General features: G+C 63.8%; 55 protein-coding genes, 1 tRNA gene and 1 riboswitch (1 of these 57 only partly in view). Of the genes, 24 read left to right on the top strand and 32 right to left on the bottom strand.

Annotation, left to right across the window (positions count from 1 at the left end; genetic code table 11):
- The 18 genes from NKG99_RS23190 to NKG99_RS23105 all read right to left on the bottom strand — a co-directional run.
- Positions 1–752, bottom strand: the beginning of a protein-coding gene (locus tag NKG99_RS23190; RefSeq protein ID WP_352870978.1) for a ribonuclease J. Its footprint begins 919 nt before the window's first position; only the first 752 of its 1,671 coding nucleotides appear in the window; its start codon is at positions 750–752; the stop codon falls past the left edge of the window.
- 118 nt (positions 753–870) lie between these two features.
- Positions 871–1,692, bottom strand: a complete 822-nt coding sequence (locus tag NKG99_RS23185) for a biotin--[acetyl-CoA-carboxylase] ligase (protein WP_352870977.1) — start codon at positions 1,690–1,692, stop codon at positions 871–873.
- A gap of 5 nt (positions 1,693–1,697) precedes the next feature.
- The gene (nuoN, locus tag NKG99_RS23180; protein WP_352870976.1) at positions 1,698–3,134 is read right to left on the bottom strand and encodes an NADH-quinone oxidoreductase subunit NuoN; all 1,437 of its coding nucleotides are present in this window, start codon (positions 3,132–3,134) and stop codon (positions 1,698–1,700) included.
- Positions 3,135–3,152: 18 nt separating this feature from the next.
- Positions 3,153–4,658 (bottom strand): NADH-quinone oxidoreductase subunit M, encoded by a 1,506-nt coding sequence (locus NKG99_RS23175; protein WP_352870974.1) that lies wholly within the window; start codon positions 4,656–4,658, stop codon positions 3,153–3,155.
- Complete coding sequence (gene nuoL / locus NKG99_RS23170) at positions 4,658–6,631, bottom strand: NADH-quinone oxidoreductase subunit L (protein ID WP_352870973.1); 1,974 nt, start codon at positions 6,629–6,631, stop codon at positions 4,658–4,660. The genes NKG99_RS23175 and nuoL overlap by 1 nt, the downstream gene beginning before the upstream one ends.
- 10 nt (positions 6,632–6,641) lie before the next feature.
- Entirely contained in the window at positions 6,642–6,950 is a 309-nt protein-coding gene (gene nuoK / locus NKG99_RS23165; protein WP_019858930.1) for an NADH-quinone oxidoreductase subunit NuoK, read from the bottom strand.
- Position 6,951: 1 nt separating this feature from the next.
- Entirely contained in the window at positions 6,952–7,572 is a 621-nt protein-coding gene (locus NKG99_RS23160; RefSeq protein WP_352727724.1) for an NADH-quinone oxidoreductase subunit J, read from the bottom strand.
- Between the two features lie 236 nt (positions 7,573–7,808).
- Positions 7,809–8,300, bottom strand: a complete 492-nt coding sequence (gene nuoI / locus NKG99_RS23155) for an NADH-quinone oxidoreductase subunit NuoI (RefSeq protein WP_023812382.1) — start codon at positions 8,298–8,300, stop codon at positions 7,809–7,811.
- Positions 8,300–9,343, bottom strand: a complete 1,044-nt coding sequence (gene nuoH / locus NKG99_RS23150; protein WP_352870971.1) for an NADH-quinone oxidoreductase subunit NuoH — start codon at positions 9,341–9,343, stop codon at positions 8,300–8,302. Before nuoH ends, nuoI begins: the two co-directional genes overlap by 1 nt.
- 2 nt (positions 9,344–9,345) lie before the next feature.
- A complete protein-coding gene (gene nuoG / locus NKG99_RS23145; RefSeq protein ID WP_352870969.1) occupies positions 9,346–11,427 on the bottom strand; it encodes an NADH-quinone oxidoreductase subunit NuoG in 2,082 nt (693 codons plus the stop codon).
- Positions 11,428–11,500: 73 nt separating this feature from the next.
- Positions 11,501–12,193 (bottom strand): helix-hairpin-helix domain-containing protein, encoded by a 693-nt coding sequence (locus tag NKG99_RS23140; protein WP_352870968.1) that lies wholly within the window; start codon positions 12,191–12,193, stop codon positions 11,501–11,503.
- A gap of 123 nt (positions 12,194–12,316) precedes the next feature.
- Positions 12,317–13,621 (bottom strand): NADH-quinone oxidoreductase subunit NuoF, encoded by a 1,305-nt coding sequence (nuoF, locus tag NKG99_RS23135; RefSeq protein WP_352870966.1) that lies wholly within the window; start codon positions 13,619–13,621, stop codon positions 12,317–12,319.
- A gap of 10 nt (positions 13,622–13,631) precedes the next feature.
- Positions 13,632–14,921: an NADH-quinone oxidoreductase subunit E gene (locus NKG99_RS23130; RefSeq protein ID WP_352870965.1), complete on the bottom strand. Its 1,290-nt coding sequence runs from the start codon at positions 14,919–14,921 to the stop codon at positions 13,632–13,634.
- Entirely contained in the window at positions 14,921–16,111 is a 1,191-nt protein-coding gene (locus NKG99_RS23125; protein WP_352870964.1) for an NADH-quinone oxidoreductase subunit D, read from the bottom strand. The genes NKG99_RS23130 and NKG99_RS23125 overlap by 1 nt, the downstream gene beginning before the upstream one ends.
- Positions 16,112–16,159: 48 nt before the next feature.
- Entirely contained in the window at positions 16,160–16,549 is a 390-nt protein-coding gene (locus tag NKG99_RS23120) for a four helix bundle protein (protein WP_352870963.1), read from the bottom strand.
- A gap of 28 nt (positions 16,550–16,577) precedes the next feature.
- Positions 16,578–17,180 carry an NADH-quinone oxidoreductase subunit C gene (locus NKG99_RS23115; RefSeq protein ID WP_352870962.1) on the bottom strand — a complete coding sequence of 201 codons (603 nt, stop codon included), beginning with the start codon at positions 17,178–17,180 and terminating at the stop codon, positions 16,578–16,580.
- 4 nt (positions 17,181–17,184) lie between these two features.
- The gene (locus NKG99_RS23110) at positions 17,185–17,766 is read right to left on the bottom strand and encodes a NuoB/complex I 20 kDa subunit family protein (RefSeq protein WP_352870961.1); all 582 of its coding nucleotides are present in this window, start codon (positions 17,764–17,766) and stop codon (positions 17,185–17,187) included.
- Entirely contained in the window at positions 17,757–18,122 is a 366-nt protein-coding gene (locus NKG99_RS23105; RefSeq protein ID WP_010910112.1) for an NADH-quinone oxidoreductase subunit A, read from the bottom strand. The genes NKG99_RS23110 and NKG99_RS23105 overlap by 10 nt, the downstream gene beginning before the upstream one ends.
- A gap of 319 nt (positions 18,123–18,441) precedes the next feature.
- On the opposite strand from NKG99_RS23105, the gene NKG99_RS23100 reads away from it, so the two are divergent.
- From NKG99_RS23100 to NKG99_RS23065, 8 genes are all read left to right on the top strand, one after another.
- Positions 18,442–19,641: a winged helix-turn-helix domain-containing protein gene (locus NKG99_RS23100; RefSeq protein ID WP_352870960.1), complete on the top strand. Its 1,200-nt coding sequence runs from the start codon at positions 18,442–18,444 to the stop codon at positions 19,639–19,641.
- Between the two features lie 31 nt (positions 19,642–19,672).
- A riboswitch (cobalamin riboswitch) is annotated at positions 19,673–19,876 on the top strand.
- Between the two features lie 38 nt (positions 19,877–19,914).
- Entirely contained in the window at positions 19,915–20,349 is a 435-nt protein-coding gene (locus tag NKG99_RS23095; RefSeq protein WP_352870958.1) for a DUF1636 family protein, read from the top strand.
- Positions 20,346–21,383, top strand: a complete 1,038-nt coding sequence (cobW, locus tag NKG99_RS23090; protein ID WP_352870956.1) for a cobalamin biosynthesis protein CobW — start codon at positions 20,346–20,348, stop codon at positions 21,381–21,383. The genes NKG99_RS23095 and cobW overlap by 4 nt, the downstream gene beginning before the upstream one ends.
- An 18-nt stretch (positions 21,384–21,401) precedes the next feature.
- A complete protein-coding gene (locus tag NKG99_RS23085; protein WP_352870954.1) occupies positions 21,402–25,040 on the top strand; it encodes a cobaltochelatase subunit CobN in 3,639 nt (1,212 codons plus the stop codon).
- Complete coding sequence (gene cobG, locus NKG99_RS23080; protein WP_502910999.1) at positions 25,037–26,551, top strand: precorrin-3B synthase; 1,515 nt, start codon at positions 25,037–25,039, stop codon at positions 26,549–26,551. Before NKG99_RS23085 ends, cobG begins: the two co-directional genes overlap by 4 nt.
- 2 nt (positions 26,552–26,553) lie before the next feature.
- Positions 26,554–27,186 carry a precorrin-8X methylmutase gene (locus NKG99_RS23075; protein ID WP_352870953.1) on the top strand — a complete coding sequence of 211 codons (633 nt, stop codon included), beginning with the start codon at positions 26,554–26,556 and terminating at the stop codon, positions 27,184–27,186.
- Positions 27,183–27,941 (top strand): precorrin-2 C(20)-methyltransferase, encoded by a 759-nt coding sequence (locus NKG99_RS23070; protein WP_352870952.1) that lies wholly within the window; start codon positions 27,183–27,185, stop codon positions 27,939–27,941. Before NKG99_RS23075 ends, NKG99_RS23070 begins: the two co-directional genes overlap by 4 nt.
- On the top strand, positions 27,938–28,702 hold the full coding sequence (locus NKG99_RS23065; RefSeq protein WP_352870950.1) for a precorrin-3B C(17)-methyltransferase: 765 nt from the start codon (positions 27,938–27,940) through the stop codon (positions 28,700–28,702). Before NKG99_RS23070 ends, NKG99_RS23065 begins: the two co-directional genes overlap by 4 nt.
- On the opposite strand, the gene NKG99_RS23060 is transcribed toward NKG99_RS23065, so the two are convergent.
- Positions 28,666–29,445 carry a cobalt-precorrin-6A reductase gene (locus NKG99_RS23060; protein WP_352870949.1) on the bottom strand — a complete coding sequence of 260 codons (780 nt, stop codon included), beginning with the start codon at positions 29,443–29,445 and terminating at the stop codon, positions 28,666–28,668. The two genes, NKG99_RS23065 and NKG99_RS23060, sit on opposite strands and share 37 nt — an antisense overlap.
- 154 nt (positions 29,446–29,599) lie before the next feature.
- Here NKG99_RS23060 and cbiE point away from each other — a divergent pair, with 154 nt between their 5' ends.
- The 7 genes from cbiE to cobT are packed head-to-tail and all read left to right on the top strand — an operon-like array spanning position 29,600 to position 35,929.
- Positions 29,600–30,829, top strand: a complete 1,230-nt coding sequence (cbiE, locus tag NKG99_RS23055) for a precorrin-6y C5,15-methyltransferase (decarboxylating) subunit CbiE (protein ID WP_352870948.1) — start codon at positions 29,600–29,602, stop codon at positions 30,827–30,829.
- Positions 30,826–31,212: a cobalamin biosynthesis protein gene (locus tag NKG99_RS23050; RefSeq protein WP_352870947.1), complete on the top strand. Its 387-nt coding sequence runs from the start codon at positions 30,826–30,828 to the stop codon at positions 31,210–31,212. Before cbiE ends, NKG99_RS23050 begins: the two co-directional genes overlap by 4 nt.
- Positions 31,209–31,973 (top strand): precorrin-4 C(11)-methyltransferase, encoded by a 765-nt coding sequence (gene cobM, locus NKG99_RS23045; RefSeq protein ID WP_352870945.1) that lies wholly within the window; start codon positions 31,209–31,211, stop codon positions 31,971–31,973. Before NKG99_RS23050 ends, cobM begins: the two co-directional genes overlap by 4 nt.
- Complete coding sequence (gene cobA, locus NKG99_RS23040) at positions 31,970–32,788, top strand: uroporphyrinogen-III C-methyltransferase (RefSeq protein WP_352870944.1); 819 nt, start codon at positions 31,970–31,972, stop codon at positions 32,786–32,788. The genes cobM and cobA overlap by 4 nt, the downstream gene beginning before the upstream one ends.
- The gene (locus NKG99_RS23035; RefSeq protein ID WP_352870942.1) at positions 32,785–34,098 is read left to right on the top strand and encodes a cobyrinic acid a,c-diamide synthase CobB; all 1,314 of its coding nucleotides are present in this window, start codon (positions 32,785–32,787) and stop codon (positions 34,096–34,098) included. The genes cobA and NKG99_RS23035 overlap by 4 nt, the downstream gene beginning before the upstream one ends.
- Positions 34,099–34,101: 3 nt before the next feature.
- Positions 34,102–34,878, top strand: a complete 777-nt coding sequence (gene cobS / locus NKG99_RS23030) for an adenosylcobinamide-GDP ribazoletransferase (protein ID WP_352870940.1) — start codon at positions 34,102–34,104, stop codon at positions 34,876–34,878.
- Positions 34,879–34,918: 40 nt separating this feature from the next.
- Positions 34,919–35,929, top strand: coding sequence for a nicotinate-nucleotide--dimethylbenzimidazole phosphoribosyltransferase (cobT, locus tag NKG99_RS23025; protein WP_352870939.1), 1,011 nt, complete (start codon positions 34,919–34,921; stop codon positions 35,927–35,929).
- A gap of 50 nt (positions 35,930–35,979) precedes the next feature.
- Here cobT and NKG99_RS23020 read toward each other — a convergent pair whose 3' ends face one another.
- The 3 genes from NKG99_RS23020 to NKG99_RS23010 form a co-directional block, all read right to left on the bottom strand.
- Complete coding sequence (locus NKG99_RS23020; protein WP_352870938.1) at positions 35,980–36,657, bottom strand: outer membrane protein; 678 nt, start codon at positions 36,655–36,657, stop codon at positions 35,980–35,982.
- A 342-nt stretch (positions 36,658–36,999) separates the two neighbouring features.
- Positions 37,000–37,075, bottom strand: a tRNA-Lys gene (locus NKG99_RS23015).
- A 107-nt stretch (positions 37,076–37,182) separates the two neighbouring features.
- Positions 37,183–38,091 carry a PhzF family phenazine biosynthesis protein gene (locus NKG99_RS23010; RefSeq protein WP_352870936.1) on the bottom strand — a complete coding sequence of 303 codons (909 nt, stop codon included), beginning with the start codon at positions 38,089–38,091 and terminating at the stop codon, positions 37,183–37,185.
- Between the two features lie 101 nt (positions 38,092–38,192).
- Here NKG99_RS23010 and NKG99_RS23005 point away from each other — a divergent pair, with 101 nt between their 5' ends.
- The 4 genes from NKG99_RS23005 to NKG99_RS22990 all read left to right on the top strand — a co-directional run bounded on the left by NKG99_RS23005 (position 38,193) and on the right by NKG99_RS22990 (position 41,793).
- Positions 38,193–39,485, top strand: coding sequence for an efflux RND transporter periplasmic adaptor subunit (locus NKG99_RS23005; protein WP_352870935.1), 1,293 nt, complete (start codon positions 38,193–38,195; stop codon positions 39,483–39,485).
- Between the two features lie 4 nt (positions 39,486–39,489).
- Positions 39,490–40,197, top strand: a complete 708-nt coding sequence (locus NKG99_RS23000; RefSeq protein WP_352870934.1) for an ABC transporter ATP-binding protein — start codon at positions 39,490–39,492, stop codon at positions 40,195–40,197.
- A gap of 2 nt (positions 40,198–40,199) precedes the next feature.
- Positions 40,200–41,417: an ABC transporter permease gene (locus NKG99_RS22995; protein WP_352870933.1), complete on the top strand. Its 1,218-nt coding sequence runs from the start codon at positions 40,200–40,202 to the stop codon at positions 41,415–41,417.
- A gap of 133 nt (positions 41,418–41,550) precedes the next feature.
- The gene (locus NKG99_RS22990) at positions 41,551–41,793 is read left to right on the top strand and encodes a hypothetical protein (RefSeq protein WP_352870932.1); all 243 of its coding nucleotides are present in this window, start codon (positions 41,551–41,553) and stop codon (positions 41,791–41,793) included.
- Positions 41,794–41,839: 46 nt separating this feature from the next.
- Here NKG99_RS22990 and NKG99_RS22985 read toward each other — a convergent pair whose 3' ends face one another.
- Together NKG99_RS22985 and NKG99_RS22980 are read right to left on the bottom strand one after the other, a co-directional pair.
- Positions 41,840–42,565 carry an NUDIX hydrolase gene (locus NKG99_RS22985; protein WP_352870930.1) on the bottom strand — a complete coding sequence of 242 codons (726 nt, stop codon included), beginning with the start codon at positions 42,563–42,565 and terminating at the stop codon, positions 41,840–41,842.
- A 7-nt stretch (positions 42,566–42,572) separates the two neighbouring features.
- Positions 42,573–43,685, bottom strand: a complete 1,113-nt coding sequence (locus NKG99_RS22980; RefSeq protein ID WP_352870929.1) for an endonuclease/exonuclease/phosphatase family protein — start codon at positions 43,683–43,685, stop codon at positions 42,573–42,575.
- Positions 43,686–43,874: 189 nt separating this feature from the next.
- Between NKG99_RS22980 and NKG99_RS22975 the strand changes: the two genes are divergently transcribed.
- The gene (locus tag NKG99_RS22975; RefSeq protein ID WP_352870928.1) at positions 43,875–44,435 is read left to right on the top strand and encodes a BA14K family protein; all 561 of its coding nucleotides are present in this window, start codon (positions 43,875–43,877) and stop codon (positions 44,433–44,435) included.
- A gap of 99 nt (positions 44,436–44,534) precedes the next feature.
- Here the strand turns inward: NKG99_RS22975 and ilvC are convergent, their stop codons facing one another.
- Positions 44,535–45,554 carry a ketol-acid reductoisomerase gene (ilvC, locus tag NKG99_RS22970; protein WP_352870927.1) on the bottom strand — a complete coding sequence of 340 codons (1,020 nt, stop codon included), beginning with the start codon at positions 45,552–45,554 and terminating at the stop codon, positions 44,535–44,537.
- 18 nt (positions 45,555–45,572) lie between these two features.
- A complete protein-coding gene (locus NKG99_RS22965) occupies positions 45,573–46,229 on the bottom strand; it encodes a TetR/AcrR family transcriptional regulator (protein WP_352870926.1) in 657 nt (218 codons plus the stop codon).
- 144 nt (positions 46,230–46,373) lie between these two features.
- Between NKG99_RS22965 and NKG99_RS22960 the strand changes: the two genes are divergently transcribed.
- Positions 46,374–46,808 (top strand): anthrone oxygenase family protein, encoded by a 435-nt coding sequence (locus NKG99_RS22960; RefSeq protein WP_502910998.1) that lies wholly within the window; start codon positions 46,374–46,376, stop codon positions 46,806–46,808.
- 29 nt (positions 46,809–46,837) lie between these two features.
- Here the strand turns inward: NKG99_RS22960 and NKG99_RS22955 are convergent, their stop codons facing one another.
- Positions 46,838–47,296 carry a MarR family winged helix-turn-helix transcriptional regulator gene (locus NKG99_RS22955; RefSeq protein ID WP_352870925.1) on the bottom strand — a complete coding sequence of 153 codons (459 nt, stop codon included), beginning with the start codon at positions 47,294–47,296 and terminating at the stop codon, positions 46,838–46,840.
- 144 nt (positions 47,297–47,440) lie between these two features.
- Here NKG99_RS22955 and NKG99_RS22950 point away from each other — a divergent pair, with 144 nt between their 5' ends.
- Positions 47,441–48,166 (top strand): glutathione S-transferase family protein, encoded by a 726-nt coding sequence (locus NKG99_RS22950; protein ID WP_352870924.1) that lies wholly within the window; start codon positions 47,441–47,443, stop codon positions 48,164–48,166.
- Here the strand turns inward: NKG99_RS22950 and NKG99_RS22945 are convergent.
- Both NKG99_RS22945 and NKG99_RS22940 read right to left on the bottom strand, forming a co-directional pair.
- A complete protein-coding gene (locus NKG99_RS22945) occupies positions 48,114–49,295 on the bottom strand; it encodes an FAD-dependent oxidoreductase (RefSeq protein WP_352870922.1) in 1,182 nt (393 codons plus the stop codon). The genes NKG99_RS22950 and NKG99_RS22945 overlap by 53 nt on opposite strands.
- 130 nt (positions 49,296–49,425) lie before the next feature.
- Positions 49,426–49,836 carry a winged helix-turn-helix transcriptional regulator gene (locus NKG99_RS22940; protein WP_352870921.1) on the bottom strand — a complete coding sequence of 137 codons (411 nt, stop codon included), beginning with the start codon at positions 49,834–49,836 and terminating at the stop codon, positions 49,426–49,428.
- A gap of 135 nt (positions 49,837–49,971) precedes the next feature.
- Between NKG99_RS22940 and NKG99_RS22935 the strand changes: the two genes are divergently transcribed.
- Positions 49,972–50,865 carry an SDR family oxidoreductase gene (locus NKG99_RS22935; RefSeq protein ID WP_352870919.1) on the top strand — a complete coding sequence of 298 codons (894 nt, stop codon included), beginning with the start codon at positions 49,972–49,974 and terminating at the stop codon, positions 50,863–50,865.
- A 304-nt stretch (positions 50,866–51,169) separates the two neighbouring features.
- On the opposite strand, the gene NKG99_RS22930 is transcribed toward NKG99_RS22935, so the two are convergent.
- Positions 51,170–53,089, bottom strand: coding sequence for a potassium transporter Kup (locus tag NKG99_RS22930; protein ID WP_352870917.1), 1,920 nt, complete (start codon positions 53,087–53,089; stop codon positions 51,170–51,172).
- Between the two features lie 103 nt (positions 53,090–53,192).
- Positions 53,193–53,933 carry a pyridoxine 5'-phosphate synthase gene (locus NKG99_RS22925; RefSeq protein ID WP_352870996.1) on the bottom strand — a complete coding sequence of 247 codons (741 nt, stop codon included), beginning with the start codon at positions 53,931–53,933 and terminating at the stop codon, positions 53,193–53,195.
- A gap of 114 nt (positions 53,934–54,047) precedes the next feature.
- On the opposite strand from NKG99_RS22925, the gene NKG99_RS22920 reads away from it, so the two are divergent.
- A complete protein-coding gene (locus NKG99_RS22920; protein WP_352870915.1) occupies positions 54,048–54,452 on the top strand; it encodes a SpoIIAA family protein in 405 nt (134 codons plus the stop codon).
- A gap of 14 nt (positions 54,453–54,466) precedes the next feature.
- On the opposite strand, the gene NKG99_RS22915 is transcribed toward NKG99_RS22920, so the two are convergent.
- Positions 54,467–55,594, bottom strand: a complete 1,128-nt coding sequence (locus NKG99_RS22915; RefSeq protein WP_352870914.1) for an ATP-dependent DNA helicase — start codon at positions 55,592–55,594, stop codon at positions 54,467–54,469.
- Between the last annotated feature and the right edge of the window lie 218 nt (positions 55,595–55,812).

Below are 55,812 nucleotides of genomic sequence, written 5' to 3'. Positions count from 1 at the left end.
CGCGCCGCCCTGGCGATGGAGACGATGCGTCCGACATTGGAGGAAAACGTGGTGACGGCGACACGGCCCTTGGCGGCCTGGATGACGCCTTTCAGTCCTTCGCCGACGGCCACTTCCGAAGGCGACTCGCCTTCCCGCAGCGCGTTGGTCGAATCGCAGATCAGCGCCAGAACGCCCTTGTCGCCATAGGCGCGGAAACGCGCCTCGTCGGTCTTCGGCCCGATCGTCGGCTCCGGATCGATCTTCCAGTCACCGGTGTGGATGACGGTGCCGGCCGGCGAGGTGATTGCCAGCGACATTGGCTCGGGAATGGAGTGCGCGACCGGAATGGCTTCGATCTCGAACGGACCGACGGTGAATTTCTCGCCTGCTCTGTAGATCGTCACCGGTATTTTCGGTGCGCCCTGCTCGCCTTGCCGCTTGGCTTCGAGCAAGCCGGCGCTGAACGGCGTCATCCAGACCGGCGCCTTCAGCTTCGGCCAGGTGTCGAGCAGCGCGCCATAGTGGTCTTCATGCGCATGGGTGATGACGATGCCGCGCAGATTGGCAAGGTTCTCCTCGATGAAGCGCGTATCGGGCAAGATCAGATCGACGCCCGGATGCGCGGCATCGGGGAAGGTCACACCGACATCGATGATGATCCACTCGCGCGCAGTGGGCGGACCGTAGCCGTAAAGAGCGAAGTTCATACCGATCTCGCCAACGCCGCCGAGCGGCACGAAGACGAGTTCGGCGTTTTCCGCTTTCGCCATGATTTTTCCCTTCCTGGTCCTCAGACCAAGTCCATAAAGCAATTCCAGGAAAAGTCTCTAACGGTTTTCCCACAGGAATTGCATGAAAACAAACACTTAGAGCCGTTAGCGAACGGCTCTAAACGCGGGCAGACGCGACCGCGCCGAAATGCACGTCGCCGGCGGCGATCGTCAGAACCGAACCTTCATCGTCGCGGATCACGAAACGGCAGTCCTCGTCAATGGTTTCAAACACCCCACGCACCACACTACCGTCAATTCTGACAGCAACCTGCTCGCCGAGCCCCGCCGCGCGAGCCAACCAGCGTCGCCTGACGGCCGCAAGTCCGCGGCCTTCGTCCCACAAGCGGGCATTCTCGCTCCAGGCATCCGACAGCGCCAGGAACAGTGTTTCCGCATCGCATGTCGCGCCCAGCGCGTTGAGTGATGTTGCCGGATAAGGCAAATCCTCGGGGTATGCCACCACATTCACGCCGATGCCGACCGCCACCGCGAAACGGCCGCCGTCCAGGATCGCCGATTCCAGCAGGATGCCGGCCAGCTTGGCGCCCGAGGCAAGCACGTCGTTCGGCCATTTCAGCTCGAAACGGTTCTTTCCCTCATTGCCGCCGTCGAGGCCGATGGCGATCCGCCCCTTCGGCACCACGGCATCGAGCGCATCGGCCAGCGCCAGCCCGGCGACGAAGCCCAGCGTTGCGGCAAGGCGAAGCTCGGCACTGGTGATGACGAGCAGCGTCGCCGCCAGATTGCCTTCCGGCGTCGCCCAGACGCGCCCGCGCCGCCCACGCCCGCTTTCCTGCCTTTTGGAAACGATCCACAGCCTGCCCGGATCGCCCGCCCTTGCATGGTCCAGCGCCAGCGCATTGGTTGAGCCGACGCTGTCATGCGCTTCGAGCCGGAACCCTTCCGACGCCGAGGTTGGAGCCAGCCGAAATACCATGCCGTCTAGAAAAACGTCTTGGCGGCGGCTTCGGCATAGGTGCCGATCGGTCCGCCGATCAGCACATAGAACAGCACGAAGGCGCCAGAGATGCCGAGGACGACACGCAATTCGCTCGCCATCGGCACGAAGCCGCCAACCGGTTCGTCGAACCACATGATCTTGATGATGCGCAGGTAATAATAGGCGCCCACGACAGAGGCCAGCACACCGATGATCGCCAGCGCGTAGAGATTGGCATTGATGGCGGCGAGGAAGACGTACCATTTCCCCCAGAAGCCGGCGAGCGGCGGGATGCCGGCAAGCGAGAACATCAGGATGGTCAGGATCGTCGCCATGATCGGATTGGTCGACGACAGGCCGGCCAGATCGCTGATCTGCTCGACATTGCCTTCCTTGCGCCGCATGGCGAGAATGAAGGCGAAGGTGCCGAGCGTCATCACCAGATAGATCAGCATATAGATGGCAACGCCGCGCACGCCGGCCTGGCTGTTGGCGGCAAGGCCGACCAGCGCGTAGCCCATATGGCCGATCGAGGAATAAGCCATCAGCCGCTTGATGTTGGTCTGGCCGATCGCGGCGAAAGCGCCGAGCGCCATCGAAGCGATCGAAATGAAGACGATGATCTGCTGCCAGTCGGCGGCGATCGGCTTGAACGCGCCCATGGTGACGCGCACGATCAGCGCCATCGCCGCCATCTTCGGTGCCGCCGCCAGGAAGGCCGTCACCGGTGTCGGGGCGCCCTCATAGACGTCGGGCGTCCACATGTGGAACGGCACCGCCGAGATCTTGAAGGCAAGGCCGGCCAGCACGAAGACGAGACCGAAGACAAGGCCAAGCTGGCGCTCGCCGCCGCCCAGCGCCGAAGCGATCTCCTGGAAGCCGGTATTGCCGGTGTAGCCGTAGACCAGGCTGATGCCGTAGAGCAGCATGCCCGACGACAGCGCGCCGAGGACGAAATATTTGAGGCCGGCTTCGGTCGAACGCAGATTGTCGCGATTGATCGCACACAGCACGTAGATCGCCAGCGACTGCAGCTCAAGGCCGAGATAGAGCCCGATCATGCCGTTGGCGGAGATCATCAGCATCATGCCGAGCGTGCAGAGCAGGATCAGCACCGGATATTCGAACTTGTCGAACCGTTCCGCCTTGGCAAAGCGCATCGACATAACCAGCGTCACCGCCGAGCCGACCAGCGCCAGCACTTTCATGAAGCGGGCGAAGGTATCCTGGATGAAGGCATTGCCGTAGGCGCTGCCCTGCACGGTATGGAAGATCAGCCAGGCGCCTGATATCACCAGCACGGCGACCGCAAGGCCGGTCACCGTGTTGGCGGTGTTGGCGCGCGAATAAGCCCCGACCATCAGCAGCGCCAGGGCGCCGACGGCGAGGATCAATTCTGGCGTCGAGAGCGACAGGCTGGAAAGAAGGTCCGGCGTCATGTTTCGCAAAACCTCTGGTCAGTTCGCCGCCGCGGTCTGCGCGGCGCCGATGGATGCAGTGACATTGGTGACGAGCGACTTGACCGATTCGGCCGTCGCGTCGAAGACGGGCGCGGGATAGACGCCGAAGAAGATGACCAGCACGACCAGCGGGTAAATGATTACCCTCTCGCGCGGCGACAGATCCAGCAGGTTCTTCAGGCTGTCCTTGGTCAGCGCGCCGAAGATCACCCGGCGATAGAGCCAGAGCGCGTAGGCGGCCGACAGGATGACGCCGGTGGCGGCGAAGAACGCCACCCAGGTGTTGACCCGGAATACACCGAGCATGGTCAGGAACTCGCCGACGAAGCCGCTGGTGCCGGGCAGGCCGACATTGGCCATGGTGAAGATCATGAACACGGTGGCGTATTTCGGCATGTTGTTGACCAGGCCGCCATAGGCGTCGATCTCACGCGTGTGCATGCGGTCGTAGATGACGCCGACGCACAGGAACAGCGCGCCGGAGACGAGGCCGTGGCTGAGCATCTGGAAGATGGCGCCCTGCACGCCTTCCTGGTTCATGGCGAAGATGCCCATGGTGACGAAGCCCATATGGGCGACCGACGAATAAGCGATCAGCTTCTTCATGTCCTCCTGCATCAGCGCCACCAGCGAGGTGTAGATGATGGCGACGACGGACAGTGTGAACACCAGCGGCGCGAACATCTCGGACGCCAGCGGGAACATCGGCAAGGAGAAACGCAGGAAGCCGTACCCGCCCATCTTCAACAGGATGGCGGCCAGGATGACCGACCCTGCGGTTGGTGCCTCGACGTGCGCGTCCGGCAACCAGGTGTGCACCGGCCACATCGGCATCTTCACCGCGAAGGAGGCGAAGAAGGCGAGCCATAGCCATGTCTGCATGTTGGCGGGGAAATTGTGCGTCAACAGCGTCGGGATGTCGGTCGTGCCGGACTGATAGAACATCGCCATGATGGCGAGCAGCATCAGCACCGAGCCGGCCAGCGTGTAGAGGAAGAACTTGAACGAGGCGTAGACGCGCCGCTTGCCGCCCCAGACGCCGATGATGATGAACATCGGGATCAGGCCGGCTTCGAAGAAAACGTAGAACAGCACGATATCGAGCGCGCAGAACACGCCGATCATCAATGTTTCGAGCAGCAGGAAGGCGATCATGTAGGCCTTGACGCGCTTCTCGATCGATTCCCACGACGCCAGGATGCAGAGCGGCATCAGGAAGGTCGTCAGGATGACGAACAGCATCGAGATGCCGTCGACGCCCATATGGTAGGAAATGCCGGAGTCGAGCCAGGCAACCTTCTCGACGAACTGGAAGCCGGACTGCGAATTGTCGAAGCCGGTCCAGATGAACAGCGAGATGACGAACGTGAACGTCGTCGTCAACAGCGCGATGGCGCGGATGTTGCGGCGCGCGCTTTCACTGTCATCGTTGATGAACAGGATGAGCAGCACACCAACCAGCGGGAGGAAGGTGACCAGCGAGAGGATTGGCCAGGCGGTCATCAGAGCATCATCCAGGTGACGAGTGCGGCAACGCCGATCAGCATGGCGAAGGCATAGTGGTAGAGGTAGCCGGTCTGCAGCTTGACGACGCGGTTGGTGACATCGACGACGCGCGCCGAGATGCCATCCGGACCAAGGCCGTCAATGACGGTGCCGTCGCCGGTCTTCCACAGGAAATGGCCAAGGCGCTTGGCGGGTCGCACGAACAGGAAATCGTAGAGCTCGTCGAAATACCACTTGTTGAGCAGGAAGGCGTAGAGCCCGCGATGATGGGCCGCCAGATTGACGGGCATTTCGGGCGAGCGGATGTAGAATTTCCAGGCCACCGCGAAGCCGATCAGCATGGCGATGAAGGGCGACAGTTCGACCCACAGCGGCAATTCGTGGATCTCGTGCAATATGTGGTTGTCCGGCAGCGTGAACAGCGACGCCTTCCAGAACTCGGCATAGCCCTCGCCTATGAAGGCGCCATGGAAGATGATGCCGGCAAACAGCGCGCCCGCGGCCAGGATGAACAGCGGCACCAGCATCACCGGCGGCGATTCATGGACGTGGTGCATCACCTCATGACTCGCCCGCGGCTGGCCGTGGAACGTCATGAAGATCAGCCGCCAGGAGTAGAAGGAGGTGAAGCAGGCGGCGATGACCAAAAGCACGAACGCCATGCCGGCAACCGGATTGTGGCTGGCAAACGCGCTCTCGATGATGGCGTCCTTGGAGAAGAAGCCGGCGGTGCCGATGACCGTCACCGGGATGCCGACGCCGGTCAGCGCCAGCGTGCCGATCACCATCATCCAGTAAGTGGTCGGGATCAGCTGCCGCAAGCCGCCCATCTTGCGCATGTCCTGCTCGTCGGAGACGGCATGGATGACCGAGCCCGAGCCGAGGAACAGCAGCGCCTTGAAGAAGGCATGCGTGAACAGATGGAAGATCGCCGCGCCATAGGCGCCGACGCCGAGCGCCACGAACATGTAGCCGAGCTGCGAACAGGTCGAATAGGCGATGACGCGCTTGATGTCGTTCTGCACGAGGCCGACCGTCGCCGCGAAAAAGGCGGTGAAGGCGCCGATGAAGGTGACGACCATTAGCGCCGAATGCGACAGTTCGAACAGCGGTGACAGACGCGCCAGCATGAATACGCCCGCCGTCACCATGGTGGCGGCATGGATCAGTGCGGAAACCGGCGTCGGGCCTTCCATGGCGTCCGGCAGCCAGGTGTGCAGCGGCACCTGCGCCGACTTGCCCATGGCACCCATGAACAAGAGCAGGCAGACGACCGTCATGGCCGCCTGCTTGTCCAGCGCATAGCCAAGGAAAGTCAGGACGGCGGCGCCCTGTGGCGCGCCTTCGGCCGGAATGAACGTCGCCGCATTGGCGAAGATGGTGCCGAGATTGACCGAGCCGAACAGCACGAACAAGCCGAAGATGCCGAGCGCGAAGCCGAAATCGCCGACGCGGTTGACGACGAAGGCCTTGATCGCCGCGGCATTGGCCGATGGCTTCTTGTACCAGAAGCCGATCAGCAGGTAGGATGCGAGGCCGACCCCTTCCCAGCCGAAGAACATCTGCACCAGATTGTCCGCCGTCACCAGCATCAGCATGGCGAAGGTGAACAGCGACAGGTAGGCGAAGAAACGCGGCCGGTTCGGATCGTGGTGCATGTAGCCGATCGAATAGATGTGGACCAGCGCCGACACCGTGTTGACCACCACCAGCATCACCACCGTCAGCGTGTCGATGCGCAGCGCCCAGGACGCTTCCAGCCCACCCGACTGGATCCAGCGCAGCACCGGCACGGTGAACACCTCGCCATGGCCGAAACCGACGGTGAAGAAGGCGACCCACGACAGCACGGCCGCGATCACCAGGAAGCCGGAGGTGATGTATTCGGACGCCTTGGCGCCGAGCGACGTGCCGAACAGGCCGACGATCAGGAAGCCGAGCAGGGGAAGGAAGACGATGGCCTGATACATGGTGGTTCCGTCAACCCTTCATCATGTTCACGTCTTCGACCGCGATCGAGCCGCGGTTGCGGAAGAAGACGACGAGAATGGCAAGTCCGATGGCGGCCTCGGCCGCCGCGACTGTCAGCACGAACAGTGCAAACACCTGGCCGACCAGATCACCAAGTGCTGCCGAAAAGGCGACGAAATTGATGTTGACCGCAAGCAGGATCAGCTCGACCGACATCAGGATGACGATGACGTTCTTGCGGTTCAGGAAGATGCCGAACACGCCGAGCGTGAACAGGATCGCCGATACGGTCAGGTAATGTGCGATGCCGACAACCATCTCAGAGCCCCTCGCCTGTCTTGACCTTGCGGATTTCCATGCCCGTCGCCGGCGTACGGCCGACCTGGGCCGCGATCGACTGCCGCTTGATGCCTGGTTTATGGCGCAGCGTCAGCACGATGGCGCCGATCATGGCGACGAGCAGGATGAGGCCCGAAATCTGGAAGTAGTAGAGGTAGTCGGTATAGAGGATGTCGCCGAGTGCGGCCGTATTTGTCCGCGCGGCGAGATCCGGGATGGGTTTCGAGACCGTCGAGGCGAGCTGCGGCGCGAATGTATAGCCGCCGAGCACGACGATCAGCTCCGCCGCCAGGATCAGCCCGACCATCGCGCCGATCGGCGCATACTGAAGAGCGCCTTCCTTCATCTCGGCGAAATCGACGTCGAGCATCATGACGACGAACAGGAACAGCACCATGACCGCGCCGACATAGACGACGAGCAGGATCATCGCCAGGAACTCGGCCCCGGTCAGCATGAACAGGCCGGCGGCGTTGAAGAAGGTCAGGATCAGGAACAGCACCGAATGCACGGGGTTGCGCGACGAAATGACCATGAACGCCGACGCCACCGCGACAAAGGCGAAGAGGTAGAAAAAGGCCGCCTCTAGTCCACTCAGCATTGGGGTTCCCCAAGGTTCCTGTCAAAACAGGACGCTCGTCCTGTTTCGATTTTTTGCCACCGCCTCCGGTCGGCAAGTTGCGTGTTCCTAGCCCATGTTCCGATCGGGTTGAAAGACCCGATCGAAAGAAACATGGGCCACTCTGGATTCCGGAGGACGATCTGGTCCGAAAAAGTCTGCAACTTTTCGGGATCATCCTCTGGACGAGGCCCCTCGCCCCGTCCATGCGTCAAATATCAGCGGTAAGGCGAGTCCAGCGAGATGTTGCGCGCCAGTTCGCGCTCCCACCGGTCGCCATTCGCCAGCAGCTTGTCCTTGTCGTAGTAGAGTTCTTCGCGCGTCTCCGTCGCAAATTCGAAATTCGGCCCCTCGACGATGGCGTCGACCGGGCAGGCTTCCTGGCAGAAGCCGCAATAGATGCACTTCACCATGTCGATGTCGTAACGCACGGTGCGGCGTGTGCCGTCATTGCGGCGCGGACCGGCCTCGATGGTAATGGCCTGCGCCGGGCAGATCGCCTCGCACAGCTTGCAGGCGATGCAGCGTTCCTCGCCATTGGGATAGCGGCGCAACGCATGCTCGCCACGAAAGCGCGGGCTGGTCGGCCCCTTCTCGTGCGGATAGTTGATCGTCTCCTTCGGCGCGAAGAACTGGCGCATCGACAGGAAGAAGGCGCTGACGAAATCCTGCAGCAGCAGCGATTTTGCGGCTTGGGAAAGAGCGGACATCACGCAAACCCCGTGATCTTGAGGAAGGCGGCTGTGGCGACCACCATGAACAGCGAGATCGGCAGGAACACCTTCCAGCCGAGCCGCATCAGCTGGTCGTAGCGATAGCGCGGCACGAAGGCCTTCACCATGGAGATGCCGAAGAACACGAAGCAGACCTTCAGCACGAACCAGATGACACCCGGCACCCAGGTGAACGGCGCGAAGTCGAAGGGCGGCAGCCAGCCGCCGAGGAACAGGATGGTGGCCAGCGCGCACATCAGCACGATGGCGACATACTCGCCGAGGAAGAACAGCAGGAACGGCGTCGACGAGTACTCGACCATATGACCGGCGACCAGCTCCGATTCGGCTTCCACCAGGTCGAAAGGCGGACGGTTCGTCTCGGCCAGTGCCGAGATGAAGAAGATGATGAACATCGGGAACAGTGCCAGCCAGTTCCAATCGAGGAAGGTGTTGGGCAGGCCAAGCCGCGTACCAAGCCCGTCATGCTGCGACAGCACGATTTCGGACAGGTTGAGCGAGCCGGCGGTGAGCAGCACGGTGACGATGACGAAGCCGATCGAGACTTCGTAGGACACCATCTGCGCAGCCGAGCGCAACGCGCCGAGGAACGGATATTTCGAGTTCGACGCCCAGCCGCCCATGATCACGCCATAGACCTCGAGCGAGGAAATGGCGAAGACATAGAGGATGCCGACATTGACGTTGGCGATCGCCCAGCCCTGGCTGACCGGAATGACCGCCCAGGCCGAGATCGCCAGCACGGCCGAGACCAGCGGCGCCAGCAGGAAGACGCCCTTGTTGGCGCCTGACGGGATCACCGGTTCCTTGAAGACGAATTTCAGCAGATCGGCGAAAGCCTGCAGCGTGCCCCAGGGACCGACGACATTCGGGCCGCGGCGCAGTTGCACCGCCGCCCAGATCTTGCGGTCGGCGTAGAGGATGTAGGCGACGAAGATCAACAGCACGACGATCAGCACGACCGACTTCAAGAGGATCAGCAGCGCCGGCAGCACGTAGAAGGAGAAAAAAGTGTCCATGCTTATTCCGCCGCCTGCTTGAAGCCGCTCTTGGCCAGCGCCGAGCATTCCGCCATCACGGCCGATGCCCGCGCGATCGGGTTGGTCAGGTAGAAATCCTTGACCGGCGAGGTGAAGGTGCCCTTGTTCAGGCGCCCGCCGAGCTTCGCCACTTTGCCGATGTCCTCGGCATTGCCGGCCGCGACCTGATCGATGCGGGCCAGATGCGGGTATTCGCCATAGAGCTTGGCACGCAGCTGCGGCAGCGAATCGAACGGCAGTTTCTTGCCCAGCACATCCGATAGTGCCCGCAGGATAGCCCAGTCCTCGCGGGCATCGCCCGGCGCGAAGCCGGCGCGGTTGGTCTGCTGCACGCGGCCTTCGGTGTTGACATAGGTGGCCGACTTTTCCGTGTAGGCCGCCGCCGGAAGGATGACATTGGCGCGGTGCGCGCCCTGGTCGCCATGCGTGCCGATATAGACGACGAAGGCGCCGCCGGTCTTGGCCATGTCGATCTCGTCGGCGCCGAGCAGGAACAGCAGCTCCATGTCGCCCAGCATGCCGGCGACATTCTTGCCGCCCTCGCCCGGCACGAATCCGAGATCGAGACCGCCGACGCGTCCGGCCGCATTGTGCAGTACGGCAAAGCCGTTCCAGTCCGCGCGAGCAGCGTTCACGGCGGTGGCCAGTTTTGCCGCCTGGCCGAGCACGGCCGCGCCGTCGGATCGCGCCAGCGCGCCCTGGCCGACGATAACAAGCGGATGTGTAGCCTTCTTCAGCACCTGGAAGAACTTGCCGTTGCCGTCCGCCAAATCCTTCAGCGAATCCGGTCCGGCGCCCAGCTGTTCGTAGTCGTAGCGCGTGTCGCCGACATCGCCGATGACACCGACCGGCAGATTGCCGATCCGCCAGCGCTTGCGGATGCGGGTGTTGAGCACCGAGGCTTCATAGCGCGGGTTGGCGCCGATGATCAGCACCGCATCCGCCTGCTCGATGCCTTCAATGGTCGGGTTGAAGATATAGCTCGCACGGCCAAGCGCCGGATCGAGTGCGGCACCATCCTGGCGGCAATCGACATTTTTTGAGCCGAGCGAGGCCATCAGCAGCTTCAGTGCATAGATTTCCTCGACCGCGGCGAGATCGCCTGAAATGGCGCCGATCTTCTCGGGAGCGGTCTTCGACACCTCGTCCTTGATCGCGGCGAACGCCTCGGCCCAGCTTGCCGGAACCAGCTTGCCGTCCTTGCGCACATAGGGGCGGTCGAGGCGCTGCGTGCGCAGGCCGTCCCAGATGAAGCGGGTCTTGTCGGAAATCCACTCCTCGTTCACCGCTTCGTTGACGCGCGGCAGGATGCGCATCACTTCGCGGCCCCGGCTGTCGACGCGGATCGCCGAGCCGACCGCGTCCATCACGTCGATGGATTCGGTCTTGGTCAGTTCCCACGGCCGCGCCTGGAAGGCGAAGGGTTTTGAGGTCAGCGCGCCAACCGGGCAAAGATCGATGACATTGCCCTGCAGCTCGGAAGTCATCGCGCTTTCGAGATAGGTGGTGATCTCGGCATCCTCGCCACGGCCGATCAGGCCGAGTTCGGAAATGCCGGCGACTTCCGTGGTGAAGCGGACGCAGCGCGTGCAGTGGATGCAGCGGTTCATCACCGTCTTGACCAGCGGTCCGATATACTTGTCTTCGACCGCACGCTTGTTCTCGTGATAGCGCGAGGAATCGACGCCGAAGGCCATCGCCTGGTCCTGCAGGTCGCATTCGCCTCCCTGGTCGCAGATTGGGCAATCCAGCGGATGGTTGATCAGCAGGAACTCCATGACGCCTTCCCTGGCCTTCTTGACCATCGGCGTGTTGGTGAAGATTTCCGGCGGCTCGCCATTCGGGCCGGGGCGCAGGTCGCGCACGCCCATGGCACAGGAAGCCTGAGGCTTGGGCGGTCCGCCCTTCACCTCGATCAGGCACATCCGGCAATTGCCGGCGATCGACAGCCGCTCATGGAAGCAGAAGCGCGGCACTTCCGCGCCAGCGTCTTCCGCCGCCTGCAGCAGCGTGTAGTGGTCGGGTACAGTGATCTCTTTCCCGTCGACCTTGAGCTTTGCCATTCGCCTCAAACCTCTGCGGAGTGCCCGCAATCTCTTTTTCCGGACATGGTCGAGACCACACCGGGCATTTCATTCAATTCTTGACGGCGAGCGCCGCCGCTTGGGCCGTCCAGTCGTCGCGGCCGATACGGCCGCCGAGCGACAGATAGTCCTCGACCCAGGCAACCTCTTGCGGCGTCCATGCCGCGATCTGGTCATACGTCCAGATGCCCAGGCCGTTGAGAACCTTTTCCAGCTTGGGACCGATACCCGATATGGCCTTGAGATCCGCCGGTTTCGCCGGCTTTTCCATCGCCCTGGGCTGCCTGAAATCCTCTGGCATCAGCACATCGGCGGCGTCGCCGGCCGCCGGGACGGCATTCGCCGCCGGCACTGCAGATACGGCTTCCTTCGCGGCAATATCGGTGACTTCCTGGGCAAAGGACTGCGCCTCGGCGATCATGGTTTTCGCCGTCGCGCGCGCCTTGGTGGAGGACGGGCTCGGATCGTCGAACCGCGCGACGCGCGCCTCGAAATCATCGACGATCGGCTGCAGCAACCGTTGCGAGGCTTCGGCCGCTCCCGAAAGCGCGCCCAGCCAGACGCCGAACGCGTGATTGGCGAACCCGAGGCCAAGCGCCGACATCGCCGCCGCACCCGCCACGGGATGCACGAAAAGGTTGACGGCGCTGGCCATCTCTTTCGGCATCATCCTGGTCAGATCCTGGTTCATTTTCTCGAACTGGTCCAAATTGGGCATTGGATTGGGTGTCGAATACGGCGCCATAGAGTTCTCCTGGTCGTTTTTCGTTCGCCCGCCCCGGTTGTCTCAAATCGGGCACTCGCCCGTATTTCAAATCGGGCCTTCGCCCGTATCTCGCTTCGGGCTTTCGCCCGCATTCAAAATCTTCTATTCGGCCGCTACCATCACCGGTTCTGCCCGGTGCGCGTTGCGGGAAAACTCGTCGATGCGCCGCTCCACCTCGCCGCGGAAATGCCGCATCAGGCCCTGGATCGGCCATGCCGCCGCGTCGCCCAGCGCGCAGATCGTGTGGCCCTCCACCTGCTTGGTCACGTCGAGCAGCATGTCGATCTCGCGCTTCTGCGCCTCGCCGCGCACCAGTCGCTCCATCACCCGCCACATCCAGCCGGTGCCTTCGCGGCACGGCGTGCACTGGCCGCAGCTCTCATGCTTGTAGAAATAGGAAAGCCGCGCGATCGCCTTCACGATATCGGTCGACTTGTCCATGACGATGACAGCCGCCGTGCCGAGGCCGGATTTAAGGTCGCGCAATGCGTCGAAGTCCATCGATGTGTCGATGATCTGCGCTGCCGGCACCAGCGGCACCGAAGCACCGCCCGGGATGACCGCCAAAAGATTGTCCCAGCCGCCGCGAATACCGCCGCAATGCGTCTCGATCAGTTCGCGGAACGGGATCGACATCGCCTCTTCGACCGTGCACGGATTGTTGACGTGGCCGGAGATGCAAAACAGCTTGGTGCCGACATTGTTGGGCCGCCCGAAGGACGAGAACCAGGCTGCACCGCGGCGCAGGATGGTCGGCGCAACGGCGATCGATTCGACATTGTTGACAGTGGTCGGGCAGCCATAGAGGCCGACATTGGCGGGGAATGGCGGCTTCAGCCTGGGCTGGCCCTTCTTGCCCTCGAGGCTTTCGAGGAGTGCTGTCTCCTCGCCGCAGATATAGGCGCCGGCGCCATGGTGCATGTAGATTTCGAAATCATAGCCGGAGGTGTTGTTCTTGCCGATCAGCTTGGCCTCATAGGCCTCGTCGATCGCCCGCTGCAGCGCCTCGCGCTCACGGACGAACTCGCCGCGTACATAGATGTAGGCGGCGATCGCGCCCATGGCGAAGCCGGCGAGGAATGCGCCCTCGACCAGCGTGTGCGGGTCATTGCGCAGGATGTCGCGGTCCTTGCAGGTGCCGGGCTCGGATTCATCGGCGTTGATGACCAGATAGCTCGGCCGGCCGTCGCTCTGCTTGGGCATGAACGACCATTTGAGGCCCGTCGGGAAACCGGCGCCGCCGCGGCCGCGCAGGCCCGACGCCTTCATCTCGTTGACGATCCAGTCGCGTCCCTTGGCGACGATGCCGGGCGTGTTGTCCCAAGCGCCGCGCGCCATCGCGCCGGCCAGCGACTTGTCGAACAGGCCGTAGATGTTGGTGAAGATGCGGTCTTTGTCCTGAAGCATTTTTCGTCCCTCAGACCGGCTTCTTGCCGAAGACGCGGATGTATTCGGCGACGCCGCCCTTGGCGAGCGCCTTGGCCTGCTTGACCCAGTCGTCGCGGTCGATGCGGCCCTGGAAGGAGAGATAGCCGTCCACCCACTCGCGCTCCGCTTTCTTCAACGAAGCGACCTGGGCGAAGGTGAAGATGCCCAGCGAATGCAGGATGCCTTCGATCTTCGGCCCGACGCCGGAAATCAGCTTGAGGTCATCGACCAGCGCCGGCCTGTCGATACCGGCCGGACGGTTCTTGTCCTCGAGCGACGGTTTGGCCGGCTTGGCCGCCTTCGCGGCTGGCACCTTGACTTCCGGCGATTTGAAGGCAGAAGCCGGCTCGGCCTTGTTCTTGGGGCCACTGCGCTGCTTGGAAACCTGCTCGACCTCGGGGTCCGCCTTGTTGGCATTGGCGGCCGAATGCAACGGTGCCGAAACGCTCGCCGCCTTTTCAACGGCCGGCGCCACCTTGACCGGCGAAGGCGATTTCAGCGCAGGGCTGGTCTCCGGCGCATCGGTTTTCGGCTTGCTGGCCTTCGAAGGCCCAACCGGAGCGGCAGCCGCTATTGGTGCGACCGTGGCGATGATCGCATCAGGCGCCGCCTGGGCGGCCTTGGTCGCGGCCTTGGCTTCCCTGTCGCGGGTCGACTTGAGGATCGCCTTTTCACTCTTCAAGGTTGTGAGGCCGGAGGCCGGCTCCGAGCCGGTGCGGCCGTTCTGCGGCCCCGTTGGCACCGAGGCGCCCTTGCCGGCGCCGTAGAGATCGATGATCTCGGCCAGCCGTTCCGGAGTGAGGTCTTCGAAAGTGTCCTTGAAGATCATCACCATCGGCGCGTTGACGCAGGCGCCGAGGCATTCGACCTCTTCCCACGACAAGGTGCCCTTGTCGTTGGTGTGGAACTGGTCGTGGTGGATCTTCGACCGGCAGACATCCATCAGCGCTTCCGAGCCGCGCAGCATGCAGGGCGTTGTGCCGCAGACCTGGATATGCGCGCGGGTACCGACCGGATTCAGCTGGTACTGCGTGTAGAAGGTCGCGACCTCGAGCCCGCGGATCCGGGGCATGCCGAGCATGTCGGAAATCGTCTCGATCGCCGCCTTGGTCACCCAGCCTTCCTGCTCCTGTGCTATCATCAGCAATGGAATGATGGCCGACTGTTCGCGGCCCTTCGGGTACTTCTTGATCCATTGCTTCGCCGCTGCCGCGTTCGCCCGGTTGAAGGCGAAGGAGACTGGCTGGACGCTGGCTTCTGCGAGACGGCGGACTGACATTAGCGATCGACCTCACCAAACACGATGTCGAGGGAGCCGAGAACGGCGGTGACGTCGGCCAGCATGTGGCCACGACAGAGGAAATCCATCGCTTGCAGATGCGCAAAACCAGGCGCGCGCAGCTTGCAGCGGTAGGGCTTGTTGGAGCCGTCGGAGACCAGATAGACGCCGAATTCGCCCTTCGGCGCCTCGACCGCCGCATAGACCTCGCCGGCCGGCACGCGATAACCCTCGGTGTAGAGCTTGAAGTGATGGATCAGCGCTTCCATCGAGCGCTTCATCGCCTGGCGCTTGGGCGGCACCACCTTGCCGTCGAGGTTCGACACCGGGCCGGCGCTTTCCTTGCCGAGCAGAAGATCGACGCACTGGCGCATGATCTTCGCCGACTGGCGCATCTCTTCCATGCGCACGAGGTAACGGTCGAAGCAGTCACCATTCTTGCCGATCGGGATGTCGAAATCCATTTCCGAATAGCACTCATAGGGTTGCGACTTGCGCAGGTCCCAGGGCGCGCCCGAGCCGCGCACCATGACGCCGGAAAAGCCCCAGGCCCAGGCGTCGGCCAATGTGACGATGCCGATATCGACATTGCGCTGCTTGAAGATGCGGTTGCCGGTCAGCAACTGATCGAGGTCGTCGATCGACTTGAGGAACGGGTCGATCCACTTGCCGATATCCTCGACCAGCTTTTGCGGCAGGTCCTGGTGGACACCGCCGGGACGGAAATAGGCGGCATGCATGCGCGAGCCGGAGGCGCGCTCATAGAACACCATCAGCTTTTCGCGCTCGACAAACCCCCACAGCGGCGGCGTCAGCGCACCGACATCCATCGCCTGCGTCGTCACATTGAGGATGTGCGACATGATGCGGCCGATTTCGCAATAGAGCACGCGGATCAGCTGCCCGCGCTTTGGCACGTCGATGCCGAGCAGGCGCTCAGCGGCCAGCGCGAAGGCGTGCTCCTGGTTCATCGGCGCGCAATAGTCGAGCCGGTCCAGATAGGGGATCGCCTGCAGATAGGTCTTGGCCTCGATCAGCTTTTCCGTGCCGCGATGCAAGAGCCCGATATGCGGATCGACGCGGTCGACGACTTCGCCGTCAAGTTCGAGAACCAACCTCAAAACACCATGCGCTGCAGGGTGTTGAGGTCCAAAGTTGATGTTAAAATTGCGGACGGAGGTCTCAGCCATGGATCGCCCTTGGCGATGAGTGAATGGTGAATGGTGAATGGTGAATGGTCATGCGCGTGCCCCATCCTGGTCCAGCGACCGAACGAACGAAACCAGCCTCTTGCCGAGCTTTGTGTAGCTCGGTTCCAGCTTCGCTGCCTGCTCCTGGGACAACAACCCGATCCGTATGCAAAGCATGGTATGTGTTTCCAGTTCCTTCAAGGAACCTTGTGCGATGCGAAGAAACTGAATGAACGTTCGTCGCTGTGCGCGACCAAACCCTTCCGCTATATTCGCCGGGATTGAGACTGCGCAGCGTCGCATCTGGGATGTGATTCCATACAATTCCTCGCGCGGAAACCCGCGCGTCAAAACATAGATTTCCTCGGCGATATCCATCGCCTCTTTCCAGACGATGAGATCGCGATAATCGCGTATAGCTTCCGGCGTCTTGTCCATTCACCATTGACTATTCACCATTCACCATTCACTGCTTCGCTTTTTCGTCCCCGGGAAGAACGTAATCAGTTCCCTCCCATGGGCTCAAAAAGTCAAAGTTCCTGAATTCCTGCTTCAATTCCACAGGCTCGTAGATGACGCGCTTGGCTTCGTCGTCATAGCGCACTTCGACAAAGCCGGTCAGCGGGAAATCCTTGCGCAGCGGATGGCCTTCGAAACCGTAATCGGTCAACAGGCGGCGCAGATCGGGATGGCCGGAGAATAGCACGCCGTAGAGATCGTAGGCCTCGCGCTCGAACCAGTCGGCGCCGGGGAACACGCCGGTGATCGACGGCACCATGGTTTCCTCGTCGGCCTGCACCTTGACGCGGATGCGTACGTTCTGCTTCGGCGACAAGAGATGGTAGACGACGTCGAAGCGCTTGGCCCGCGACGGATAGTCGGCGCCGCAGACGTCGATGATCGAGATGAACTGGCAGCGCGCATCGTCGCGCAGGAAGGTCATCACCTCGACCAGATCGCGCGGCTCGACGTGAATGGTAAGCTCGCCATAGGCGATATCAGCGTCATTCACGCGGTCGATCAGCTTCTCGCCGAGATAGGTCGACAGTTCACTCAGGGATGCGGTCATGGATTTACCGTTCGATCGTGCCGGTGCGGCGGATCTTCTTCTGCAAGAGAAGAATGCCGTAAAGCAGCGCTTCGGCGCTCGGCGGGCAGCCGGGCACATAAATGTCGACCGGCACGATGCGGTCGCAGCCGCGCACCACCGAATAGGAATAGTGGTAGTAGCCGCCGCCATTGGCGCAGGAGCCCATCGAGATGACGTAGCGCGGCTCGGGCATCTGGTCGTAGACCTTGCGCAGCGCCGGCGCCATCTTGTTGGTCAGTGTGCCGGCAACGATCATGATGTCGGACTGGCGCGGAGACGCGCGCGGCGCGACACCGAAGCGCTCGCTGTCATAGCGCGGCATCGAAGTGTGGATCATCTCGACCGCGCAGCAGGCAAGACCGAAGGTCATGAACATCAGCGAACCGCTGCGCGCCCACGTGATCAGTGCCTCGGTCGAGGTGACGAGAAAGCCCTTGTCGGCCAGCTCATTGTTGATCTCGAGGAAGAAGGGATCGTCCGCCCCTACCGGCTGGCCGGTATTAGGATCGATGATACCTTTGGGCTTCGGCGCGACGAGGGTGCCTGAACTATCGTTCAATCCCATTCCAGCGCTCCTTTTTTCCATTCATAGGCAAAGCCGATGGTCAGCACCGCCAAAAACACCATCATCGACCAGAAGCCGAGCATGCCGATCTTCGAGAACGACACAGCCCACGGAAACAGGAAGGCCACTTCCAGGTCGAAGATGATGAACAGGATCGACACCAGGTAGAAGCGGATGTCGAATTTCATGCGGGCGTCATCGAACGAGTTGAAACCGCACTCGTAGGCGGAGAGCTTTTCGGGATCGGGATTGCGGTAGGCCACCAGGAAGGGCGCGGCCAGCAGCGCCAGGCCGACAACCAGCGCCACGCCGATGAACAGGACGATGGGCAGGTATGAGCTCAAGAGTGCGTTCATGCTCGGCTTTCCGTTGGCGCCAATCCACGTTGATTACAGCACCGGACCCTAATGCGGAAGCGTGACAGTTTAACCGCTGAACCGTTTTAAGGGCCTATGCTGCAACGCGGCGAGGGTTAGCGCAGCACTTCCAGCGAAGCAAGTCAAACCTTGTTCAAAACACCGACCTGGACGGCATATCGCGGCAAACTGGTCCGATCCCCTCTTGTTTGATTTCCTTCGCTTTTTACTCCACTTTTCTCTCCTGACATGGTTGCCGCCAAAACCCTGCTAGCATCGGCCGGAATCACCCCTCAATCGCCCTCAGAGTGACGCCTGCATGAAGGAAAAGATTTCGCTCCCCATGGCCCGGCGCATCGCGCTTGCCGCCCAAGGGTTTCTCGATCCCCGCCCAATCGGCACCCCGAACCGCCGGCACTTCGCCCGGGTACTGGCCCGCACCGGCCTGCTGCAGATCGATTCCGTCAGCGCGGTGGTGCGCGCCCATTATATGCCACTCTATTCGCGCCTTGGCCCCTACCCGCTCGCTCTGCTCGACAACGCGGCTGTGACGCGCAAGCGCACGGTGTTCGAATACTGGGCGCACGAGGCTTCCTTCCTGCCGGTCGAGACATACCCGCTGATGCGCTGGCGCATGGAACGGGCCGAGCGCGGCGATGAGATGTATCTGGGCCTCGCCAAATGGGGCCGCGAACATGCCGCCTATATCGAAGAGATCTACCGCCAGGTCGCCGATCGCGGCCCGATCGCCGCTTCCGCGCTCGAAGGCCAGAAGGGCTCGGGCGGCTGGTGGGGCTGGAGCCACTCCAAGCATGCCTTCGAATGGCTGTTCTGGGCCGGGCGCATCACCACTGCGCACCGTCGCGGTTTCGAACGCTTCTATGATCTGCCCGAGCGTGTGCTGCCGCAGGCGATCCTCGATCTGCCGGTGCCGGCCGCCGAGGACGCGCACCGCGAATTGCTGCGCATTTCGGCCCGCGCCCACGGCATCGCGACATCAGGCGATTTGCGCGACTACTTTCGGCTGTCGCCGGCGGACATGAAGGGCCGGCTGGAGGAACTGGTCGAAACAGGCGAGCTTTTGCCGGTGCGTGTCGAAGGCTGGGACAAGCCGGCTTATCTTCACCGGGACGCTCGCCTGCCGCGCAAGGTCGAGGCCCGAGCCTTGCTGGCGCCGTTCGATCCGGTCGTCTTCGAGCGGTCGCGCACCGAGCGTCTCTTCGACTTCCACTACCGCATCGAGATCTACACGCCGGCCGACAAGCGACAATACGGCTATTACGTCCTGCCGTTCCTGCTCGGCGACAGGATCGTGGCGCGCGTCGATCTCAAGGCCGACCGGCCGGCCGGCGTGCTGCGCGTCCACGCCGCCTACGCCGAGCCCAACGCGCCGCCGCGGACCGCCGTCGAACTGTTCGAGGAATTGAAGCAGATGCAGGGCTGGCTCGGCCTCGAACACATCGAAGTGACGTCCGCCGGTGACTTGGGTCCGGCGTTGGCCGACCTAACCGTGTCGTAAGCTCGCGTTGACACCGCTACCCGCAAAAGCCTAAATCCCGGTCGAGACGGTCTCTTCTCTTCAACGAGAGGAGCCAAGAGGGAATGCGGTGAGGGATATCTGTCCCAAATCCGCGGCTGTCCCCGCAACTGTAAGCGAAGAGCCAAGGCCGAAAGCCACTGGGATGGTCCCGGGAAGGCGGCTACCAAGGCGATGACCCGCGAGCCAGGAGACCTGCCGTCCGCGACTTTAGAATCCGATCGCCCGGCGGGTTTCCGGGCAAGGAGCCGATCTTTGGACCACGACAGCAGTTTTTCGGCTGGCACAGCGGATGTTTCGTCCGGGCACGATGATGCGTTGGCCGGCGTCACCGTGATCGTCTGCGCCTCCTGTCGCGACGAGACCGGCTCCGACGCCCATCCTCGCGCTGGCGAACTGCTGGCGGACGACACGCGCCGCGCCGCATCTGGCGACAACATTCGTGTCCGCGGCGTTGAATGCCTCGGCAATTGCAAGCGACGTCTCAGCGCCGCCATCCTGCGCGACGGCTGCTGGAGCTATGTCTTCGGTGACCTGACCGCGACCAGCGGCGCCGACCTCGTTACCGGCGCCAAGCTCTTCGCCACCTCGACCGACGGCCTGATCCCGTGGCGCGGCCGTCCCGACAGCCTGAAGCGCGGCCTCGTTGCCCGCATCCCTCCCCTCGACATGCTGAAGGACTTGAAATGACCGTTTCCGTCTCCCGTGTTCCCTGCACCGTCGTCACCGGCTTTCTCGGCGCCGGCAAGACGACGCTGGTCCGCCATCTCCTGGAAAACGCCGGCGGCAAGCGTATTGCCATCATCGTCAACGAATTCGGCGACATCGGCATCGATGGCGAGATCCTTAAGGGCTGTGGCATCGATACCTGCCCGGAGGAAAACATCGTCGAACTGGCCAATGGCTGCATCTGCTGCACCGTCGCCGACGACTTCGTCCCGGCGCTCGACCAGATCCTGGCGCTGACGCCGAGGATCGACCACATCCTGATCGAGACCTCGGGCCTGGCGCTGCCCAAGCCGCTGGTCCAGGCTTTCCAGTGGCCAAGCGTGAAGAGCCGCGTCACCGTCGATGGTGTGATCGCCGTGGTCGACGGCCCGGCGCTGGCCGACGGCCGCGTCGCCAACGACATGGATGCCTTGCAGGCGCAGCGCACCCAGGATGAGACGCTCGATCACGACGATCCGGTCGAGGAGGTGTTCGAGCACCAGATCGCCTGCGCCGACCTGATCATCCTGTCGAAGAGCGACCTGATGGACGCAGCCGGCACCGCCCGCGCCAATGCCATCATCAACGAACACTCCGCTCGCGCGGTGAAGATCGTGCCGACGTCGCACGGCAAGGTCGATCCCTCGGTGCTGCTCGGCCTCGGTCTGGCCGTCGAGGATGACATCGAAAACCGCAAGTCCCATCACGACGGCGCATTCGACCATGAGCATGACGACTTCGACACGTTCATCGTCGACATTGCCTCGATCGCCAATCCCGATGAACTGGCAAAGCGCGTCGCCACCGCCGCCGAGGAAGAGAACGTGCTGCGCATAAAGGGCTTCGTCGAGGTCGGCGGCAAGCCGATGCGGCTGCTGCTGCAGGCCGTCGGGCCGCGCGTCAACCACTATTATGACCGCGCCTGGACCGCCACGGACGACCGCCGCTCGCGCCTCGTCGTCATTGGCCTCAAGGGGCTGAACCGCCCGGCTATCGAGCGTATACTCGCCGGCTGATTTCGGACACGGGTCGCGATGCACATCCTAACCACGACATCCGCCTCGCTCGACGACCTCGCCGAGCCGGTCGATCTGCGGCAGATGCCGGCGGATATCGTGGCCCTGTCCTTCACCGACAGCGATCTTGCAGGCCTTGCGGCCGCGTGGAAGGCCGATGCCGGCCGCCTGCCCTCGATGCGGCTGGCCGCCCTGCGTGATCTGCGCCATCCCATGTCCGTTGACCTCTGGGTCGATAGCGTCGCCCGCCACGCCAAAATCATCCTCGTCCGCATCCTCGGCGGCTACGACTGGTGGCGCTATGGCTGCGACCAGCTTGCCTCGACCGCCCGCGAGCGCGGCATAAAACTGGCGCTGCTGCCCGGCGAATGCCGCGACGAGGATCTGCGCCTGATCGAAGCCTCGACGCTGCCGCGCGAAGAACTCGACGGCCTGCTCGACTATTTCCGCGAGGGCGGCCCGGCGAATATGAGCGCGCTGATGCGGAGGCTGGCAAGGTTGGCGGGGTCTGATGCGGACGTAGCAGAGCCGGTCGCAGTGCCGAAAGCCGGTTACTACGACCCCGAACGCGGCGTCGTCCCCCTCCCCCTCGAGGGGAGGGTCCGGCCGCAGGCCGGGGGTGGGGTCCTCTCCGAGACGCGCCAACTTAAAGAGACGTCGAGTCCGGTCGTACCGACTCCACCCGGCCCTTTGGGCCACCCTCCCCTCGAGGGGGAGGGAAAGGTCGTGCCGATCCTGTTCTACCGCTCGATGCTGCTCGCCGCCGATGTCGCGCCGATCGACTCCCTTTTTGATGCGCTGCGGCAGCGCGGCATTAACCCGGTCCCCATCTTCGTCTCCAGCCTCAAGGACCCGGCGTCCCTCGCCTTTGTCGAGACCGCGCTCGCCGCATTGAAGCCCGCGGCAATCATCACCGCGACCGCTTTCGCCTCCGGTGCCGAACCTGGCGTCGAAACCCTTTTCGACAGAGCAGGCGTGCCTGTCTTCCAGGTTATCGTCGCCACCACCCGCCGCGACATCTGGCAGAACAACCAGCGCGGCCTGGCGCCCGCCGACCTTGCCATGCATGTCGTGCTGCCCGAACTCGACGGCCGCATCCTCGCCGGCGCCATTTCCTTCAAGGGCGAGAGCGAGGTCGACCCGGCACTCGGCCACCGCGCCTTCGCCAACCGGCCGGAAGCGGATCGCGTGGCGCAGGTGGCTGATCGTGTAGCGGCCTTTATCCGCCTACGGGAGACGCCCCGCGCGACGCGCAAGCTGGCCATTCTGATTCCGGACTATCCCAGTGCCCCGGGCCGCACCGGCTATGCCGTTGGCCTCGACGTGCCATCCAGCGTGCTGGCCATGCTGCATGATCTGAGGGAGCAGGGTTATGGTGTTGAGGGGATTCCGGAGACGCCGCGTGGGTTGCTGGGGCTGCTGGCGCGGAGCGGCGAAGGGCTGGGGCTGGAAGACTATGTTGGGTTCTCAAAAGAGTTGCCCGCCGAGGCAATCACAGCCGTAGAAGCCGCTTGGGGCAAGGCTGAAGGCGAGACAGGTTTGCGCGAGGCACCCCCCTCTGTCCTGCCGGACATCTCCCCCGCAAGGGGGGAGATTGGCAGTTCCGCCGCCGTCGCTCATTCTGCGACGTTCGTAGTTGGCGAAAGCAGCAGTGACAGCTCAATCTCCCCCCTTGCGGGGGAGATGTCCGGCAGGACAGAGGGGGGTGTTCAAGCGCACACCTCTGCCAAATTCTCCTTCCGCGCCGCAACCTTCGGCAACGTCACCGTTGCACTTGCCCCAGACCGCGGCCGTTCAGCCGACCGTCGCGCCGATTACCACGACCCGACACTACCGCCGCGCCATGCACTGATCGCCTTCGGTCTGTGGCTGCGCAAATCGCTCGGCGTTCATGCGCTGGTCCATGTCGGCGCCCATGGCACGCTGGAATGGCTGCCTGGCAAGACAGTTGCGCTCTCGGAAAACTGCTTTCCCGAGATCGTCACCGGTCCCCTGCCCGTGATCTATCCGTTCATCGTCTCCAACCCCGGCGAAGCGGCACAGGCCAAGCGGCGCATCGCCGCCGTCACGCTTGGCCATCTGCCGCCGCCGCTGACCGGTGCCGGCTTGGATGAAGACCAGCACAAGCTGGAAAGGCTGGTCGACGAATACGCCCAGGCCGACGGGCTCGACCGCCGCCGCCGCGACCGTCTGGCCAAGCTTATCGTCGACACCGCGCAAAAGACCGGCCTCGCCTCCGAAGCCGGCGTCGCCAGGACCGACGCGCCGGACGAGGCGCTGCGCCGCATCGACGCCTGGCTCTGCGACCTCAAGGATTTCGCTATCAAGGATGGGCTGCATATCTATGGCCGCGCCCCCGAGGACGAGCCCGACGCCATGCGCCGCCAAAGCGCGCAAGCCGAGAAGATGGCGCTGCTAGCGGCGCTCGATGGCCGCCACGTCAAGGCCGGTCCGGCCGGAGCGCCCGCGCGGGGGCGCTCCGATGTGCTGCCCACCGGCCGTAATTTGTTCACGTCGGACCCACGCACCATGCCGACGCGGACCGCTTATGATCTGGGCAAGGCGGCGGCGGAGGAAGTCGTGCGCGGCTACATGCAGTCGCATGGCGACTGGCCGCGCTCGCTGGTCATCGACCTCTGGGGCTCGGCATCGCTGCGCACTGGCGGCGAGGAGATCGCGCAAGGCCTGGCACTGATGGGCTGCCGGCCACAGTGGGACTCGGCGACCGGCCGCATCACCGGCATCGAGGTGCTGCCGCCGGCTGCCCTCGGAAGGCCGCGCGTCGACGTCACCTGGCGTATCTCCGGCCTGTTCCGCGACATGTTCCCGACGCAGATCGCGCTGATCGATGCCGCCGCCAACGCGGTTGCCGCGCGCGACGAGGAGGATTCTGAAAACCCGCTCGCGGCCAAAACCCGTGCCGATGGCAGAATCAGCCCGCGCATCTTCGGCACCTCGCCCGGCACCTATGGCGCCGGCGTCGAGGATCTGCTGTCGAGCGGCGACTGGGCGGCACGCGAGGAGATCGGCCGCGCCTATCTCGACGCCACATCGCATGCCTATGGAGGCGCGGAGGGCGAAGGCATCTCGGCGCCCGGCGCCTTCGAGGGCCGCATCGCCGAGGCCGATCTTCTCGTCCACACCGGCGACGACCCCGGCCGCGACATTCTCGAAGGCTCCGCCGATGTCGCCTTCATCGGCGGGTTTTCGGCCGCCCTTGCGGCGCTCGGCAGGAATGCCGACGTCATCGTGCTCGACACCACGGACCCGCAAAAGCCGAAGCCCCGCTCGGTCAGCGAGGCCGTATCGCGGGTGGTTCGCGCCCGCGCCGTCAATCCGCGCTTCATATCAGGCCAGATGCGCCACGGCCCGCGCGGCGCCTCCGAATTCGCCGAAACGGTCGACCGGCTGGTCGGCTTTGCCGAAACCACGCATGCCATATCGGGAACGCTGATCGAAGCCGTGCATGACGCCTATCTGGGCGATCCGGCTGTTCGCGCCTTCATCCTGCGCGAGAACCCCGCCGCCGCAAAAGTCATCGCCGAGCGCTTCCTGTCGGCGCGCCGGCGGGGCCTCTGGCATCCCTTGCGCAATTCCATAGACGACGATCTCACGGCCCTGATTGCCGAGGCGGAAGCGCTTGGGGTGGCGGCATGAACGCCTTCTCGCGTCGCGGCGCCTGCCCGGCTCTGGCAGCGCCCATGCAGACCGGCGATGGCCTGCTGGTGCGGCTCAACTCGGTCGCTGGAGGCCCATCTTCCGGAGGATTGTCGCCGAAGCTTTTGATCGAACTTGCCCAATCCGCTTTGCGTCATGGCAACGGCATCATGGAAGTGACAGCGCGCGGCAGCCTGCAGATACGCGGGCTGACGGCGGAAAGCGCCGCGTTGCTGGCAACGGAGGTCGATGCGCTGGGCATTGCGGTGCGCACCGGTGTGCCGGTCGAGACCGGGCCGCTTGCCGGCATCGATCCTCAGGAGATCGCCGATCCGCGGCCTTTGGCGGAACGGATCAGGGCAGCGGTCGAAGAGGCCGGGCTGACGGAACGGCTCGGCCCGAAGGTTTCGGTTGTCGTGGATGGGGCTGGGCAGCTTGGGCTGGATTCGGTGACCGCCGATATCAGGCTGAAGGCGGTGCGCATCGATGCCGGAGTTCGGTGGCGGGTGTCTGTCGCGGGTGATGGGCAGAACGCGAAGCCGCTCGTCATCGTAGAAGACGATGCTGCGCGCGATATCGCTGTGGCTACGCTGAGGATGGTTGCCGAGAAAGGCCGCGAGGCTCATGGGAGGGATTTGTCGGAGAGGCAGTTGGCTTCTCTCGCAGGTTGGCATTCCTTCACACCCCCCTCTGTCCTGCCGGACATCTCCCCCGCAAGGGGGGAGATTGCGCTGTCGTCAATGATTTCGCCAATCACCAACGTTGTGCGAATCGCTGAGGCTGCAAAAGGAGTGCCGGCGCTGGAACTGCCGATCTCCCCCCTTGTGGGGGAGATGTCCGGCAGGACAGAGGGGGGTGTGAAGGATCTCCGACCCATCGGGCTTTTCCCTTTGAGCGGCCATGCCATCGCCCTCGGCATCGCTCTCCCCTACGGCAGCATGCCGGCGGACAAGATCATCGGCCTCGCCCAAAACGCCCTCACCCTCGGCACAACCGAAATCCGCCTCGCCCCCGGCCGCGCCTTGCTTCTCCTGGGCCAACCGGCGGCCGCCAGCCAATCTCTCCAGCACATGGCCGCCACCCTCGGCTTCGTCACCTCTCCCACCGACCCGCGCACGCGCATTGCCGCTTGTCCCGGCACGCCGGCCTGCGGTTCCGGCCGGATCGCCACGCGCGACATCGCCGAGACGATCGCCGCCGAAAACGCCGACATTCTCGACTTCACGCTGCACATTTCCGGCTGTGCCAAGGGCTGCGCCCACCCCGGCCCGACGGCACTGACGGTGGTCGGCGGCGAAAACGGAGCCGGACTTGTCGTGAACGCGACGGCGAAGGGTCTTCCTGCCGGCTACAGGCCGGGCTATGACGCCGCGCGTGGCATCGGCCGCGTCGCGGCAATGATCCGCAGCGAACGATATCAAGGCGAAACCGCCGCCGCTTGCCTGACAAGGCTCGGGCCAGACGGTATCGCCGAGGCTTACCGACAGGCCCGAACTTACCAACAGGAATGAGCATGGCCGCCTACGACTACATCCATGACGGCACGGCGATCTACGAGCGCTCGTTTGCCATCATCCGCGCCGAGGCAGATCTCTCGCGCTTCTCCGAAGCCGAGGCCGATGTCGCCATCCGCATGATCCATGCCTGCGGTCAGGTCGAAGCATCAAGTCATTTCGTGTTCTCCACCGATTTCGTCGCCGCCGCGCGCACCGCTCTGGCGGCTGGCGCACCGATCTTCTGCGACGCTGAGATGGTCTCGCATGGCGTCACCCGCGCCAGGCTGCCGGCCGGCAACGAGGTGATCTGTACCTTGCGCGACCCGCGCACGCACGACATCGCCAGGGAGATCGGCAACACCCGTTCGGCCGCAGCGATCGATTTGTGGGGCGAACGCATGGCCGGTTCGGTGGTCGCCATCGGCAATGCGCCGACCGCGCTGTTCTATCTGCTGGAGAAGTTGCGCGACGGCGCGCCGAAGCCGGCGGCCATCATCGGCATGCCGGTCGGCTTCGTTGGCGCGGCCGAATCCAAGGATGCATTGGCGGAGAATTCCTACGGCGTGCCCTATGCCATCGTGCGCGGCCGGCTTGGCGGCAGCGCCATGACCGCCGCCGCGCTCAATTCGTTGGCGAGGCCTGGCCTGTGAACGCACTTGTCAAAGGTCGTCTTGTTGGCGTCGGCACCGGTCCCGGTGACCCCGAGCTCCTGACGCTGAAGGCCGCGCGGGCTCTGGCCGAGGCCGATGTCGTGGCGTATTTCGCCAAGCGCGGCAACAACAGCAACGCGCGCGCCATCGTCGAGGCCCAGTTCCGGCCTGAAATGACGGAACTGCCGTTGCTCTACCCTGTCACCACCGAAATCGACAAGGATCACGACGACTACCGGTCGCAGATCACGGCCTTCTACGAGGAGTCCGCCGAGAGGGTCGCCGAACATCTCCACGCAGGCAGGATGGTTGCGGTACTGTCGGAAGGCGACCCGCTGTTCTATGGCTCCTACATGCATCTGCATGTGCGGCTCGCCCATCGATTCCCCACAGAAGTCATTCCCGGAATCACCGCGATGTCCGGCTGCTGGTCGCAGACTGGTGTTCCGATCGTCCAGGGCGATGACGTACTGACCGTGCTGCCGGGCACGATGAGCGAGTTCGAGCTGACGCGCCGGCTGGCCGACACCGATGCCGCCGTCATCATGAAGGTCGGCCGTAACCTGCCCAAGATCAGGCGGGCGCTGGAAGCCACCGGCAAGCTGGCGCGCGCCGTCTATATCGAGCGTGGCACCATGGCCGGCAGCGTCTCGATGAAGCTTGCCGACAAACAGGACGACAAGGCCCCCTATTTCGCCATCGTGCTGGTCGCCGGCTGGTCCGGCCGGCCCGGCGTCCTGGGAGCCCAGGCATGAGCGGCCGTCTCACCGTCATCGGCCTCGGGCCTGGCAATGCCGATCAGGTCACGCCGGAAGCCAGCCGTGCCGTCGCCGAGGCCAAATTCTTTTATGGCTACAAACCCTATCTCGATCGGCTGGAACTGCGCCAGGACCAGACCCGCGTCGCTTCCGACAATCGCGAGGAACTTGCCCGCTCCAAGGACGCGCTGATGAAAGCGGCCGAGGGCCATGATGTAGCCGTAGTTTCCGGCGGCGATCCCGGCGTGTTCGCCATGGCGGCGGCCGTCTGCGAGGCGATCGAGGCCGGCCCGGCCGAATGGCGCACGGTCGATGTCGCCGTCGTGCCCGGCATCACCGCCATGCTTGCCGTTGCCGCCCGCATCGGGGCGCCGCTCGGCCATGATTTCTGTGCCATCTCGCTGTCCGATAATCTGAAGCCGTGGGAACTGATCGAGCTGCGCCTGCTGGCGGCGGCCGGCGCCGGCTTCGTCATCGCGCTCTACAATCCGATCAGCAAGGCGCGCCCCTGGCAGCTCGGCCGCGCCTTTGAATGCCTGACCGCGATCCTGCCTGGCACCACGCCGGTGATTTTCGGCCGCGCCGCCGGCCGCCCGGACGAGCGCATCGAGGTCTATCTGCTGGCGGACGTCGACGCGCAAAAGGCCGACATGGCCACCTGCATCATCATCGGCTCGCCGGAAACCAGGATCATCAAGCGCGCGGAGAAACCGGCGCTGGTCTACACGCCCCGTTCGGCAGCGGGCTCGACAAAATGATCGACCCCAAATTGATCAACAATGGCGGCCAGCGCTTCGACGGTTTCAGCCGAAGGCACATCCGGCAGATCAGGTCGTCGGATCATGATCACCTCGATGCCAAGCGCCCGCGCCGCGGCGATCTTGCCATAGGTCGCCTCACCGCCGCTGTTCTTGGACACGATGACATCGATGCGATGCTCTTCGAGCAGAGCGCGTTCATCCATCTCCCGGAATGGCCCTCGGGCCAGAAGATAGTTCGCATCCGGTACCGCCAGCCTCGGCTCGACCGGGTCGACACTACGGATGAGATAGTGGTGCTGGGGTGCTGCTTCGAAGGCCGCGACCTCTTGCCGGCCCAGCGCCAGGAAAACGCGGCGCGGCGCCGGTCCAAGCGCCTGCGCGGCGTCGCCAGACGTATCTACCAGCGTCCAGCGGTCGCCCTCGACAATCTCCCAGCCCGGGCGCCGCAGGGCAAGGATCGGCACCCCAGCCACGTGCGCGGCTTGCGCGGCGTTGGCGGAGATTTGCGCCGCATAGGGATGCGTGGCGTCGATCATCAGGTCGACGCCCGTCTCCCGGAGATAGGCGGCCAGCCCATCGGCACCGCCAAAGCCTCCGCTTCGTACAGGCACGCCCTGCGCAACCGGGCTCTCGGTGCGCCCAGCCAGCGACAGCGTGACCGAGCAATCGGCGCGCGCGGCCAGTTTTCCGGCCAACTGCCGGGCTTCGGTGGTGCCGCCAAGGATCAGAACTTTCTTCATAGGCACCACATTGAATCGCGTCGGCGCTGCCTCTCACCCTTATCCTCTCCCCGTGAAGAACGGGGAGAGGGAGGCGTCAGCGTCGGAGCTTCCCCCTTCTCCCCGTCACTATACGGGGAGAAGGTGCCGGCAGGCGGATGAGGGGCGGCGCGGCATGTCAAAAAACGAGCAGCCAACACCCAAATGGCTCACCATCGTCGGTATCGGCGAGGACGGTTTAGCGGGTCTCGGCGACGAGGCCAAGCAGCGGATTGCCCAAGCGGAAGTCATCTTCGGCGGCAAGCGGCACCTGGCGCTTGTCGCTTCCTTCGCCAAGGGCGAGGCGCGCCCTTGGCCGGTTCCATTCGATGCCGAGATGGCCGACGTGCTGGCGCTTGCCGGCAAGAACGTCTGCGTGCTCGCCTCCGGCGACCCTTTTTTCCACGGCGTCGGCGCCACTCTCGCCCGCAAGGTCAAGCCCCGGGAGATGCATGTCATTCCCGCGCCATCGGCCGTTTCGCTGGCGGCCGCGCGGCTTGGCTGGGCGCTGCAGGATATCGATACCGTCTCGCTGCATGGCAGGCCGCTCGACCTGATCCGCCCGCTGTTGCAGCCGAACGCGCGCATCCTGGCGCTGACCTCGGATGCCGAAGCACCCGCGGCAATCGCTCGCCTGCTCACCGAACTCGACTTCGGCGCGTCGCGGCTGACTGTCCTGGAGGCGCTGGGCGGGCCAAACGAGAATCGGCGCACGGCCCGCGCCGACGCCTTCGACCTCGAAAATATCAATCCACTCAACGTGCTGGCCATCGAGATTGATTCTAGCCCGCAAGCGCGCGTGCTGCCGCTCACATCAGGCCTTGCCGATCATCTGTTCGACCATGACGGCCAGATCACCAAGCGCGAAATCCGTGCCGTCACCCTGTCGGCTCTGGCGCCGAGACGTGGCGAATTGCTGTGGGACATCGGCGCCGGGTCCGGTTCCATCGGCATCGAGTGGATGCTGGCCCACCCCTCGATGCGCGCCATCGCCATCGAGGCCGACCCGATCCGCGCCGCCCGCATTGGCCGCAACGCCACCGCCTGTGGCGTTCCCGGCCTTGTCGTGGTGCAAGGCAGCGCACCCAAGGCGCTTGCCAGGCTCGACATGCCTGACGCGATCTTCATCGGCGGCGGCGGCAGCGATGCCGGCGTGTTGAACGCCGCCATCAAGGCCCTGCGCGCCGGCGGTCGTCTTGTGGCCAATGCGGTGACGCTGGAGATGGAAACCCTGCTTCTCGCCCGCCATGTCTCGCTCGGCGGCGACCTTACCCGGATCGCCATATCCCGCGCTTCGCCCGTCGGCTCGATGCAGGCCTGGCGGCCGGCCATGCCGGTCACCCAATGGAGCTGGGTGAAGCCATGATGGTCGCGGGCATCGGCAGCCGAAAGGGCGTGAGTGTCGAGGACGTGCTTGCGGCGATAGAAACCGCTCTGGAAGCGCATGGGCTGGCGATGACAGCGCTTTCGGCGCTGGCGACCGCCGCGCTGAAGAAGGATGAAGAAGCCATCCCTTCCGCTGGCCGCGCGCTGCGTCTTCCGGTCATTGTCGTCGATGACTCAGCGCTCCAGGCCGCCTCGCGGGACACGCTCAGCCGTTCCGACCTCTCGCAGGATCTGGCCGGCACGCCATCGGTTTCCGAGGCATCAGCCCTTGCCGTCGCCGGCGCCGGTGCAAAACTGCTCGGCCCCCGCACGGTGCTCGGCCCGGTCACTTGCGCCATCGCCATCAGCGGAGACGCGCCATGACCGTCCATTTCATCGGCGCCGGTCCAGGCGCCGCCGACCTCATCACGCTGCGGGGCGCAAGGCTGCTGGCAAGCTGCCCGGTCTGCCTCCATGCCGGTTCGATCGTCGCGCCCGAGCTTTTGCAGCACTGCGCGCCTGGGACAAAACTGATCGACACCGCGCCGATGTCACTCGACGAGATCGAGGTCGCATTTCTGGACGCTCATAACGCCGGCCATGATGTCGCCCGGCTGCATTCCGGCGACCTGTCGGTATGGAGCGCCGTGGCCGAGCAGATCCGCCGGCTGGAAAAGCATGGCATCCCCTACACGCTGACGCCGGGCGTCCCGTCCTTCGCCGCCGCCGCCGCCGCACTTCGCCGCGAACTGACCATTCCCGAGGTCGCGCAAAGCCTGGTGCTGACCCGCATTTCCGGGCGCGCGTCGAAAATGCCGCCCGGCGAAACGCTGGCCGGCTTCGGCCGCACCGGCGCCACGCTCGCCATTCATCTTGCCATCCACGCCATCGATCGCGTCGTCGCCGAGCTGACCCCACATTATGGCGGCGATTGCCCGGTGGCGATCGTCTTCCGCGCCTCCTGGCCGGACGAACGCGTGCTGACCGGCACGCTGGCGACCATCGAGGCGCTGCTGGCCGTCGACCCGATGGAGCGCACGGCGATCATCTTCGTCGGACGCTCGCTGGCGGCGGAAGATTTTGGCGACAGTTCATTGTACGACGCCCATTACCAGCGGCGTTTTCGCGGGCGGGACGGATTGTGAGCGGCAGCACTAAAAATACCGGCGAGAATGCCACGCTCGAAAAAGCTTTGTCGCGGCTGAATTTCAAGCCGCGCCGGCTCGAGCCAGGCCAGGTCTGGCTGGCCGGCGCCGGCCCCGGCGACCCCGGCTGCCTGACGCTGGAAGTACTGGCGGCGTTGGCCGAGGCGGATGCGCTGGTCTACGACGCGCTGGTGTCATCGGATGTCGTCGCCGTTGCCGAAAATGCCGAGCTCTTCTTTGCTGGCAAGCGCGGCGGAAAACCGTCGATGAAACAGGACGACATCACCGCCCTTTTGGTGCGGCTGGCGCGCGACGGCCGCCGCGTCGTCAGGCTGAAGGGCGGCGACCCCTATATTTTCGGCCGTGGCGGCGAAGAGGCCTTGGCGCTCGCGCGAGAAGCTATCCCGTTCCGCGTCCTGCCCGGCCTGACGTCGGGGCTCAGCGCGCTGGCCGCGACCGGCATCCCGGCCACCATGCGCGGCATCAACAAGGCCGTGATCCTGGCCACCGGCCACGCCGCCGGCACCGATGACGATCTCGACTGGGCGGCAATCGCCCGCACCGGCCAGCCTGTCGTCGTCTATATGGGCATGGCCAATCTGCCGCTGATCGCCGCAGCGCTGCTCGATGGCGGGCTGGCCCCGTCGACGCCGGCGGCGGTGATTGTCGCCGCAACGACACCGCAGGAGCGGACCGTCGTCGCCACGCTGTCCACAATTGCCGAGGAAGCCGCCGCCGCCGGCCTTGCCTCGCCGGCGCTGATCGTCGTCGGCGGCATCGTCGCCATGCGCGCGGCACTGGCGGGGAACGCATGACGGCTCGCGCGATCATCATCGGCGCGCCGCGCTCTGGCTCCGGCAAGACCAGCGTCACCATCGGCATCCTGCGCGCGTTGACCCGGCGCGGCCTGAAAGTGCGCGGCGCCAAATCCGGCCCCGACTATATCGACCCCGGCTTCCACACCGCAGCCACCGGGCTTTCCGGCGTCAATCTCGACAGCTGGGCGATGCCGCCGTCGCTGCTCAATGCGCTTGCCGCGCAAGCAGCCGACGACACCGATTTCGTCATCCTTGAAAGCGCCATGGGCCTGTTCGACGGCATTCCGGCCTCGCCGGGGCGCAGCGGTTCGGCAGCCGACCTGGCGCGGCTCTACGGCCTGCCGGTGTTGCTGGTGCTCGACGTGTCCGGCCAGTCGACCACGGCGGCCGCCGTCGCCAAGGGTTTTGCCACCTATGATCCGGATGTGCGCATGGCCGGCGTCGTGCTCAACCGGCTGGGCAGCGAGCGGCACCGCCGGCTGTCAGGCGACGCTATCGAGGCGATCGGCCTGCCGGTCGTCGGCGCTATCCTGCGCGACCCCACGCTGAACCTGCCCGAGCGCCATCTCGGCCTCGTCCAGGCCGGCGAATATGACGACCTGATGGCGCATCTCGACCGGCTGGCCGACATGGCGGAAAGGTCGCTGGACCTCGATGCGATCATGGCCCTGGCGACACCCTTCACCCCGGCGCCTGGCGGCTTCGACGACGCGCTGGCACCGCCCGGTCAACGCATCGCGCTGGCCGAGGATGCCGCCTTCACCTTCCTCTATCCGCATGTCGCCGCTTACTGGCGCAAGGCGGGTGCCGAAATCGTCCCGTTCTCGCCGCTCGCCGACGAAGCACCCGATGAGGATTGCGACATCTGCTGGCTACCCGGCGGCTATCCCGAGCTTCACGCCGGCCGGCTCGCAGCCGCGGCGACTTTCCGCGCCGGGATGGAGCGTTTTGCCGCGACGAAGCCCATCCATGGCGAGTGCGGCGGCTTCATGGTGCTTGGCGAAGCGCTGGAGGACGTCTCCGGCGAAACGCATGCGATGCTCGGCCTGCTCGGCCATTCCACCAGCTTCGCCAAGCGCAAGATGAACCTCGGCTATCGCGAAGCGCGGCTGCGTGCCGATTGCCCGCTGGGCCCAACTGACGCGCTGATCCGTGGCCACGAGTTCCACTATGCGCAGATGACGGCGACAGCCAATGACGAGCCGCTGGCCGACCTAGCCGACGGCCAAGGCAATCCGATCGGCGCCTCAGGCTATCGGCGCGGCCATGTCAGCGGCACCTTCTTCCACGCCATTGCGAGGGGCTAGAGCATGAAGCTGAAGAACATCAGTCTGTCGCCCCGGCAGGTCGTCGACGACATCGCACTTTGCCTGGTCTTTTTCACCAGGCTGCCGCTGCCTGCCTTCGATTTTCGCGGCCGCAGCCTTGCCGCGGCGATCTGGGCCGCACCTGTCGCCGGCTTCGTCGTCGGCCTGATCGGCGCCATCGTCTTTGCCACGGCGGAACGGTTTGGCCTTGCCATAGGGCCGGCGGCCGCCCTTGCCCTGGTGGCTACCCTGCTCACCACCGGCTGCCTGCATGAAGATGGGCTGTCCGACGTCGCCGACGGCTTTGGTGGCGGCAAGTCGCGCGGCAAGAAACTCGAGATCATGCGCGACAGCCGCATCGGCGCCTATGGTGCCGCGGCGCTGGCTCTGTCGCTGCTGATCCGCTGGAGCACACTTTCGGAATTCGTCGACCCCACACAGGCGCTCTTCGCCCTCGTGGCTGCGCATGCGGCCTCACGCGGTATGCTTGGCACCTTCATGCATCTCTTGCCCCCGGCGCGGATCGACGGCCTCTCGGCCGATGCCGGCACCGTCTCGCAGGAAACGGCAACAGCCAGCGCCGTGCTCGGCGCGATCCCGCTGCTCCTGCTTGGGCTGGGAGGCGCCGTTCTTGCGCTCATCCTCCTTGGCCTTTTGTTTGCCGCGTTCCGCGCCCTTTGCCTCAACCAGATCGGTGGCCAGACCGGCGACACGATCGGCGCCTTGCAGCAGGCGGGCGAAATCGCGGTGCTTCTCGTCGCTTCAGTAGCCCTTTCCTGATTCCCCTTTGACCTGATTCTCTTTTGGAGATTTTGCCCCCATGCCCTTCAAATCACTCGATGAATTGCGCGCCGCTTGCCTCGACCTGCCGGCTGGCAGCGATGTCGCGGCCAATGCGGTCGCGCGCCGCCAGGACACACTGACCAAGCCGCAAGGCAGCCTCGGCCGGCTGGAGACCATCGCCGCATGGCTGGCGCGCTGGCAGGGCCGCGACATGCCGAAGCTCGACCGCGTAAAAGTCTTCGTCTTCGCCGGCAACCATGGCGTCACCGCGCAAGGCGTGTCGGCTTATCCATCCGAGGTCACCGTGCAGATGGTGGCGAACTTCGCCGGTGGCGGTGCCGCCATCAACCAGCTTGCCCGCATGGCTGGCGCCGAACTCGACGTCATTCCGCTCGATCTCGACCATCCGACCGGCGACTTCACCCAAACGCCGGCGATGGATGAGAAAGCCTTCCTCGCCGCCGTGTCGGCCGGCTACGACGCGGTGACGAAAGACCTCGACCTCGTCTGCTTCGGCGAAATGGGGATCGGCAACACCACGCCGGCCGCCGCTATTTCAGCGGCGCTGTTCGGCGGTGGTGCGGAAATATGGACCGGACGCGGCACCGGCGTCGACGACGCCGGCCTGAAGCGCAAGGTGGTCGCCATCGAAGCCGGCCTGAAGCGTCACGCCGCCGCCCTTGCCGATCCGCTTGCTGTCGCTGCCGCACTCGGTGGCCGTGAACTGGCCGCCATCTTCGGCGCGACGCTGGCCGCCCGCCATCTGCGCATACCCGTGCTGCTCGACGGCTTCGTCTGCACCGCAGCCGCGGCCCCGCTGGCCAGGCTGCACCCGGCAGGCCTCGCCCACACGATCGCCGCGCACGTTTCGGCTGAGTCAGGCCATCGCGGCCTGCTCGAAGCCCTCAACCTGCCGCCGCTGCTCGATCTCGGCATGCGGCTTGGCGAAGGCTCGGGCGCCTGCCTCGCCGTCAACATCGTCCGCTCGGCACTGGAATGCCATGCCCGCATGGCAAGTTTTGCCGAGGCTGGCGTGTCGGAGAAGTAGGCGCGGATTTCGCCGCACCTGCTCCGGGAACGTTTTGCCGCCTCGGGCGATCAGAACCGGTATGAAAAACCTATCGTAACGGTTTGCAGGGTCGGGCTAATGTCTTCAACATAGTTGTTGAAGACGATGGTCTTCGAGCCGAAGTCCGCGTACCGATATTCGCCGCGAACCGTGATCTTGTCGGTAATAGCGTATTCAGCGCCGGCGCCGACCGTCCATCCGTTGAATGAAGCCGAGTGACTTTCCTCTCGACCCGGATCGCGAGTGTCCGCTTTTCCATGCAGGTATGCGTAGCCGCCCGTGCCGTAAATCAGCATTCGGTCAAATGAGACGCCTGCCCTAGCGCGGACGGAACCGATCCATTGCGCCTCAAAGCCATTGATGTCCCCACCGCTTCCGCCATCGTCGCCATCAATGCTCGTCGCGTTGATATCTGCCTCGCCACCGAACACGAAGGAACCGGATTGCCAATTGTAGCCTGCGTGCACGCCGCCAAGGACACCGCTGCCGTCCGCATCGTCCTGGTCGAAGATGTCCGGACTGGCCTCTGAAAAGCCCCATGGCTGATCGACTTTGCTCCATCCGCCGCCGATTTGCGCGCCTACGTAGCCGCCCGTCCAGTTGTAATTCGATGCGACCGGCAACTCGACCATTGTATCGGCGGCAAGTGCCGTTCCGGCCATCAAAGCCGTGACGAATACAGAGGCGACAAAAATGAAAGCGCGCATGCACCAATCCCCCTTGTTAACGCCCTTTTTTACCACGATGCGCGCATACCAGCTGTGATTTTTTTGCAACACTCGAAAGAAACGATCTGCTCGACATAAGTATGATCGTCCATCGAGACCTTCGCCGGCAGCCAAGGTCACCAATGTCAACGACAGGGACCGCGCATAGGCAGCGCAGCCCAGGGGCCGCTCATAGGCAGCGCAGGATCGCAGATACCTGTGACCGCCCGATCGTCATGAAGGTCACGTTCAAGGCCAGCCTCGGCAAGCCCGCGCCATGCCCGAGACACGGTCAAACGCATCTCGCATTCCAAGGTCTTTCCACCAAGTCTTTGAAGAATTTGGTGGGTGCGCACAGGATTGAACTGTGGACCCGCTGATTAAGAGTCAGCTGCTCTACCAACTGAGCTACGCACCCACTCGGCCGGCAAAAACCGGCGTTGGCGGGCATATAGCCGCCACCATCGGTCCTGTCCAGCCCTGCCGGAATCATTTCCCGACAAATCGCTTAAGTGCCGCACATAGTCAGACGAACAGCTTGCCTTCGGCGACCTTGACCGCATTACCGCCGATGCGTGCGGAGGCAAGTTTTCCGCCTTCCACGGTTAGTTCGAGGCGAATTCGAGATGGCCTGCCCATCTCCAGCCCCTGCTCGATCCACAGCTGCGAAATGCCGTCGGTCGGCGCGTCGAAATGCATGATCGCGCCGGCAAAAGCCGCTGCCGCCGAGCCGGTTGCCGGATCCTCGTAGGAAGGCGTGCCTGGCACGATCATACGCACATGGAAGGCGCTTTCGTGGTTCACCGTCTCGCGGCAATAGACATAGGGGCTGGCGAAGGCCCACTCGCTCTTGCGTGGCGCCAGTTCCGACCAGGCCTGGTTGTCCAGACGGATGCGGCCCGCCACTTCGAGATTGGCGACCGGAATGGTCACATAGGGCACGCCCGCCGACCAGAACGCGACGCGATGATTCTCGAAACCGATTTCGTGCGGCGTCAGGCCAAGGGCCGCACCGATAGCCTCCGGGTCGGCCTCCAGCTTCAGCGGCTCCGGCAGCTTCGCCAGGTCGAACTCGGCAAAGGTCGCTCCATCATGCTTGCTGACGGCACAACGCACCGGGCCGATGTTTTCCTCCAGCACGAAGATGCCGGCGCCGCCCTCCTCCGCCAGCTCGGCCAGCGCGATCGCCGAACCCACCGTCGGGTGGCCGGCGAACGGCATTTCATAGTCGGGCGTGAAAATGCGGATGCGGTTTTTATGCTTGGGATTGTCCGGCGGCAGCACGAACACCGATTCCGACAGGTTGAATTCGCGCGCGATGGCCTGCATCGCGGCGGTATCCAATCCCTTGCTGTCCAGCACGACGGCCAAAGGATTGCCGGCCAGTCGCTCGGTCGTAAACACGTCGTAAAGCAAGTAATTCCGGGTTTTCATTCCTGCCTCAATCCCAACATGGGCGAAATTTAATTTGATATTTGAACCGTCAAGCCTGATCTGTGCACAGATAGAGACATTGCCCATTATAGGGGTCCAGCGTGGACCAGATTGTCAATCTGCCAAAGACCGAATCGGATTCCGCCATCGAGACGGCGCTTGGGCTCGACAAGACGGGCCTGCGCAAGTCGCGCCGGCGCGGCTGGCTATATGCGCTGCTGGCGCTGATCGTGCTCGCCGCCGGGCTTGGCGCCTATCAGTGGTATGCCGGCTCGCCGGCCAAGGTTGATTACACCACAGTGCCTGCCGCCAAGGCTGACCTTACCGTCGCGGTGTCGGCGACCGGCACGCTGCAGCCGCTCACCCAGGTCGATATTTCCAGCCAGCTCTCCGGGATCATCCGTTCGGTGTCTGTCGAGGAGAACCAGCAGGTCAAGAAGGGCGACGTGCTGGCGGCGCTCGACACGACCAAGCTGCAGGTCCAGATCGAACGGGCCGAAGCCTCGGCCAAGGCAGCGGCGGCCAATGTCGAGGACGCCACGGTAACGCTGGCCGAGAACGAAAAGGCGCTTGTCCGCGCGGCGGCTTTGACCAAGCGCGGCATGGCGACCGACCAGTCGCTCGAGGCGGCGACCGCGACGCGCGATCGCTCCAAGGCCGCGCTCGACAGCGCCCAGGCTAACCTCGCCATCGCCAATGCCGATCTGAAATCGCAGCAGACCGACCTTGCCAACAGCACCATCTATGCGCCGATCGACGGCATCGTGCTGACGCGCTCGGTCGACCCCGGCCAGACGGTCGCCTCCTCCCTGCAGGCACCGGTGCTGTTCATCATCGCCGCAGATCTCAGAAACATGGAACTGGTGGCGGCGGTGGACGAGGCCGACATCGGCGCGGTCAGATCCGGCCAGCATGCCCGCTTCACCGTCGATGCTTTCCCGGAGCGGCCGTTCGATGCCGAGATCCGCGACATCTCCTATGCCTCGGTGACCACCGACGGCGTCGTCACCTACAATGCGCGGCTCAAGGTCGACAACAACGAGCTGTTGCTGCGACCCGGCATGACCGCCACCGTTTCGGTCGTCACCAAACAGGCCAAGGGCGTGCTCACCGTGCCGGCCACCGCCTTTCGTTATCGGCCCACGGCGCCTGCCACCCGCGCGTGGAGCATGAGCGACCTGTTCACCGGCCGCATGGGTCGCCCCGGCGGCAACCGCCAGCGCCAGGCCGCGACGGCGCCTACCGATGGCTCGCGCACGCTGTACGTGCTGGAGAACGGGCGTCCGCGCCCGGTCAACGTCAAAATCGGTTCCACCGACGGCGAACTGACCGAGATCACCTCCGGCCTGGACGAAGGCGCTCAGGTTATCACAGCGTCGCAGCAGCGGAGCTGATACCGTGGCCCCGAGCGCGACGCTCATCACCTTCGACAAGGTCTGGAAGAGCTACGGCCAGGGCGAAGCCAAGGTTCATGCGCTGGCCGGCGTCGACCTTGCGATCCAGCGCGGCGAATTCGTCGCCATCATGGGGCCGTCCGGCTCCGGCAAGTCAACGGCGATGAACATCATCGGCTGCCTCGACACGCCGACGGCCGGAACCTATTCCTTCATGGGTATCGACGCCGGCCGTCTCGACCGCAACCGCCGCGCCATGCTGCGCAACCTCTATGTCGGCTTCGTCTTCCAGGGCTACAATCTGCTGGCCCGCACCACGGCGGCCGAAAATGTCGAACTGCCGCTGATCTACCGCGGCGTTGCCGCCCGCCAGCGCCGCGACCTTGCCATGCAGACGTTGGCGGAGGTCGGCCTTGTCGGCCGCGAACACCACACCCCGGCGGAACTCTCCGGCGGCCAGCAGCAGCGGGTGGCGATCGCGCGCGCCATCGTTACCCGCCCAACCTTACTCGTCGCCGACGAGCCGACCGGCAATCTCGACACCGCCCGCACGCACGAGATCATGGAGTTGCTGACCAGGCTGAACACCGAACTTGGCCTGACCATCGCCATGGTCACGCACGAGGCCGACGTTGCCGGCTATGCCGAACGCACCATTCGCTTCCTCGACGGCCACGTCGCCTCCGATACAATAAAGCTGGAGACGGCGTAGCCATGATCTGGGAAACCGTCCGCCTCTCGCTCCGCTCGATCCGCCGCAACGTGCTGCGCTCGTTCCTGACATTGCTCGGCATCGTCATCGGCGTTGCAGCCGTCATCGCCATGCTCACCATCGGCTCGGGCACCACCGAAAAGGTCAAGGCCGACATCTCCAAGCTCGGCAGCAATCTGCTGGTCGTCCGTTCCGGCCGCCCGGCCGGTCCCGGCGGTCCGGGAGGGCTCGATCAGGTGGCGCGTCCGCTGGCCGAAAAGGACCTGGCGGCGCTCGTTGCGCACCTGACCGGCGCTCGCGCCATTTCGCCGGCCTCGCAAAAGCAGGTCCGCGTCATCTTCGGCACCGAGAGCCTGACCTCGGGCGTCACCGGCACCGACAGCGCCTATCTCGATGCGCGCGACTGGAAGCTGGTGTCCGGCCGCCCATTCAGCGATTCCGAAACCCGCTCGGGCACCGGCGTGTGCCTGATCGGCGAGACGGTGCGCCAGCAGTTCTTCGGCGCCGGTGATCCGGAGGGCGAGATCATCCGCGTCAACCGCACCTCCTGCAAGATCATCGGCCTGCTCGAGCCCAAGGGCTATACCGGCTTCGGCCAGGACCAGGACAATGTCGTCTTGATGCCGCTGCATGCCTATCAGCGCCGCATCGCCGGCAACCGCGACATCGACAACATCTACATCGCCGCCGACGACCGCACGCCGACCAGCGAACTGCAGCCGCGCGTCGAGGACATTTTGCGCGATGCGCGCCGCATCACGCCCGAGCGCGAGAGCGATTTCGCCATCCGCGACATGACCCAGATCGCCGACGCCATGGCCAGCGCCACCACCACCATGACCGGCATGCTGGGCGCGGTCGCCGGCGTCAGCCTGCTGGTCGGCGGCATCGGCATCATGAACATCATGCTGGTGTCGGTCACCGAACGCACCCGCGAGATAGGCATCAGGCTGGCCATCGGCGCGCATGAAAAGCACATCCTCATCCAGTTCCTGGTCGAGGCGACGGTGCTGTCGCTGCTCGGCGGCATCATCGGTATCCTGATCGGCCTGGCGTTGGCCGGCCTCGCTTCCGTAACGCTGACCATCCCCTTCGCGCCAAGCCCGGCGGTCATCCTGCTCGCCGTCGGCTTCTCCGCGCTGATCGGCATGGTGTTCGGCTTCTTCCCGGCGCTGCGCGGCGCCAGGCTCGACCCGATCGATGCGCTAAGGCACGAGTAGGGGCAACGCAGTCGGAAACGCTCCCAGCGCTCCGACCGGCTTTTGCACAGTCTTCACAGCTCCACCTTGCTCCGCCACTGTCGCCGCACCGTTCGCGATGCTAGGGCACTCGCCTTGGGCGGAGGAATAGCGGATGAGCAAAAAAGCGCGGCTGATCCTGGCGATGGTCATCATCGAGGCCTGTCTGGCGGGCATCTGGTGGTATCTCGCCCGCTACGGCCTTGCCAATCCCGATCGCGTCACATCGGATTTTCAGGCGATCGTCGGCCAGACCATAGGAATGGCGATGGGCGGCTTGCTGGGCATCGGCTTTATCCTGTTCCTCGTCGCTGCTCGCAACGATCGCAAGGACGCGCAGAACAAGACGCGCGGTTAGAGCAATTCCAGGAAAAGTGTGAAGCGGTTTTCCGTCCGGAATTGCGTCAAAACAGAGAGTCCTTGCCCGCAAAATGCCACTCGATCAGCGGCTTCATATGCGGCGACAGCCCGACCGGCAGGTCGGCGGCATGGCGGATGATCACCGGGCCCTCGATCTCCGGATCGGTTTCGGTGGCGACGAAAGCCGAGATGCGCCGGGCGATCTCGTCGGCGGGCGCTGTCGCGTGATAACGCCGGAAGATCACCGTGCCGCTATTGGTCGACAGGGCGTGGTAGCGCTTGCCGCGTTCGGCACCCGACAGGTCGAGCCCGGTTTCCTCGCGCACCTCGCGGATCATGTTGAAATCGACATCGACCAGACCATCGCGAAAGTCGATCGGCTCGAACGAGCCGGCGGCGAAATAGACGCTGCCTGCGTTGACCGTGTGCGGTCCCATGCGGATCGCCACCAGCGCATTGTCGCCGGCCACCAGCATGGCATGCGCATAGGCATGCTCGGCGCCCGAATTCTCACGCCTTTTTCGCCACAGCAGGAAAGTCGAGTAATTGACCGCATGGCAGCGGCCGACGAGACGGTTGTCGCGGTACGCGAGTTGCGACAGCAGCACCACCATGCCATCGAACAGCGCCGGATTGGCGGCGACTTCGCGCTGCCAATTCTCAGCGATGGCCTCTGCATTGTCCCAGGCGAAGGGATGCGGACGGGGATCGAGCCTGACGTCGACGGCGTCGACGGGCAGGATGACATTGCGCGGCAGGTCGAAACTCATGGGCGTATCAAACGATGTCCAGGGTGATGGCCACCGGACAATGGTCCGACGCCTTCGGCCGATCCCAGCCGGCGCGCGGAAAGCGGTCGACCTCCTGGCCGGATGGGAAAATCGTGCGCCAGGGCTGGCCGTTGCGGATAATGTCGGGAACGGCCGTCGCGTTGCTGGCAGCGAGCCCCTTCGACAACAGGATATAGTCGAGTTGGCACAGATGCCGCTCTTCTGGTCCGCGCGTGTGATAAAAACTCCAGCGATCTATCTCGGGCCGCCGCTCGACGAGGTTTTCGCAGAAACCGCCGGCCGTCAGCACGTTGATGCAGGATAGGGTCTCGTCGACCACCTCGAAGCGGTAGCCGTCGATCGCGTCGCCGGCCACCTTCACGCGCTGCCGGTAATCGTTCATGTCGCCGCAGATCGCCCAGCGTTTGTCGGCGGCGTGGTCCTTGCCGAAACGCTCCTCGATGATCCGCCGCACGGCCTGCGCCTCGGCGATGCGGATCGGCATGGTCGCCTCGCGCCCGTCGAGCCCATTGCGCGGCGAGCCCATCGATTTGAAATGCACGAGGTAAAGCGTCAGCGGCACGCTGCCCACCGTGATGTCGATTTCCAGGCAATCGCGCCGGAAGATGCGCTCATTGGCCTGGTTGCCGAGTGCCGCCAGTTCCGGCGTGTGCAGCCCGAACTGTTCGTAGGTGACATAGGCGTGGCTGGTCATGCGCACGAATTCGATCGGCTGGCCCTGCGCGGTTTCGTTGCGCATCATCACGGCAACGTCGATGCCGCGCGTATCATTGCCCGATGTGGTGTATTTCTGCCGGTAGCCTTGCCCCACCATCTTGAACAGGTAGCCGTGTTCGAACGCCTTCAGCGCCTCGATGTTGTCGACTTCCTGCATGCAGACGATGTCGGCGCGGGTGGCGGCGATCGCCAGCGCCGTCAGCTGGCGCGTATCGTCGGACTGTGCGATGGCGCGGGCCTGCTCCAGCATCTTGTATTCCACCTCGCTCTGGATATCGAACAGCGCCAGCGTGCGATCCTCGTTGAGCTGGTTGCGGTAGCCGGAAAAATCGAACCTGTTCATCAGGTTCTCGACGTTGAAGGTGGCAAGGCGCAGTGACATGCCATGACCTTTGCCCGCAAGTGCCGCGGAAAACAAGATCGCAGGACCGCCAGCGAGACCGGTTGGGTCCTAGGCGCCTTCGCGCCATGGTTGACGGAACCTTTCCGTTCATCCGCCGTTCAGATGCAAACGTCCACATTAGGCCCATTCCTCGGCTTGGCGTGGGGCCTGTACCCCTTGGAGAGTGCAATGAATTCGCTCTTTTCGTCCACGGTAAAATCCGGGCTAATAGCGCTCGGTATCGTCTCCGGCATCACGGCACCGTCCGCTGCCGGCCCGATCATGCAGCCGACACTGTCGATTCCCACCAGCACGGCGGCGCCGACGGTCACCCCGATCCGCGACGAATGGGCGGGCGGTAATGACCGTCAGTTCTACGGTGACAATTGGAGGTGGCGCCGCCATGACGGCCGTCGCTACTGGAACCATGACAACTGGCGCCGCGGCAACTGGGATGGCGGAAATGACTGGCGTTGGCGTCACGGTCGCCATCATTATCGCGGCGGCCGCTATTACGATGATGGAGCGGCCGCGCTCCTGGGCCTAGGGCTGGGGCTCAGCCTCGGCAGCATGTACAACAACTACAACTACTATGACAGGCCGGCGCCGCGCCGCTATTACCGCGCAGGACGGCTTTCGAGTGCCCATGTCCAATGGTGCTACAACCGTTACCGGTCGTATCGCGCCTGGGACAACACGTTCCAGCCTTATAACGGCCCGCGCCAGCAGTGCTGGTCGCCCTACAGCTGATCTGCAGCCACTTACCGACAGAATAAGGAAACGGCGCCACGGGGCGCCGTTTCCGATTCAGCTGTAGACGCTGTCTGTCTTGGAATGTGCTGATTTCGCTCAGTTTTTCGCCTTGTCGACCAGCTTGTTCTTCGAAATCCAGGGCATCATCGCGCGCAGCTTGGCGCCGACTTCCTCGATCTGGTGGCTGTCGTTCATACGGCGGATGCCCTTGAAGCGCGACATGCCGGCGCGGTATTCCTGCATCCACTCCGAGGTGAACTTGCCGGTCTGGATATCCTTCAGCACGCGCTTCATCTCGGCCTTGGTCTCGGCGGTGATGATGCGCGGACCCGAGACGTATTCGCCCCATTCGGCGGTGTTCGAGATCGAGTAGTTCATGTTGGCGATGCCGCCTTCGTAGATCAGGTCGACGATCAGCTTGACCTCGTGCAGGCACTCGAAATAGGCCATCTCAGGCGCATAACCAGCTTCCACCAGCGTCTCGAAACCGGCGCGGATCAGCTCGACCAGACCGCCGCACAGCACGACCTGCTCGCCGAACAGATCGGTCTCGCATTCCTCGCGGAAATTGGTCTCGATGATGCCCGAACGGCCACCGCCGACGCCGCAGGCGTAGGACAGCGCTAGATCCAGCGCATTGCCCGAGGCGTCCTGGTTGACCGCGACCAGGCACGGCACGCCGCCGCCCTTCTGGTATTCGCCGCGCACCGTGTGGCCGGGGCCCTTGGGCGCGATCATGACGACGTCGACCGTCGACTTCGGCTCGATGAGGCCGAAATGCACGTTGAGGCCGTGAGCGAAAGCGATCGCCGCACCATCGCGGATGTTCGGCGCGATCTCGTTCTTGTAGATGTCGGCCTGCAGTTCGTCGGGCGTTGCCATCATCATCAGGTCGGCCCATTTGGCGGCATCCGCCACGCTCATCACCTTGAGCCCATCGGCCTCGACCTTCTTGGCGGTCGCCGAGCCGACCTTGAGACCGATGGCGATCTCCTTGGCGCCGGAATCCTTGAGGTTGAGCGCATGCGCCCTGCCCTGGCTGCCATAGCCGATGATGGCGACCTTCTTGCCCTTGATCAGATTGAGATCGGCATCACGATCGTAATAGACGCGCATTTTGTCTTCCTTCCCGTTTTATGAATCAGCCTTACGGCCGGTTTTTGCTCCGAAAAGAGCGAGAAACTGCTGCGTCGCCCGCGCGGCATCGCCGCCGATCGCCGCCTCAGTCAATTCCAGCCGGTCGCCGAGCAGCAGACGGATCTGCACGTCGCGGGCGACCAGCCCGAAAAAGGTACGGAATGCCGTTTCGGCATCCGAGAATTCCAGAAGTCCGGCCCGCCGGCCGGCTTCAAGCACAGGCTTCAGCCGCTTGGCCAGCGCGAAGCGGCCATTTTCCAGCACGACGGCGCCAAGGTTGTCCTTGCCCGAGCCGGCATGACCGACCGCAACCCTGTTGAGCGCGATCGAGGTATCGCTGGAGATTACTTGGAGCCAGTCGGAAGCGAAGCGTTCGAGGCTTGCCGTCAGCGAGGCGAGATCAAGCCCCTTGCCATCGACCTGCGCCACCCGCACCTTCGAGGCCTGCCATTGCACTGTCGCCGTCAGCAGCCCGTCACGATCGCCGAACCATTTGTAGAGCGTTTCCTTGGAACAGCTCGCACGGCGCGCCACGGCGGTCATGGTCAGCTGATCGCCCTCCTCGACCAGCAGCCGCAACGCCGCGTCGAGCACGGCCTTCTGCCGCTCTGTCAGCGCTTGGCTGGTGTCGATCTCGGGTACGATGTGCAACACGCTCTTCTCTCGGCAGGTAAGGCCGGCCGGTTATTTCGGCAAGCCGTACCGTACGTTACGGTTCGCCTGATCTATGGCGTATTGTTTTGGGCCTTGCAAGCCCTATTTCTTTCTGGACGGCGGCGGCTTGCGCGGGGAAAGAAGATGCTGATCGGATTGCTCGCCTTGACGGTTGCCGCCGTATTCTCCGGCGCCGCGATTTACGTCGGCGTCGCGGAACAGCCGGCGCGGCTTCGTCTCGACGACAAGGCACTGCTGCAGGAATGGCAGCCTTCCTACAAACGCGGCGCCGCCATGCAGGCGTCGATTGCCATTGTCGCCTGCGTTCTTGGCCTGATTGCCTGGTGGCAGACCGGCGGTCTCGCCTTCCTGGTTGGCGCGGTGTTGATCATCCTGCCCTGGCCGTGGACGCTGATCGCGATGATGCCGACCAACAGGGTGCTGGAGGCGATGGATGCAGGCGCCGTCAATCCGCAAGCCAGGCCCCTGATCATCAAATGGGGCAATCTGCATCTGGTTCGCACGGTGCTCGGTGTTTTGTCGACGCTGGCGTTTCTCTGGGGCAGCCATCCGGCTTGACCTCGCCGAGCCGGCTCGGCGCCGTGGCATCAGTCCGCGATGGGCGGATGGCGCAGTCGGCCAAGCAGTGCCGAGACCATGGTCAACTCATCTCCCGAGAGCTTGGCGCCGACCAGTTCGGCGATCGACAGTCCGTAGACAGCCCACATTCGACGCCGCGTCTCGCGGCCTTTGGTGGTGATGCGGATGGTCTGGCCACGGCCGTCATCGGCCACCGGCAGCTTCTCCACCAGCCCATCGGCCTCGAGCCGCGCCAGCAGCCGCGATATGTTGTATTGCGCGAATAGAGTGCGCTCGATCAGCTGAAACGGCCGCAGCCCGCCCTCGCCCGCCTCGGCGATCTCATGCAGCACGTCATACCAGGCAAGCGGCGGCAGGCCGGCGGCCTTTAACGCCTCTTCAGCGCTTTCCACCAGCTGGCGCGAAACGCGCATCAGGCGGGCCCAGGCCTTGATGGCTTCGGGCGAAGGCATGGCTGTCTCGGTCATGGCCCAGCATAGGCAATAGATGCAATTGCATCAAGCTTGACGTTCAATGCATATGCATTTACATAGATGCAAGTGCATTAAATTATGGAAAGCCAGTCCAATGAACACGAAATCCGCGAACTCGCCGACATTGGGGCGAGTAAAATGACCGACAAGCTCATTCTCGTCAGCCACCATCTCTGCCCCTATGTTCAGCGCGCCGCGATTTCACTGGCTGAAAAGGGCGTGCCGTTCGAGCGCGTCGATATCGACCTCGCCAACAAGCCGGACTGGTTCAAGGCGATTTCACCGCTCGGCAAGGTGCCGCTGCTGCGCCTGCAGCGAAATGGCGAGGAAACGGTGATCTTCGAATCCGCGGTCATCCTCGAACTCCTCGAAGAGACGCAGGCCAATCCCCTCCACCCCACCGACCCCTATACCCGCGCCCGGCACCGTGCCTGGATCGAGTTCGGCTCGGCCACGCTCAACGCCATCGGCCGGTTCTATTCAGCGTCGACCGAGGCCGGCTTCCTGGCCGAATCCAGCGCGCTGTCAGCCATGTTCGATCGTCTCGAAACCGAACTGGCGGACGAGCTTGGCGGACCCTGGTTCGCCGGCGAGCACTTTTCGCTGGTCGACGCCGTTTACGGTCCGGTCTTCCGCTATCTGGACGCCTTCGACCGGATCGGTGATTTCGGCATCCTTGACGGTAAACCGCTCGTCCGCGCCTGGCGCCAGGCGTTGAGTGAACGCCCGTCGATCAAGCACGCCGTGGCGCCGGGCTACCCGCAAGGCCTGCATGCCTTCCTGCGGGCGAAGGGATCATACCTTTCGAGCCTCATCCACCGAAGCGATCCGGCCATTTCGCCTCTGCAAGCCCGATCCGCTTGAACGGATCGATCACCGTGCCGGCCACCATCGAGGCGAGGAACCGCGGTGCCGGCGGAATTTTTGCCACCGTCGCCACCAGCCTGTCGCGGATAAAGGGAAGCGTCACGGAATCCGACTGGTAGAACGGCGTGAACGCCAGCGACAGCGCCTGGAAGATCCGCACATGCCAGCGGCGCGCCTTCGCATAGGCTTCAAGCGCTGCCTCGACACTCGCCGTCCTCGCCAGCGCATGGCTGAGCGCCGCCGCGTCGAGCAGTGCCATATTGGCCCCTTGCCCGAGCTGCGGGCTGGTCGAGTGTGCCGCATCGCCGATGATGGCCAGCCGCCGGCCGGCCGGCCATTTCATCGTGTGGTGGCCATAGCGCGCCAGCGAGAGCTGGTCGAAATCCTCGACCTGGCTGGTGAACGCCTCGCATTCGGGCCACAGCGCGACCAGCCTCTCCTTCCAGGCGTCGAGACCCACTGCCCGCACCCGCTCGGCATCGGCCGGCTTGAGGCTCCAGAAGAATGCCACCATCTTTTCAGCGCCCGGCTCCGGCCGGCCGATCGGCAGCACGCCGATCATCACGCTCGCTTTGTCGTAGCGTTGCAGCAGCGCATGCTCGTCAAAACCTTCGCCGCGCCAACCGAGCGAGGCCCAGAACGCGCCATAGGTAAGTGGTCGTGGCTCGCCTGGAGCGCTTGCGCGTCGCAGTTTCGAGCGCGAACCGCCGGCGTCGACGACCAGATCGAATGGCCCCGCCCTTCGTCCGTTGCCACGGATCAGCGTTGCCCGTTCGCCCGTCTCCAGCGCCTCGACTTCAACGCCGGTTTCGATAGCGATCGCCTCGCGCTGCGCTGCTCGATAAAGCACCCCGAACAAGGCCGCCCGATGCACCGCCAACCCGAAGCGACCGCCATGTTGCGCATCATAGCGGACGTCGAGCACGGTACGACCTGTGTTAGCGTCGGCGCCATGCAGGCGGTCGATGCGACTGCCCAGCGCCAGTATGTCGTCGAGCAGGCCAAGATCGGCCAGCACCGTCAGCCCGGTCGGCTGCAGGATCAGTCCGGAGCCGACCGGCTTCGGTTCGTCGAAGCGCTCGAAGACGGTGACCCGATGCCCGGCACGCTTGAGATAGAGCGCCATGGCCAGCCCAGCCGGGCCGGCGCCCGCAATTGCGATATGGTATGAAATCTCGATGCCCCAAGCCTGATTGGCGAGGACAATCCTTCAGCCGTCGGGCGAAATCAAGTTGCGGCTCCGGGCATTGGCCGGCTCAACCTTGGGCGGCATCAAAATCGGCGCGCGCTATCCGCACCGCATCGTGGTTGAGTTCGGCCCATAGAATCAATTGATGAAAAGCGCCGAACATCGAGCGCCCTAGATCGGTCAGGCTGTATTCAACACTCGGTGGTTTGGTCGGGAACACCTCACGATGGACATAGCCATCGCGCTGCAAATCGTGCAGCGTCTGGGTCAGCATGCGTTGCGAAATATCGGGCACCAGGCGCCTCAACTCGCCGAAGCGATAGGGTCTTTCAGCCAGCGCCATCATCAGCAGCGATCTCCATTTGCCGCTGACGCCCTGGATGACATCGCGGACCGGACAATTGGCGAAATTGCCGTCCCCGCTCATCGCCTTATAGATCTCCATCTTCGATTTCAGATTGATGACCTTGCCGTCCATGGGTGGTTCCCTGCCTGTGCCTACCTCCCGAAAAACTGCCTTCTTTACGGCGGTGGGTCAATTCCTATTTTAGTGCTGGTCTCTTTCCGAGACTACCACTCGATCCGCCCTTGCGGCGCAACGTCAGGATCCCCCATGACCGAAACCCTTCTCGTCACCGGCGCCTCCGGCCAGCTTGGCCGCGGCGTCATCCACTATCTCCTGGACACGCACAAAGTTCCGCCGGCAAAGATCATCGCCACAACACGCAATCCAGAAAACGTGGCCGATTTGGCGGCACGCGGCGTTGTCGTCAGGGCCGCCGATTTCAACGACGCGGCTTCGCTGGAAACCGCATTCAAGGGCGCCGACAAGGTGCTGATCATTTCGACCGGCGATCTCGATCTCAAAAGCGGCAAACGCCTGAAGCAGCACGAAAATGCAGTCGCCGCGGCCAAGAACGCCGGCATTTCGCATCTGCTCTACACTTCGATGCCCAATCCCGAGCCAGTTTCGCCCGTGCTGTTCGCCAACGATCACTACAGCACCGAGCAGGCGATCAAGGCGAGCGGCATCCCCTACACGATCTTCCGCAACGGCTGGTACCAGGAGAATCTGTTCATGGCACTGCCGCACGCGATCGCCTCGGGACACTGGTATACGTCCGCCGGCGAAGGCCGCATTGCGCACGGCGCACGCGATGACATGGCCGCGGCGATCGCCGCCGGCCTCGCTGGCGCCTCAAACGAAAGCAAGACCTACACGTTGACCGGCCCGCACGCCTACACCACGGCCGAAATCGCCGCCCTGGTGAGCGAGGTCACCGGCAAGCCGCTCGATGTCGTGCAGGTTCCGGATGAAGCCTTGACCGAAGGCGTGAAGGCGGCCGGTGTCCCCGAGGATTTCGCTGACGTCGTCGTGTCCTTCGACGCCAACACGCGCTCCGGCCGCATCGCCATGGTGACCGACGCGATCGAGAAACTTTCCGGCAGAACGCCAAAGACGTTGAAGCAATTTCTCGAGGCGAACAAAGCAGCCCTGGCGGGCTGAAGCGGCGTTTTCGCCGGGCATAGTCCTGAGATGCCTGCGCGGCACGGACCCCCACCCCTAACCCCTCCCCACAAGGGGGAGGGAGACTTCCGTTGGTGCTGACCTAGGCGAATCGCCTGTCTTTTCGGTGCCAAAGAAGAATTAAAGGCACGCGGCAGCGTTCCCTCCCCCTTGTGGGGAGGGTTAGGGTGGGGGTCTTCTTCGCAAGAATCCATATGCGATAGCCCTGCCCTCGTGGGGGATGTCCGGCAGGACAGAGGGGGGCGCGAAGGATCGCGGCAGAGCCGCTTTTATTCCGAGCCGGTCAGATCGCCACCTGTGTACCGATCTCCACCACACGACCGGTCGGGATCTGGAAATACTCCGTCGCGTCGGCCGCCGTGCGCGCCAGGCCGATGAACAACCGGTCCTGCCACACAGGCATTCCGGAATTGGGCGAGGCCTTGAGCGAACGCCGCGACAGGAAGAACGAGGTCGTCATGATGTCGAACTTCCAGCCTTGCTTGCGGCAGATCGCCAGCGCGCGCGGGATGTTGGGCTGCTCCATGTAGCCGAAGGTCAGCGTCACCCGCATGAACAGCTCGTTGACCGTCTCCATCTTGACCCGGTCGCTGTCAGGCACCACTGGCTGCGGCGCCGTCACCACCGAAAGAATGACGTTCTGCTCATGCAGCACCTTGTAGTGCTTCAGGCTGTGCATCAGCGCGGTTGGCGCGCTGAGCGGATCGCTGGTCAGGAACACGGCGGTGCCGGACACCAGCTGCGGCTTTTTCTTCAACAGATTGCCGGCGAGGAAATCGAGCGGGATCTCGTTGCGGCGGGTCTTGTCGAACAGGTAGCGACTGCCGCGCACCCAGGTCCACATGGCCATGATTATAGCGAAGGCCACCGCCAACGAGGCCCAACCACCCTCGAACACCTTGACGATGTTGGAGGCAAAGAAGCCTATATCGATGAACATGAACAGCGCCGTCAGCGCGATTGCCGGCCAGAGGTTCCATTTCCAGATGCGTGTCATGATGACGAAGAGCAGGGTCGTCGTCACCAGCATGTTGCCGGTCACCGAGATGCCATAGGCCGAGGCCAGCCTGCTGGACTCGCCGAAGCCGACGACCAGCATCATCACCACCAACGCCAACAAGAGGTTGACGCGCGGCATGTAGATCTGGCCGGACTGTCTCTCCGACGTGTGCAGGATTTCGAGGCGCGGCAACATGTTGAGCTGCACCGCCTGCCGGGTCAGCGAGAAAGCGCCTGATATGACCGCTTGGCTGGCGATGACGGTCGCGGCGGTCGCCAGCACGACCATCGGGATCAGCGTCCAGCCTCCGTTCATCTCGAAGAATGGATGGCCGACGACTCCGCCATTGGCCAACACGAATGCGCCCTGCCCGGCATAGTTGAGCAGCAGGCAAGGAAACACGATCGCCAGCCAAGCCAGCACGATCGGCTTGCGGCCGAAATGACCGAGATCGGCATAGAGCGCCTCGGCACCGGTGACCGCGAGGAAGACGGCGCCGACGGTGACGAAAGCGACGTCGGGCGAATTGATCAGGAAGGCGGCGATATAGTGCGGACTGATTGCCCACAGGATTTCCGGATCGGCGACGATGTGATTGAGACCGGAAAGGCCAATGGCCAGGAACCACACGGCGGTCACCGGGCCAAACACCAAGCCGACACCACCCGTGCCGAACCGCTGCACCGCGAACAGTATGGCCAGAATGACCAATGTCAGCGGTACCACATAAGGTTGGAAAGCAGGCGTGACGACATTCATGCCCTCGACCGCCGACAGCACCGAGATGGCCGGCGTGATGACGGCATCGCCGAAAAACAGCGAGGCCCCGACAATGCCGATGGCGAGAATGATCGCCGAGCGCGTCGGGAAGCTGCCGCGCGCCAGCGCCATCAGCGACAGCACGCCGCCCTCGCCGCGGTTGTCGGCGCGCAGCACGAACATGATATATTTTACTGTAACCGTGATCGTGAGCGACCAGATGATCAGCGACAAAACGCCAAGGATGTCGCCACGTTCGGCGACATCGCCGCCGGACGAGGCGTGCAATGCTTCGCGAAAGGCGTAGATCGGGCTGGTGCCGATATCACCATAGACGACACCGAGCGCGCCCAGCATCAGAATCTTGGTGCTGTGCTGTTCGACCTCTGGATGGCTCGATTGTTCGACAGATTCTGCCTCAGTACCAGCATTGGTAAGGGCCATGGACGACACTCCGATAAGCGCGCGGTGCTCTACGCTTGCTGCGATGCAATATCAAGTGCCGTTGGGTAATGGCTGCCATCTCTGTCGCGCGAGTCTGCCATCGCTACCACCCGCAGGCCTTGAGAAATCGCCCCACCGTGCCGGCCATGCCATACTCCAATGCGTCGGCTGTCAACCCATGTCCGATCGACACTTCGGCCAATGCCGGAATGCGCTTGGCAAGCGCAGGCAGATTGCTGACCACCAGGTCATGCCCGGCATTGACCTGAAGCCCGGCGGCAAGCGCGGCATCGGCGGTTTTTCCCAACCTTTCCAATTCCTTGGCTGCTTTGGCGGAATCCGAATGACAGCTTCCATACGGACCCGTATAGAGCTCGATGCGGTCGGCCCCGGTATCGCGCGCGGCGGCCACGCAATCGGGGTCCGGATCGGCAAACAGCGACACGCGAAAGCCTCCCTTCTTCAGGCGTTTGACGATCGGAGTGAGGAACGCGGCCTGTGCCGCGAAGTTCCAGCCGTGGTCGGAGGTTGCCTGGGCCGGATCGTCCGGCACCAGCGTCACCTGTTCGGGCTGATGCTTTTCCACAAGTGCCAGGAACTCCTCGGTCGGATAGCCCTCGATGTTGAATTCCGCACGCGGAAACTCGTCGTCGATCAGCGACCGGATCTCAGGCAAGTCGGAGTGTCTTGTGTGCCGCTCGTCGGGGCGCGGATGCACCGTCAGTCCGTGCGCCCCGGCCGCGAGCGCAATGCGGCCGAGGCCGGTGACGCTGGGCCACGGCAGGTCGCGCCGGTTGCGCAGCATGGCGATGGCATTGAGATTGACGGAGAGTTTTGCGGGCATGGCGATGGCCTCGGAAATCATTCGATGCGCCACCTATAATGCCTTTGACGGGAACAGACAGGGGGTTTCGGGTGTTCCAAGAACTGAAGAATGAGTCCGGGAAAGGACGCACCCATGAATTTTCTCGATGCCGTGCCGGCGATTCGCCGTGTCGAGACCAACCGTGACGACCTTTTCGCCATCGACGTCGTCGGGCACGTTTCCGCGGCCGATGGCGAAAACCTTTTCGGGTTGCTGGAGGCTGCCTATGCCCTCCACCAGCGCATCGACGTACTGGTGCGCCTCATCGACCACGAGGGCGTCGACTGGGCCGATATCGCGGACGAGACCCTGAAGCAGGGCGCCATTCATGCATTGGAACATGTCGGCCGTTGCGCGGCGATAGGCGAACCGGACTGGATAGCGGACGCAAAACGCTTCCTGCCGCCCTCACCGCCTATCGAATTCAGACACTTCAAGGCGGAAGACGAAGCCGCCGCCTGGCAATGGCTTGCTGCGCAGCCTGTCGGGGAGCGATAGCGTCCGATTGCCTGCTACCTGACGATCGTCAGCCGCTCTGCCGCCCGCGTGATTGCCGTGTAGAGCCAGCGCTGGCGGGTTTCCTTGAAGGCCCAGCTTTCATCGAACAGCACGATCTCGTTCCACTGCGAGCCCTGTGCCTTGTGCACGGTCAGCGCGTAACCATAGTCGAAATCGTCGAAGCGCTTCTTCTGCTGCCACGGAATATCGGCGTCGGGATCCTCGAACGCCGCCTTGAGCAGCTTGATCTTGGCGACACCGCGATCCGGATCGTCCTCTTCCGGTGACACCAGCAGATTGATGCCGGGCTTCACCGTTTCGCGCGACGAGGTCATCACCTTCCATAGCGAGCCGTTGAGCAGGCCCTTGGCCGGATCGTTGCGCAGACAGACCAGTTTGTCGCCGGCCTGCGGATAGTCGGCATTGAAGCCTTTGAGTTCGCGCAGCCGCTGATTGTAGCGGCGCCGCGTGCGGTTGGTGCCGACCAAGACCTGGTCGGCCTTCAGCACCAGCTCCTGGGTGACGTCTTCCTTGCCGATCACCTGCGCCGTGCCGTAGTCGCCACGCATGAATTCACGGCCCTCGCGCACATCGAGCGCCAGCCGCAGGATCGGGTTGTCGCGCGCCTGCCGGTGGATTTCAGTGAGCAGGAAATCCGGCTCGTGGTCGGTGAAGAAGCCGCCCCCCGAGATCGGCGGCAACTGGCCGGGGTCGCCGAGCACCAGGATTGGCGTGCCGAAGCTCATCAGGTCGCGGCCAAGCTGCTCGTCGACCATCGAACATTCGTCGATGACGACCAGTTTCGCCCGCGTGATCGGGCTCTGCCGGTTGAGCGAAAAGGTCGGCGACATCGACGTCTTGCCGGTGACCTCGTCCGACACCGACTCCTCGCCCTTCGGCCTGTAGATCAGCGAATGGATGGTGCGCGCATTGACCGCGCCTTTGGAGCGCAGAACCTGTGCCGCCTTGCCGGTGAAGGCGGCGAATTGCACCTGGCCGTCGACATGCTCGGCGAAATAACGCGCCAGCGTCGTCTTGCCGGTGCCGGCATAACCGAACAGCCGGAACAGCTGCGGCTTTCCGGTCTTTAGCCAGCGAGCAACCGCTTGCAGCGCCTCGTCCTGTTGGGGAGAGAATTCCATCAGCGCGAGAGACCGGATTCGCAAGGGAAAGACAAGACAGCCATCACCACCATCGACGGGTCGGGCGCCTCAGTGCCGCCGACAGGCTAGGCTATCAGGGGCAAATCAGAACGTAAAGAGAACGCACGATCTCGCCAGGGCAATCGGGTGAGTTAACGCGTGACAAGGGGTTTAGGAGCTGAATCTGTCGAGAGCATCTGATTCTTTGAAGGATGCTT

Origin of the sequence: Mesorhizobium sp. M1409 (assembly GCF_040317535.1) — a bacterium.
GTDB lineage: Bacteria > Pseudomonadota > Alphaproteobacteria > Rhizobiales > Rhizobiaceae > Mesorhizobium.
The sequence above is the reverse complement of the archived record's forward strand: the minus strand, read 5'-3'. Positions and strand labels throughout refer to the sequence as shown.

What these genes read in the sequence shown, in the direction of transcription:
- NKG99_RS23185 (WP_352870977.1), bottom strand. Translation starts at nt 1,692, where the DNA reads ATGGTATTTCGGCTGGCTCCAACCTCGGCGTCGGAAGGGTTCCGGCTC.
- nuoN (WP_352870976.1), bottom strand. Translation starts at nt 3,134, where the DNA reads ATGACGCCGGACCTTCTTTCCAGCCTGTCGCTCTCGACGCCAGAATTG.
- NKG99_RS23175 (WP_352870974.1), bottom strand. Translation starts at nt 4,658, where the DNA reads ATGACCGCCTGGCCAATCCTCTCGCTGGTCACCTTCCTCCCGCTGGTT.
- nuoL (WP_352870973.1), bottom strand. Translation starts at nt 6,631, where the DNA reads ATGTATCAGGCCATCGTCTTCCTTCCCCTGCTCGGCTTCCTGATCGTC.
- nuoK (WP_019858930.1), bottom strand. Translation starts at nt 6,950, where the DNA reads ATGGTTGTCGGCATCGCACATTACCTGACCGTATCGGCGATCCTGTTC.
- NKG99_RS23160 (WP_352727724.1), bottom strand. Translation starts at nt 7,572, where the DNA reads ATGCTGAGTGGACTAGAGGCGGCCTTTTTCTACCTCTTCGCCTTTGTC.
- nuoI (WP_023812382.1), bottom strand. Translation starts at nt 8,300, where the DNA reads ATGTCCGCTCTTTCCCAAGCCGCAAAATCGCTGCTGCTGCAGGATTTC.
- nuoH (WP_352870971.1), bottom strand. Translation starts at nt 9,343, where the DNA reads ATGGACACTTTTTTCTCCTTCTACGTGCTGCCGGCGCTGCTGATCCTC.
- nuoG (WP_352870969.1), bottom strand. Translation starts at nt 11,427, where the DNA reads ATGGCAAAGCTCAAGGTCGACGGGAAAGAGATCACTGTACCCGACCAC.
- NKG99_RS23140 (WP_352870968.1), bottom strand. Translation starts at nt 12,193, where the DNA reads ATGGCGCCGTATTCGACACCCAATCCAATGCCCAATTTGGACCAGTTC.
- nuoF (WP_352870966.1), bottom strand. Translation starts at nt 13,621, where the DNA reads ATGCTTCAGGACAAAGACCGCATCTTCACCAACATCTACGGCCTGTTC.
- NKG99_RS23130 (WP_352870965.1), bottom strand. Translation starts at nt 14,921, where the DNA reads ATGTCAGTCCGCCGTCTCGCAGAAGCCAGCGTCCAGCCAGTCTCCTTC.
- NKG99_RS23125 (WP_352870964.1), bottom strand. Translation starts at nt 16,111, where the DNA reads ATGGCTGAGACCTCCGTCCGCAATTTTAACATCAACTTTGGACCTCAA.
- NKG99_RS23120 (WP_352870963.1), bottom strand. Translation starts at nt 16,549, where the DNA reads ATGGACAAGACGCCGGAAGCTATACGCGATTATCGCGATCTCATCGTC.
- NKG99_RS23115 (WP_352870962.1), bottom strand. Translation starts at nt 17,180, where the DNA reads ATGACCGCATCCCTGAGTGAACTGTCGACCTATCTCGGCGAGAAGCTG.
- NKG99_RS23110 (WP_352870961.1), bottom strand. Translation starts at nt 17,766, where the DNA reads ATGGGATTGAACGATAGTTCAGGCACCCTCGTCGCGCCGAAGCCCAAA.
- NKG99_RS23105 (WP_010910112.1), bottom strand. Translation starts at nt 18,122, where the DNA reads ATGAACGCACTCTTGAGCTCATACCTGCCCATCGTCCTGTTCATCGGC.
- NKG99_RS23100 (WP_352870960.1), top strand. Translation starts at nt 18,442, where the DNA reads ATGAAGGAAAAGATTTCGCTCCCCATGGCCCGGCGCATCGCGCTTGCC.
- cobW (WP_352870956.1), top strand. Translation starts at nt 20,346, where the DNA reads ATGACCGTTTCCGTCTCCCGTGTTCCCTGCACCGTCGTCACCGGCTTT.
- NKG99_RS23085 (WP_352870954.1), top strand. Translation starts at nt 21,402, where the DNA reads ATGCACATCCTAACCACGACATCCGCCTCGCTCGACGACCTCGCCGAG.
- cobG (WP_502910999.1), top strand. Translation starts at nt 25,037, where the DNA reads ATGAACGCCTTCTCGCGTCGCGGCGCCTGCCCGGCTCTGGCAGCGCCC.
- NKG99_RS23075 (WP_352870953.1), top strand. Translation starts at nt 26,554, where the DNA reads ATGGCCGCCTACGACTACATCCATGACGGCACGGCGATCTACGAGCGC.
- NKG99_RS23065 (WP_352870950.1), top strand. Translation starts at nt 27,938, where the DNA reads ATGAGCGGCCGTCTCACCGTCATCGGCCTCGGGCCTGGCAATGCCGAT.
- NKG99_RS23060 (WP_352870949.1), bottom strand. Translation starts at nt 29,445, where the DNA reads ATGAAGAAAGTTCTGATCCTTGGCGGCACCACCGAAGCCCGGCAGTTG.
- cbiE (WP_352870948.1), top strand. Translation starts at nt 29,600, where the DNA reads ATGTCAAAAAACGAGCAGCCAACACCCAAATGGCTCACCATCGTCGGT.
- NKG99_RS23050 (WP_352870947.1), top strand. Translation starts at nt 30,826, where the DNA reads ATGATGGTCGCGGGCATCGGCAGCCGAAAGGGCGTGAGTGTCGAGGAC.
- cobM (WP_352870945.1), top strand. Translation starts at nt 31,209, where the DNA reads ATGACCGTCCATTTCATCGGCGCCGGTCCAGGCGCCGCCGACCTCATC.
- NKG99_RS23035 (WP_352870942.1), top strand. Translation starts at nt 32,785, where the DNA reads ATGACGGCTCGCGCGATCATCATCGGCGCGCCGCGCTCTGGCTCCGGC.
- cobS (WP_352870940.1), top strand. Translation starts at nt 34,102, where the DNA reads ATGAAGCTGAAGAACATCAGTCTGTCGCCCCGGCAGGTCGTCGACGAC.
- cobT (WP_352870939.1), top strand. Translation starts at nt 34,919, where the DNA reads ATGCCCTTCAAATCACTCGATGAATTGCGCGCCGCTTGCCTCGACCTG.
- NKG99_RS23020 (WP_352870938.1), bottom strand. Translation starts at nt 36,657, where the DNA reads ATGCGCGCTTTCATTTTTGTCGCCTCTGTATTCGTCACGGCTTTGATG.
- NKG99_RS23010 (WP_352870936.1), bottom strand. Translation starts at nt 38,091, where the DNA reads ATGAAAACCCGGAATTACTTGCTTTACGACGTGTTTACGACCGAGCGA.
- NKG99_RS22995 (WP_352870933.1), top strand. Translation starts at nt 40,200, where the DNA reads ATGATCTGGGAAACCGTCCGCCTCTCGCTCCGCTCGATCCGCCGCAAC.
- NKG99_RS22990 (WP_352870932.1), top strand. Translation starts at nt 41,551, where the DNA reads ATGAGCAAAAAAGCGCGGCTGATCCTGGCGATGGTCATCATCGAGGCC.
- NKG99_RS22985 (WP_352870930.1), bottom strand. Translation starts at nt 42,565, where the DNA reads ATGAGTTTCGACCTGCCGCGCAATGTCATCCTGCCCGTCGACGCCGTC.
- NKG99_RS22980 (WP_352870929.1), bottom strand. Translation starts at nt 43,685, where the DNA reads ATGTCACTGCGCCTTGCCACCTTCAACGTCGAGAACCTGATGAACAGG.
- NKG99_RS22975 (WP_352870928.1), top strand. Translation starts at nt 43,875, where the DNA reads ATGAATTCGCTCTTTTCGTCCACGGTAAAATCCGGGCTAATAGCGCTC.
- ilvC (WP_352870927.1), bottom strand. Translation starts at nt 45,554, where the DNA reads ATGCGCGTCTATTACGATCGTGATGCCGATCTCAATCTGATCAAGGGC.
- NKG99_RS22960 (WP_502910998.1), top strand. Translation starts at nt 46,374, where the DNA reads ATGCTGATCGGATTGCTCGCCTTGACGGTTGCCGCCGTATTCTCCGGC.
- NKG99_RS22955 (WP_352870925.1), bottom strand. Translation starts at nt 47,296, where the DNA reads ATGACCGAGACAGCCATGCCTTCGCCCGAAGCCATCAAGGCCTGGGCC.
- NKG99_RS22950 (WP_352870924.1), top strand. Translation starts at nt 47,441, where the DNA reads ATGACCGACAAGCTCATTCTCGTCAGCCACCATCTCTGCCCCTATGTT.
- NKG99_RS22945 (WP_352870922.1), bottom strand. Translation starts at nt 49,295, where the DNA reads ATGGCGCTCTATCTCAAGCGTGCCGGGCATCGGGTCACCGTCTTCGAG.
- NKG99_RS22940 (WP_352870921.1), bottom strand. Translation starts at nt 49,836, where the DNA reads ATGGACGGCAAGGTCATCAATCTGAAATCGAAGATGGAGATCTATAAG.
- NKG99_RS22935 (WP_352870919.1), top strand. Translation starts at nt 49,972, where the DNA reads ATGACCGAAACCCTTCTCGTCACCGGCGCCTCCGGCCAGCTTGGCCGC.
- NKG99_RS22930 (WP_352870917.1), bottom strand. Translation starts at nt 53,089, where the DNA reads ATGGCCCTTACCAATGCTGGTACTGAGGCAGAATCTGTCGAACAATCG.
- NKG99_RS22925 (WP_352870996.1), bottom strand. Translation starts at nt 53,933, where the DNA reads ATGCCCGCAAAACTCTCCGTCAATCTCAATGCCATCGCCATGCTGCGC.
- NKG99_RS22920 (WP_352870915.1), top strand. Translation starts at nt 54,048, where the DNA reads ATGAATTTTCTCGATGCCGTGCCGGCGATTCGCCGTGTCGAGACCAAC.
- NKG99_RS22915 (WP_352870914.1), bottom strand. Translation starts at nt 55,594, where the DNA reads ATGGAATTCTCTCCCCAACAGGACGAGGCGCTGCAAGCGGTTGCTCGC.